This is a genomic window from Allobosea sp. P2_A10, from assembly GCF_056405115.1.
In genome coordinates this window covers 112,653-168,479 of the sequence record NZ_JBFUCS010000003.1, presented here as the reverse complement: position 1 = coordinate 168,479, position 55,827 = coordinate 112,653, and the positions used below count along the sequence as shown (strand labels likewise).

54 protein-coding genes (1 of these 54 cut by a window edge) are annotated in these 55,827 nt (G+C 66.9%); 34 read left to right on the top strand and 20 right to left on the bottom strand.

The window, feature by feature from the left end:
• The 6 genes from AC1DZY_RS06750 to AC1DZY_RS06725 all read left to right on the top strand — a co-directional run.
• Positions 1-40: the 3' end of a branched-chain amino acid ABC transporter permease gene (locus AC1DZY_RS06750; RefSeq protein ID WP_476819320.1), read on the top strand. Its footprint begins 986 nt before the window's first position; 40 of the gene's 1,026 nt are visible here — the last part of the coding sequence; its start codon lies off the left edge, out of view; the stop codon is at positions 38-40.
• Positions 40-789 (top strand): ABC transporter ATP-binding protein, encoded by a 750-nt coding sequence (locus AC1DZY_RS06745; protein ID WP_476819319.1) that lies wholly within the window; start codon positions 40-42, stop codon positions 787-789. Before AC1DZY_RS06750 ends, AC1DZY_RS06745 begins: the two co-directional genes overlap by 1 nt.
• Complete coding sequence (locus AC1DZY_RS06740) at positions 782-1,477, top strand: ABC transporter ATP-binding protein (protein ID WP_476819318.1); 696 nt, start codon at positions 782-784, stop codon at positions 1,475-1,477. The genes AC1DZY_RS06745 and AC1DZY_RS06740 overlap by 8 nt, the downstream gene beginning before the upstream one ends.
• A 2-nt stretch (positions 1,478-1,479) precedes the next feature.
• The gene (locus AC1DZY_RS06735; protein ID WP_476819317.1) at positions 1,480-2,121 is read left to right on the top strand and encodes an ATP-binding cassette domain-containing protein; all 642 of its coding nucleotides are present in this window, start codon (positions 1,480-1,482) and stop codon (positions 2,119-2,121) included.
• The gene (locus AC1DZY_RS06730) at positions 2,118-2,939 is read left to right on the top strand and encodes an SDR family NAD(P)-dependent oxidoreductase (protein WP_476819316.1); all 822 of its coding nucleotides are present in this window, start codon (positions 2,118-2,120) and stop codon (positions 2,937-2,939) included. Before AC1DZY_RS06735 ends, AC1DZY_RS06730 begins: the two co-directional genes overlap by 4 nt.
• Before the next feature lie 70 nt (positions 2,940-3,009).
• The gene (locus AC1DZY_RS06725; RefSeq protein WP_476819315.1) at positions 3,010-4,449 is read left to right on the top strand and encodes an NAD-dependent succinate-semialdehyde dehydrogenase; all 1,440 of its coding nucleotides are present in this window, start codon (positions 3,010-3,012) and stop codon (positions 4,447-4,449) included.
• Positions 4,450-4,497: 48 nt separating this feature from the next.
• Here the strand turns inward: AC1DZY_RS06725 and hpaI are convergent, their stop codons facing one another.
• Positions 4,498-5,265: a 4-hydroxy-2-oxoheptanedioate aldolase gene (gene hpaI / locus AC1DZY_RS06720; protein ID WP_476819314.1), complete on the bottom strand. Its 768-nt coding sequence runs from the start codon at positions 5,263-5,265 to the stop codon at positions 4,498-4,500.
• Positions 5,266-5,359: 94 nt separating this feature from the next.
• A complete protein-coding gene (locus AC1DZY_RS06715; RefSeq protein WP_476819313.1) occupies positions 5,360-6,022 on the bottom strand; it encodes a TetR/AcrR family transcriptional regulator in 663 nt (220 codons plus the stop codon).
• Positions 6,023-6,281: 259 nt separating this feature from the next.
• Here AC1DZY_RS06715 and AC1DZY_RS06710 point away from each other — a divergent pair, with 259 nt between their 5' ends.
• The 5 genes from AC1DZY_RS06710 (at position 6,282) to AC1DZY_RS06690 (ending at position 10,313) form a co-directional block, all read left to right on the top strand.
• The gene (locus AC1DZY_RS06710) at positions 6,282-6,950 is read left to right on the top strand and encodes an amino acid ABC transporter permease (protein ID WP_476819312.1); all 669 of its coding nucleotides are present in this window, start codon (positions 6,282-6,284) and stop codon (positions 6,948-6,950) included.
• A 12-nt stretch (positions 6,951-6,962) separates the two neighbouring features.
• Positions 6,963-7,604 (top strand): amino acid ABC transporter permease, encoded by a 642-nt coding sequence (locus AC1DZY_RS06705; protein WP_476819311.1) that lies wholly within the window; start codon positions 6,963-6,965, stop codon positions 7,602-7,604.
• A 70-nt stretch (positions 7,605-7,674) separates the two neighbouring features.
• The gene (locus AC1DZY_RS06700) at positions 7,675-8,406 is read left to right on the top strand and encodes an amino acid ABC transporter ATP-binding protein (protein ID WP_476819460.1); all 732 of its coding nucleotides are present in this window, start codon (positions 7,675-7,677) and stop codon (positions 8,404-8,406) included.
• Positions 8,407-8,440: 34 nt separating this feature from the next.
• On the top strand, positions 8,441-9,448 hold the full coding sequence (locus tag AC1DZY_RS06695) for a Gfo/Idh/MocA family protein (protein ID WP_476819310.1): 1,008 nt from the start codon (positions 8,441-8,443) through the stop codon (positions 9,446-9,448).
• A 31-nt stretch (positions 9,449-9,479) separates the two neighbouring features.
• Positions 9,480-10,313, top strand: coding sequence for a shikimate dehydrogenase family protein (locus tag AC1DZY_RS06690; RefSeq protein WP_476819309.1), 834 nt, complete (start codon positions 9,480-9,482; stop codon positions 10,311-10,313).
• 18 nt (positions 10,314-10,331) lie between these two features.
• Here the strand turns inward: AC1DZY_RS06690 and AC1DZY_RS06685 are convergent, their stop codons facing one another.
• Together AC1DZY_RS06685 and AC1DZY_RS06680 are read right to left on the bottom strand one after the other, a co-directional pair.
• A complete protein-coding gene (locus tag AC1DZY_RS06685) occupies positions 10,332-12,320 on the bottom strand; it encodes an acetyl/propionyl/methylcrotonyl-CoA carboxylase subunit alpha (protein WP_476819308.1) in 1,989 nt (662 codons plus the stop codon).
• Positions 12,321-12,328: 8 nt separating this feature from the next.
• The gene (locus tag AC1DZY_RS06680; protein ID WP_476819307.1) at positions 12,329-13,906 is read right to left on the bottom strand and encodes an acyl-CoA carboxylase subunit beta; all 1,578 of its coding nucleotides are present in this window, start codon (positions 13,904-13,906) and stop codon (positions 12,329-12,331) included.
• Positions 13,907-14,104: 198 nt separating this feature from the next.
• Here AC1DZY_RS06680 and AC1DZY_RS06675 point away from each other — a divergent pair, with 198 nt between their 5' ends.
• The 9 genes from AC1DZY_RS06675 (at position 14,105) to AC1DZY_RS06635 (ending at position 23,635) form a co-directional block, all read left to right on the top strand.
• Entirely contained in the window at positions 14,105-15,286 is a 1,182-nt protein-coding gene (locus AC1DZY_RS06675) for an acyl-CoA dehydrogenase family protein (RefSeq protein WP_476819306.1), read from the top strand.
• 148 nt (positions 15,287-15,434) lie between these two features.
• On the top strand, positions 15,435-16,040 hold the full coding sequence (locus tag AC1DZY_RS06670; RefSeq protein ID WP_476819305.1) for a TetR/AcrR family transcriptional regulator: 606 nt from the start codon (positions 15,435-15,437) through the stop codon (positions 16,038-16,040).
• Between the two features lie 115 nt (positions 16,041-16,155).
• Positions 16,156-17,226 (top strand): SPASM domain-containing protein, encoded by a 1,071-nt coding sequence (locus AC1DZY_RS06665; RefSeq protein ID WP_476819304.1) that lies wholly within the window; start codon positions 16,156-16,158, stop codon positions 17,224-17,226.
• 193 nt (positions 17,227-17,419) lie between these two features.
• The gene (locus AC1DZY_RS06660; RefSeq protein WP_476819303.1) at positions 17,420-18,652 is read left to right on the top strand and encodes an ABC transporter substrate-binding protein; all 1,233 of its coding nucleotides are present in this window, start codon (positions 17,420-17,422) and stop codon (positions 18,650-18,652) included.
• Positions 18,653-18,826: 174 nt separating this feature from the next.
• Entirely contained in the window at positions 18,827-19,519 is a 693-nt protein-coding gene (locus AC1DZY_RS06655; protein WP_476819302.1) for a TIGR04283 family arsenosugar biosynthesis glycosyltransferase, read from the top strand.
• 3 nt (positions 19,520-19,522) lie between these two features.
• Positions 19,523-20,131, top strand: a complete 609-nt coding sequence (locus AC1DZY_RS06650; RefSeq protein ID WP_476819301.1) for a TIGR04282 family arsenosugar biosynthesis glycosyltransferase — start codon at positions 19,523-19,525, stop codon at positions 20,129-20,131.
• Complete coding sequence (locus tag AC1DZY_RS06645; protein WP_476819300.1) at positions 20,131-21,804, top strand: ABC transporter permease; 1,674 nt, start codon at positions 20,131-20,133, stop codon at positions 21,802-21,804. Before AC1DZY_RS06650 ends, AC1DZY_RS06645 begins: the two co-directional genes overlap by 1 nt.
• Positions 21,801-22,457, top strand: coding sequence for an ATP-binding cassette domain-containing protein (locus AC1DZY_RS06640; RefSeq protein WP_476819299.1), 657 nt, complete (start codon positions 21,801-21,803; stop codon positions 22,455-22,457). The genes AC1DZY_RS06645 and AC1DZY_RS06640 overlap by 4 nt, the downstream gene beginning before the upstream one ends.
• Positions 22,458-22,591: 134 nt before the next feature.
• Entirely contained in the window at positions 22,592-23,635 is a 1,044-nt protein-coding gene (locus tag AC1DZY_RS06635) for a histone deacetylase family protein (protein ID WP_476819298.1), read from the top strand.
• A 7-nt stretch (positions 23,636-23,642) separates the two neighbouring features.
• On the opposite strand, the gene AC1DZY_RS06630 is transcribed toward AC1DZY_RS06635, so the two are convergent.
• Together AC1DZY_RS06630 and AC1DZY_RS06625 are read right to left on the bottom strand one after the other, a co-directional pair.
• A complete protein-coding gene (locus AC1DZY_RS06630) occupies positions 23,643-24,389 on the bottom strand; it encodes an acetoacetate decarboxylase (protein WP_476819297.1) in 747 nt (248 codons plus the stop codon).
• A 110-nt stretch (positions 24,390-24,499) separates the two neighbouring features.
• Positions 24,500-26,056: an acetolactate synthase large subunit gene (locus AC1DZY_RS06625; RefSeq protein WP_476819296.1), complete on the bottom strand. Its 1,557-nt coding sequence runs from the start codon at positions 26,054-26,056 to the stop codon at positions 24,500-24,502.
• Between the two features lie 281 nt (positions 26,057-26,337).
• Here AC1DZY_RS06625 and AC1DZY_RS06620 point away from each other — a divergent pair, with 281 nt between their 5' ends.
• From AC1DZY_RS06620 to AC1DZY_RS06605, 4 genes are all read left to right on the top strand, one after another.
• Positions 26,338-27,300: an ABC transporter substrate-binding protein gene (locus tag AC1DZY_RS06620; RefSeq protein ID WP_476819295.1), complete on the top strand. Its 963-nt coding sequence runs from the start codon at positions 26,338-26,340 to the stop codon at positions 27,298-27,300.
• Between the two features lie 310 nt (positions 27,301-27,610).
• Positions 27,611-28,384 carry an ABC transporter permease gene (locus AC1DZY_RS06615; protein ID WP_476819294.1) on the top strand — a complete coding sequence of 258 codons (774 nt, stop codon included), beginning with the start codon at positions 27,611-27,613 and terminating at the stop codon, positions 28,382-28,384.
• Positions 28,385-28,397: 13 nt separating this feature from the next.
• A complete protein-coding gene (locus AC1DZY_RS06610; protein WP_476819293.1) occupies positions 28,398-29,183 on the top strand; it encodes an ABC transporter ATP-binding protein in 786 nt (261 codons plus the stop codon).
• An 89-nt stretch (positions 29,184-29,272) separates the two neighbouring features.
• Positions 29,273-30,010, top strand: coding sequence for a dienelactone hydrolase family protein (locus AC1DZY_RS06605; protein ID WP_476819292.1), 738 nt, complete (start codon positions 29,273-29,275; stop codon positions 30,008-30,010).
• A gap of 3 nt (positions 30,011-30,013) precedes the next feature.
• Here the strand turns inward: AC1DZY_RS06605 and AC1DZY_RS06600 are convergent, their stop codons facing one another.
• From AC1DZY_RS06600 to hutI, 7 genes are all read right to left on the bottom strand, one after another.
• Positions 30,014-30,418 carry a PIN domain-containing protein gene (locus AC1DZY_RS06600; RefSeq protein WP_476819291.1) on the bottom strand — a complete coding sequence of 135 codons (405 nt, stop codon included), beginning with the start codon at positions 30,416-30,418 and terminating at the stop codon, positions 30,014-30,016.
• Positions 30,415-30,684: a type II toxin-antitoxin system Phd/YefM family antitoxin gene (locus tag AC1DZY_RS06595; RefSeq protein ID WP_476819290.1), complete on the bottom strand. Its 270-nt coding sequence runs from the start codon at positions 30,682-30,684 to the stop codon at positions 30,415-30,417. The genes AC1DZY_RS06600 and AC1DZY_RS06595 overlap by 4 nt, the downstream gene beginning before the upstream one ends.
• A 33-nt stretch (positions 30,685-30,717) precedes the next feature.
• Positions 30,718-31,320 (bottom strand): HutD/Ves family protein, encoded by a 603-nt coding sequence (locus AC1DZY_RS06590; protein ID WP_476819289.1) that lies wholly within the window; start codon positions 31,318-31,320, stop codon positions 30,718-30,720.
• 2 nt (positions 31,321-31,322) lie between these two features.
• Entirely contained in the window at positions 31,323-32,990 is a 1,668-nt protein-coding gene (gene hutU / locus AC1DZY_RS06585) for a urocanate hydratase (RefSeq protein WP_476819288.1), read from the bottom strand.
• On the bottom strand, positions 32,987-33,793 hold the full coding sequence (hutG, locus tag AC1DZY_RS06580; protein WP_476819287.1) for an N-formylglutamate deformylase: 807 nt from the start codon (positions 33,791-33,793) through the stop codon (positions 32,987-32,989). Before hutG ends, hutU begins: the two co-directional genes overlap by 4 nt.
• 238 nt (positions 33,794-34,031) lie before the next feature.
• Complete coding sequence (gene hutH / locus AC1DZY_RS06575) at positions 34,032-35,564, bottom strand: histidine ammonia-lyase (RefSeq protein WP_476819286.1); 1,533 nt, start codon at positions 35,562-35,564, stop codon at positions 34,032-34,034.
• Positions 35,561-36,766 carry an imidazolonepropionase gene (hutI, locus tag AC1DZY_RS06570; protein ID WP_476819459.1) on the bottom strand — a complete coding sequence of 402 codons (1,206 nt, stop codon included), beginning with the start codon at positions 36,764-36,766 and terminating at the stop codon, positions 35,561-35,563. The genes hutH and hutI overlap by 4 nt, the downstream gene beginning before the upstream one ends.
• Before the next feature lie 119 nt (positions 36,767-36,885).
• Between hutI and AC1DZY_RS06565 the strand changes: the two genes are divergently transcribed.
• A complete protein-coding gene (locus tag AC1DZY_RS06565) occupies positions 36,886-38,247 on the top strand; it encodes a formimidoylglutamate deiminase (protein ID WP_476819285.1) in 1,362 nt (453 codons plus the stop codon).
• A complete protein-coding gene (locus tag AC1DZY_RS06560; RefSeq protein ID WP_476819284.1) occupies positions 38,247-39,002 on the top strand; it encodes a UTRA domain-containing protein in 756 nt (251 codons plus the stop codon). The genes AC1DZY_RS06565 and AC1DZY_RS06560 overlap by 1 nt, the downstream gene beginning before the upstream one ends.
• A gap of 75 nt (positions 39,003-39,077) precedes the next feature.
• Here the strand turns inward: AC1DZY_RS06560 and AC1DZY_RS06555 are convergent, their stop codons facing one another.
• Entirely contained in the window at positions 39,078-39,341 is a 264-nt protein-coding gene (locus AC1DZY_RS06555; RefSeq protein ID WP_476819283.1) for a glycine zipper domain-containing protein, read from the bottom strand.
• A gap of 225 nt (positions 39,342-39,566) precedes the next feature.
• Here AC1DZY_RS06555 and AC1DZY_RS06550 point away from each other — a divergent pair, with 225 nt between their 5' ends.
• The 6 genes from AC1DZY_RS06550 (at position 39,567) to AC1DZY_RS06525 (ending at position 43,506) form a co-directional block, all read left to right on the top strand.
• The gene (locus AC1DZY_RS06550) at positions 39,567-39,944 is read left to right on the top strand and encodes a PRC-barrel domain-containing protein (protein ID WP_476819282.1); all 378 of its coding nucleotides are present in this window, start codon (positions 39,567-39,569) and stop codon (positions 39,942-39,944) included.
• 262 nt (positions 39,945-40,206) lie between these two features.
• Positions 40,207-41,097: a transglutaminase-like domain-containing protein gene (locus tag AC1DZY_RS06545; protein ID WP_476819281.1), complete on the top strand. Its 891-nt coding sequence runs from the start codon at positions 40,207-40,209 to the stop codon at positions 41,095-41,097.
• On the top strand, positions 41,070-42,044 hold the full coding sequence (locus AC1DZY_RS06540) for a diacylglycerol/lipid kinase family protein (RefSeq protein ID WP_476819280.1): 975 nt from the start codon (positions 41,070-41,072) through the stop codon (positions 42,042-42,044). The genes AC1DZY_RS06545 and AC1DZY_RS06540 overlap by 28 nt, the downstream gene beginning before the upstream one ends.
• Before the next feature lie 67 nt (positions 42,045-42,111).
• A complete protein-coding gene (locus tag AC1DZY_RS06535; RefSeq protein ID WP_476819279.1) occupies positions 42,112-42,762 on the top strand; it encodes a phosphatase PAP2 family protein in 651 nt (216 codons plus the stop codon).
• Positions 42,763-42,852: 90 nt separating this feature from the next.
• Complete coding sequence (locus AC1DZY_RS06530; RefSeq protein ID WP_476819278.1) at positions 42,853-43,269, top strand: DUF2177 family protein; 417 nt, start codon at positions 42,853-42,855, stop codon at positions 43,267-43,269.
• Positions 43,270-43,353: 84 nt separating this feature from the next.
• A complete protein-coding gene (locus AC1DZY_RS06525) occupies positions 43,354-43,506 on the top strand; it encodes a hypothetical protein (protein WP_476819277.1) in 153 nt (50 codons plus the stop codon).
• Positions 43,507-43,515: 9 nt separating this feature from the next.
• Here the strand turns inward: AC1DZY_RS06525 and AC1DZY_RS06520 are convergent, their stop codons facing one another.
• Complete coding sequence (locus AC1DZY_RS06520) at positions 43,516-44,730, bottom strand: polyhydroxyalkanoate depolymerase (RefSeq protein WP_476819276.1); 1,215 nt, start codon at positions 44,728-44,730, stop codon at positions 43,516-43,518.
• 182 nt (positions 44,731-44,912) lie between these two features.
• Here AC1DZY_RS06520 and AC1DZY_RS06515 point away from each other — a divergent pair, with 182 nt between their 5' ends.
• On the top strand, positions 44,913-45,566 hold the full coding sequence (locus tag AC1DZY_RS06515; protein WP_476819275.1) for a glutathione S-transferase family protein: 654 nt from the start codon (positions 44,913-44,915) through the stop codon (positions 45,564-45,566).
• Between the two features lie 114 nt (positions 45,567-45,680).
• Entirely contained in the window at positions 45,681-47,126 is a 1,446-nt protein-coding gene (locus AC1DZY_RS06510) for an aldehyde dehydrogenase family protein (protein WP_476819274.1), read from the top strand.
• A gap of 55 nt (positions 47,127-47,181) precedes the next feature.
• Here the strand turns inward: AC1DZY_RS06510 and AC1DZY_RS06505 are convergent, their stop codons facing one another.
• From AC1DZY_RS06505 to AC1DZY_RS06485, 5 genes are all read right to left on the bottom strand, one after another.
• On the bottom strand, positions 47,182-47,460 hold the full coding sequence (locus tag AC1DZY_RS06505) for a hypothetical protein (protein ID WP_476819273.1): 279 nt from the start codon (positions 47,458-47,460) through the stop codon (positions 47,182-47,184).
• 108 nt (positions 47,461-47,568) lie between these two features.
• Positions 47,569-48,741, bottom strand: a complete 1,173-nt coding sequence (gene pobA, locus AC1DZY_RS06500; protein WP_476819272.1) for a 4-hydroxybenzoate 3-monooxygenase — start codon at positions 48,739-48,741, stop codon at positions 47,569-47,571.
• 127 nt (positions 48,742-48,868) lie between these two features.
• Positions 48,869-49,747, bottom strand: a complete 879-nt coding sequence (locus tag AC1DZY_RS06495; protein WP_476819271.1) for a transglutaminase family protein — start codon at positions 49,745-49,747, stop codon at positions 48,869-48,871.
• Complete coding sequence (locus AC1DZY_RS06490) at positions 49,744-52,287, bottom strand: circularly permuted type 2 ATP-grasp protein (protein ID WP_476819270.1); 2,544 nt, start codon at positions 52,285-52,287, stop codon at positions 49,744-49,746. The genes AC1DZY_RS06495 and AC1DZY_RS06490 overlap by 4 nt, the downstream gene beginning before the upstream one ends.
• Before the next feature lie 36 nt (positions 52,288-52,323).
• A complete protein-coding gene (locus AC1DZY_RS06485; protein WP_476819269.1) occupies positions 52,324-55,719 on the bottom strand; it encodes a transglutaminase family protein in 3,396 nt (1,131 codons plus the stop codon).
• Between the last annotated feature and the right edge of the window lie 108 nt (positions 55,720-55,827).

Here is a 55,827-nt window from a genome sequence, read left to right as displayed (position 1 = left end):
GGTCGCGCCGCTTCCCGCGCCTTTGACGAGGGACGCGTGATGGCCCTGTTTGAAGCCCGCCACATCCACAAGCGCTTCGGCTCCCGCGTCGTGCTGGAGGACATCTCGCTCACCTTCGAGGAGGGCCAGATCAGCGGCGTCATGGGGCCGAACGGGGCGGGCAAATCGACCTGCTTCCATGTCCTGACCGGCCAGCACCGGCCCGATCGCGGCGAGGTCCTGTTCGACGGTCGGCGCATCTCCGGTCTCGCGCCGCAGGTGATCGCGCGGATGGGCGTCTCGCGCTCCTTCCAGCTGATGAACCTGTTCGACGACACCGTCGTCATCGAGAACGTCATGCTGGCGTTGCCGGCCTTCCGGGCGCGCCGGCTGATGGCGACCACCGCCGTCTTCTCGGACACGGCGCTGATCGATGCAGGCTTGGCCGTGCTCGATCAGGTCGGCCTTTCGGCGCGCGCCTGGGAAAAGGCGGCATCACTGAGCTATGGCGAACGCCGCGCGCTGGAGATTGCGGTCGCGCTGGCGGCGGAGCCTCGCATCCTCTTTCTCGACGAGCCGACCTCGGGGCTCGGCGCGGAGGCCACGCGCCGCCTCGGCGAACTCGTGAAGCGCCTGCGCCGCCGCTACACCATCGTGATGATCGAGCACGACATGCGCTTCCTGTTCGAGCTCGCCGACACGATCTCGGTGCTCCATTGGGGCCAGGTCATTGCGCAGGGCACGCCCGATCAGCTCAGGACCAATCCATGGGTCGCCCGCTCGGCGCTGGCGGAGGCCACCCATGCTTGAGGTCCGCGACATCGAGACCTTCCATGGCGAGACGCAGGCGCTATTTGGCGCCTCGCTGCGAGTCGGCGAGGGCGAGGTTGTTGCCCTGCTCGGGCCCAACGGCGCCGGCAAGACCACGACGATCCGCTCGATCCTCGGCCTGACGCCGCCGCGACGCGGGCAGATCCGCTTCGACGGGCAGGACATCACGAAACGCCCGACCCATCGCATCTCGGCGATGGGCATCGGCTGGGTGCCCGACGACCGCCGCGTCTTCCCGACGCTGACGGTGGCGCGCAATCTCCAGCTCGGCATGCGCAAGACGCGGTTCCGCTCCTGGCAGATCGGCGAGATGGTCCAGATCTTCTCGGCGCTCGAACATCTGATGCCGCGCGAATGCGAGAACCTGTCCGGCGGCGAGATGCAGATGGTCGCGATCTCACGCGCGCTTCTCGGCTCGCCCGGCCTCGTCCTGCTCGACGAGCCGAGCCAGGGCCTCGCGCCCAAGATCGTGCAGGACGTGCTGGCGACGGTCCGGCGGCTCAAGGCCGAGGGCATCTCGGTGCTGATAGTCGAGCAGAATGCGCTGGCCGCGCTGGAGGTCTCCGATCGCGTCTACGTCATGGATCGCGGCCGCATCGTCCATGAGGGGCCGGCCCGCGCGTTGCTGGACGAAAAACCCGCCCGCCAGCGCCTGATCGGGATGTGACGATGACCGCGATGCTGGACGTCAAAAACCTGTCGAAAATCTACACGAAGGGCCGCCTCGATCGCACGCCCACGTTCAGACTCGATGCGAATTTCAGCATCGAGGAACCCGCGATCGTCGGCATGATGGGTCCCAACGGCTCGGGCAAGACGACGCTGTTCGAACTGATCACCGGCTCCAACAGCCCGACCTCCGGCGAGGTCCATATCGCCGGCCGCGACATCCACCGCGTCCGCACCGACGAGCGCGACCGGCTCGCGATCCACTATCACCAATCCTATCAGGTCCGGCATTTCCGCTCGCTGCGCCCCAATGCGTTGATGGACCGCGCCGGCAGCGAGTATCCGCTGGTGCATCTCTTCGACGAGCCGCAGTTCAACACCCAGGACGGCTATATCGGCTTCATGCTCGATTTCTTCCGGCGGCTGCGGGGCGAAGGACGGCTCGTCTTCCTCTGCATCCACCCCAATGAGCGCTTCCACCTCGAGATCATCGAGGAGATTTGTGAGCGCTTCGTCTTCGTCAACAGGGGCGTCGTGACCACGCTGCCCGACTATGCGTCGCTGCTCGGCCACGAGCCGGCGCGCGCCTATCTCGGCAATCTCCTGACGGAGCGCGCCGCCGCCGTGGAGGACGCCGCGTGAACCATCTCGCCACGAACCTGACGCCGCAGATCGATCTCGACGCGATGGACAGGCTCTTCGACATCAAGGGCCTGCGCATCTTCCTGCCCGGCGGCTACGGCGCGCTGGGCGAGGCGATCGCGATGGCGCTGACCCGGCGCGGCGCTCATTGCGCCATCGCCGGCCCAAACGGCGCAAAGGCGGCAGCGCTCGCCGAGCGGCTGGCCTGCGTCGGTGTCGACACCCATGGCTTCGAGCTCGACGCCCGCCGGCCCAAAGCGATTGCGGAGGTCGTTGACCAAGCGGCCGAAGCGATGGGCGGCATCGACGTGCTGGTCAATTGCGTCGGCGTCCAGCGCGAGCAGGCGCTGCTCGACGTCACCGAGGAGACCTTCGACGAGGTCTACGAGACCAACCTGAAATCGGCGATGTTCCTGGCCCAGGCCGTGGCGCGACATCAGATCGCGCAAGGGCTCGGCGGCCGCCAGATCCATCTGCTCTCGGTGCGCTCGCAGCTTGCGCTGCGTGGGCGCGGCTACTCGGCCTATTGCGCCTCGAAAGGCGGGCTCGTGATGCTGGTCAAGCAGCATGCGATGGAGCTTGCGCCGCACAACATCACCGTCAACGGCGTCGCCCCGACCTTCATCCAGTCCGAGCGCATCCGGCCGCATCTGGAGCGCCAGGGCTTCCGCGACTTCATCCTCGACCGCAACCCGCTCGGGCGGATCGGCGATCCCGTCGAGGTCGTTGGCCAGATCATCACCTTCGCCGCGCCCGCCGGCAGCTACATGACCGGCCAGGTCGTCTACGTCGACGGCGGCGTGACCGCGAGCCAGTGACGGCCGCCGGCCACTGCACGCCACTCATTTCCAATCAGATCCCGTATTCGCAAACCGCCCCGGAGGACCCATGTCCGATATGATCCCCAAGCTGCTGATCGGCGGAGAATTGTGCGCGCAGACTGCGCTCGAACCGCTGCAGGTCTTCAACCCCTGCAACGAGGAACTGCTCTGGACCGCGCCGCGCGCCGGCCTTTCCGAGGTCGAGGAGGCGCTGCACCATGCCCGCGCCGCGCTCAAGAGCTGGTCGGCGGTGCATGGCTGGGAGCGCGCCAAGGTGCTGCGCGGCATCGCCCGCGCCATGGAGGCGCGCAAAGCTCAACTGGCGAGCGCGCTCTCCTTCGAGATCGGCCGCCCGATCGCCCAATCCGAGGGCGAAGTGCTGATCGCGATCGAGCAGTTCGACTGGTTCGCCGGCGAGGCCGAGCGGCTCTTCGGCGAGACGATTTCCTCGCGGCAGGGCGGCCGGCTGGCAACCGCGCTGCAGCCCGTCGGCATCGTCGCCGCCTTCACCGCCTGGAATTTCCCGATCAACCTGCTGGCCCGCAAGATCGCGCCGGCGCTCGCGGCCGGCTGCCCGATCATCTGCCGCCCGTCGGAGCAGACGCCGCTGACCTCGACACTGATCGCCGAGGCTTGCGTCGCGGGCGGCGCGCCCCCCGGCGTTGTCCAGATGCTTTATGGCCCGGCCGAGACGCTGACGCCGGCGCTGATGGCGGCCGAGGAGGTCCGCAAGATCTCGCTGACAGGCTCGACCCGCGTCGGCCAGTTGCTGCTCGCCGAAGCCGCCAAGACGGTCAAGCGCTGCTCGATGGAGCTCGGCGGCCATGCGCCGGTGGTGATCTGCGAGGACGCCGACGCCGAGGCGGCGGCCAATCTCTGCGCGACCTTCAAGTTCCGCAATGCCGGCCAGGTCTGCATCGCGCCCAACCGCTTCTACGTCCATGAGAGTCTGGCCGACCGTTTCGCCGGCGCGATGGTCAAGGCAGCCGAGGCGCTGGTGCTCGGCGACAGTCAGGACAGGGCGACGACGATGGGGCCGCTGACGCTGGCGAGCCAGCGCGACCGCGTCGAGGCGCTCTCGGCGGACACGGAAAGTGCGGGCGCGCGCCGCCTGACCGGCGGGCGACGCCCGGCCAGCCGCAACAAGGGCTTCTATTTCGAGCCGACCGTTTTTGCCGAGGTTCCTGACAGCGCCCGGATCATGCGCGACGAGCCCTTCGGCCCGCTCGCGCCGATCGCGACGTTCCGTTCGCTGGACGATGCGCTCGAACGCGCCAATTCGACGCCCTACGGCCTCGCGGCCTATGGCTTCACCGCGAGCCAGCGCAATGCCGAGCTTCTGAGCGCCGGGCTGCAGGCCGGCATGGTCGGCGTCAACACCTTCATGATCGCCCATGCCGAGGCCCCCTTCGGCGGCATCGGCCATTCCGGCATGGGCCGCGAGGGCGGGCGGCAGGCGATCCAGGACTATCTCGACGTCAAGCTGACCCATTTCATGGCCGCCTGACTCAAGACAGGCCAGATCGTGCTGGCCCCAATGTGAATGCGCGGCGGTTCAGCCCCGGCCGAACTGCTGCGCCAGCGCCTCCGTTGCCTTGACCAGCATGGCGGCGTCGACGCCGACTGCCGTAAAGACGGTGCCTATCTCGATGCAGCGCTGCGCGAAAGCGTTGTCGGGCGTCAGGATGCCGGCGGGCTTGCCGCAGGCCCTGATCCGGCCGATCGCCTTTTCGATCAGCGCTTTCACCTCGGGATGGCCGGGTTGCCCGACATAACCGAGGCTGGCGGCGAGATCGGCTGGTCCGATGAACACGCCGTCCACGCCCTCGACGGTGGCGATCGCCTCCAACTGATCGAGCGCCTCGCCTGTTTCGATCTGCACGAGCAGGCAGAGCTCCTCATGCGCGCGCCTGCCGTAATCGGCGACGCGGCCGAAACGCGTCGCGCGTGTCACGCCCGAAACGCCCCTGATGCCCGCCGGCGGATATTGCATCGCCGCGACGGCGGCGCGCGCCTCGCCGGCATTCTGGACATAAGGGATCAGCAGCGTCTGCGCGCCGAAATCGAGCAGGCGCTTGATCAGCACGGCGTCGTTGCTGGCCGGGCGCACCACGGCCGAGACGGGGTAGGGCGCGACCGCCTGCAACTGTGCCAGCACGGTCAGCGGGTCGCCCGGCGAATGTTCGGTGTCGAGCAGCAGCCAGTCGAAGCCCGATCCGGCGACGGCCTCGGCCGCGTAGCTCCCGGGCAGGCTCGACCACAGGCCGATCTGCTGGCGGCCCTCGGCGATGGCGCGTTTGAAGTGGTTCTGCGGGAGTTCCATGGCTGCGCCGACGATCTGTGCCTGAGTGGAGGTCGGTGAACATACCGCTCCGCGCACGGGTATCAAATCGGGTGTAGCGCGCGGACGATATCCGTCAGACGCACATCGTTCGCAGGATGGTGTCGATCGCGCTGAGGCGGCGGCGCTCGCGGGCTTGCGGCGCCGCCATGTCGTGGCCGAAGACCTGCCGGATGCTGGCCTGATTGGAGACGTTGTAGAAGCTCAGCGCGCTGATCGTCAGATGGATGTCGGTCGGGTCGAGACCCCTGCGAAACACAGCCTCCGCCAGCCCGCGCGCGTAGATTTCGGCGATCATGCCGATCGCCGAGAGGTTGAGGTCGCCGATCCTGGCCGAGCTTGCGAGATGGCGGCCGTGATGGATGTTCTCGATCATCACGAGGCGGACGAAATCGGGGTTGTCGGCGTGGTAGTCGAAGGTGAAGCCGGTCAGCGTCGCGATCGCCTCGCGCGGCGGCAGGGCCGCAAGGTCGAGGCTGCGCTCGAAGGTGCGGATGCGGGCATAGGCCTCCTCCAGCACGGCCCGGTAGAGCCCCTCCTTGTCGCCGAAATAATAGTAGATCATCCGCTTGCTGTTGGAGGTCTTGGCGGCGATCTCGTCAACGCGCGCGCCGCTCAGGCCGTTCTCGACGAATTCGGCGCGCGCCACCGCGAGGATGTCGCGGCGCACGCCTTCTGGATCCTGCGTCCAGCTTGCCGCCCTGCCGCGCCTGGCGCTGCGCGCCGGGGCCGTCACCATTCGAGCCATGCCGCACCTTTTTGTCTCGCCGGCACCCTAACGCGCCGCATGGCGCTGTAAATGGACCGGACGGTTCATTTCGCTTGACCAATTGAACCATTTCGTACAATTGACAAGCGCAGGCTGATCGAATGTGCTGTGCCGCGCAGGCACAAACGCGTGCGACCACAGCAAAAGCGTCCGTCCAGAGACGCCGCGACAGAGATCAAGACGCCCGGATCGACCCGTTCAGAAGGTCGGCCGCTCCAGGGAAAACGCCGTGAACTACACGCTCGATTTCACGCCCGTCATCGACGGACTGCCCAGCCTGCTCGCGGCCTGCCTCGGCACGATCGGCCTTGCGGTCGGCGGCATGGTGCTGGCGATCATCATCGGCATCGGCGGCGTGATGCTGCGCGACTCGCCGATCCGGCCGGTGCGCTGGCTGGTGATGGCTTTCGTCGAGATCATCCGCAACACGCCTTTCCTGGTGCAGATCTTCTTCATCTATTTCGCGCTGCCGCTTGCGGGCCTGCGCCTCGATCCGACGCCGACCGCCATCATCGCGCTCGGCATCAATGGCGGAGCCTACGCCATCGAGATTATCCGCGGCGGCGTGCAGTCGATCGGCAAGGGCCAGGTCGAGGCGGGGCTCGCGCTCGGGCTGCACAAGGCGCAGGTGTTCCGGCTGATCGTGCTGAAGCCGGCCCTGCGGGCGATCTACCCCTCGCTGACCAGCCAGTTCGTGCTGCTGACGCTGACGACGAGCATCGCCTCGGCGATCGCGGCCTATGAACTGACCTCGGTGGCCCAGCGCATCGAATCCGACAGCTTCCGCAGCTTCGAGGTCTATGGCGTGGTGACGCTGTTCTATCTCGTCATGTCCTGGATGCTGATGAGCGTCTTCGGGCTGATTTCGAAGCGCTATCTCAGCTATCCGGTCAAGTGAGGGGAGGGCGTCATGGGTCTCAACGAATTCCTCTTCCTCCTCGTCGGCCTGAAATGGACGGTCGCACTGTCGGCGATCGGCTTTGCCGGGGGCGGAGTCGCAGGCCTTGCCGTGGCGCTGGCGCGGACCTCGGGCATCGGCGCGCTGGAGCGCGTCACGAAGGGCTACATCGCCATCTTCCAGGGCACGCCCCTGCTGATGCAGCTTTTCGTGGTCTATTACGGACTGGCGCTGGTGGGCCTGAAGCTCGACGCCTGGGTCGCGGTCTCCATCGGCTTCACGCTGCATGCCAGCGCCTATCTCGGCGAGATCTGGCGTGGTGCGATCGAGGCCGTGCCGCGCGGCCAGACCGAGGCCGCCAATGCGCTGAGCCTGGACTACGCCTCGCGGATGAAGGATGTCATCCTGCCGCAGGCGCTTCGCATCTCCCTGCCGGCGACGATCGGCTTCCTCGTGCAGCTGATCAAGGGCACCTCGCTTGCGGCGATCGTCGGCTTCACCGAACTCGCGCGCGCCGGAAACATCATCTCGAACCAGATTTTTCAGCCGCTGACCGTCTTCGGGATCGTCGGGATTCTCTACTTCGCCATGTGCTGGCCGCTTTCGCTCTACGGCGCGGGGCTCGAACGCCGCCTCGCCACGGCGTCCCGTTGAGGATGGCAACGCTCACGCCATGACCGGAACCCAGACCATGACCAGCCCAGTCGCGAGCCCGGACACGCCCATGATCGCCATGGAGCACGTCGACAAATGGTATGGCGAGTTCCAGGCCCTGACCGACATCAACCTCACGGTGAGATCGGGTGAGAAGATCGTGCTGTGCGGTCCGTCGGGATCGGGCAAATCGACCCTGATCCGCTGCATCAATCATCTTGAGGCCTATCAGAAGGGTGCGATCCGCGTCGAAGGGATCACGCTTGACGAGAACAGGGCTACCATCGACGCCATCCGGCGCGAGGTCGGCATGGTGTTCCAGAACTTCAACCTGTTCCCGCATCTGACCGTGCTGGAGAACTGCACGCTGGCGCCGATGCGCACGCTTAAAAAAACCAAGGCGCAAGCCGAGGAGACGGCGCGCCGCCTGCTCGACCGCGTGAAGATTCTGGAGCAGGCGGGGAAATATCCGGCCCAGCTTTCGGGCGGCCAGCAGCAGCGCGTCGCCATCGCGCGCGCGCTCTGCATGGGTCCCAAGGTCATGCTGTTCGACGAGCCGACCTCGGCGCTCGACCCCGAGATGGTCAAGGAGGTGCTCGACACCATGGTCGCGCTGGCGCAGGAGGGCATGACCATGATCTGCGTCACCCACGAAATGGGTTTTGCCCGGCAGGTCGCCGACCGCGTCATCTTCATGGCATCAGGCGAGATCGTGGAGGAAGCGCCGCCCGAGGTCTTCTTCAGCAACCCGACGCATGCCCGCACCAAGCAGTTCCTCGGCGAAATCCTGCGCCAACATTAATTGGGAACAGGGCCCCGCCATGAACGATCCGCACATGCAACCGCTGCGTCTCGGCATCCTTGGAGCCGCCAATATCGCGCGCGCCTTCACCAGCGGCGTCGCTCCATCGCGGATCGTCACCGTGGCGGCGATCGCCAGCCGGGGCGAGGACAAGGCGAAGGCCTTCGCTGGCGAATGCGGCATTCCCCGCGCTTTCGGTTCCTACGAGGCCCTGCTTGCGGACCCCGAAATCGACGCGATCTACAATCCGCTGCCGAACTCGCTGCATGCCGAATGGTCGATCCGCGCGCTCGAAGCCGGCAAACATGTGCTCTGCGAGAAGCCTCTGGCGATGAATGCCACCGAGGTCCGCGCCATGTTCGCCGCCGCCGAGCGCTGTGGTCGCCATCTCGTCGAGGCCTATCCCTACCGGGCTCAGCCGCAGACCCTGAAGCTCGCCGAATTGCTGGCGGAGGGCGCGATCGGCAAGGTCCAGCTGATCCGCTCCAGTTTCGGCGTCGCCTTCTCCGACAAGTCCAATATCCGCCTGAAGCCCGAGGTCGGTGGCGGTGCTTTGCTCGATGCCGGCAGCTATGCGGTCAGCTTCGCGCTGCTTGCAGCCAGGGAGCGTCCGGAGCGCGTCAGCGCCACCGCCCGCTGGAGCGAGACAGGCGTCGACACGACCGTGGCCGCGACGCTCGAATTTCCCGGCGGAGCGCTGGCCCAGATTTCGTGCAGCTTCGCCACGGCCTTTCATCGCCATGCGCTGATCGCCGGCGATGCAGGCACGATCGAGACGACCTATCTCAACCACCCGCCGATGGGCGGCGCGCCGATCCTCACTTTGAGACGGGGCGCCACCGTCGCGACCACGCCGGAGATCGTCGAGGTCGCGCCCGGCAACGGTTTCCTGGCCGAGGCCGAATCCTTCCAGCGCATGGTGGCTCATGGCCCGCAAGCCTGGACCGGCGCGACGCCGCGGCAATCCATCGATATCGCCCTGACGCTCGACGCGATCCTGGCCAGCGCCCGCTCGGGCGCGACCGTCGCGGTCGGTCCCTGACACGCGCCGACATTCCGAAAGCATCTCCGCCATGATTCGCGGCACGACGAAGCTCATCGCCCATCTCGGCTATCCGACCACGTCGTTCAAGGCGCCGATGATCTACAACCCCTATTTCGAGACCCACGGCATCGACGCCATCGTCGTGCCGATGGGCTGCAAGGCTGAGGACTACGCCGCCTTCCTGAAGCTCGTCTTCAGGCTCTCCAACATCCACGGCGCGCTCGTCACCATGCCGCACAAGGTTACGACGATCGCGCTGCTCGACGAGGTCATGACGACAGCCCGGATCGCCGGCTCCTGCAATGCGGTGCGGCTGGGGCGCGATGGGGCGCTCGTCGGCGACATGTTCGATGGCGAGGGCTTCGTCCGGGGCGTGCTGCGCAACGGCCGGACGCTCACGGGCGCGCGCGTTCTCGTGGTCGGGGCGGGCGGCGTCGGCTCGGCGATCGCTGCCTCGCTTGCCAAAGCCGGCGTTGCCGAACTGGCGCTGTTTGATGCTTATCCACCGCTGGCGGAGGGGCTCGGCGAACGCCTGCGGGCGCATTATCCGGCGCTGGCCGTCTCCATCGGCTCCAACGATCCGGCCGGCTACGATGTCGTCGTCAACGCCACGCCGCTCGGCATGAAGGAGGGCGACCCGCTGCCGATGGATGCCGACCGAGTCGCGCCCTCGACCTTCGTCGGCGAAGTCGTGATGACGCAGGAGATCACGCCGTTTCTCGCGGCCGTCCGGGCACGCGGATGCGCCTACCAGATCGGCACGGACATGCTGTTCGAGCAGATTCCGGCCTATCTCGAATTCTTCGGCTTTCCGACGACGACGCCCGACGAATTGCGCGCCGTGGCGCGCATCGCCTACTGAAGCGTTGGCCCCCGGCCGTCAGTCAGGCTCGATCGCGATCAGCATCTCGCCGGCGGCGACCGTTGCGCCGGCTTTTGCACCGAGCCGCCTGACCGTGCCGGTCGCGGGGCTTTTCAGCTCCATGAACAGCTTCATCGATTCCAGCACCGCGACGACCTGACCGGCCTCGACCCTGTCGCCTTCCGCGACATGCAGCGAGACCAGCGTGCCCGGCATGACCGCGCGCACGCTGTCGCCGGTCTCGGCCCCCGCGCCGCGCGCGGCGGCGGCCGCATCGACCGCAAGCATGATCGCGACCCGGCCCTCGAAACCGCCATGGCGCAGGAAGACGCCGGCCGCATCGCAGACTGCGTCGATGCGCGCGCTCGCCCCATCAAAAGTGACCGTCCAGCAATCCGGTCCGGCCACGCGGGCAGTGACATCGTGCTGCCCGCCCGGACCCGTCACGCGCAGGAAACCGGAATGCGTCTCGACGGCGATCCGGGTGGTCTCGCCGCCCGCTGCAAGCGAGAGATGCGTCATGGCCGGTCGGCCGGCCGGTGCGAGCAGCCGGAAGCCGGCGAGCGTGCTCCATGGCCCGGCGGAGCCGGCCGGCTTGCGCGCGGTCAGCCAGATCGCGGCCGCGACCGCATCGCGCGCAGCCTCGTCGATGGGCTCAGGCTGCCAGCCGCCCGGCCATGTCTCGCCGAGAAACAGCGTGGTGGCCTTGCCGGCGGCGAAGGCCGGCTGACGCAGTGCATCCACCAGAAACGGCCTGATCGTGCCGGGACCAAGGACGGTCAGGCGCTCCAGCCCGTCGGCGAGCCTGCGCAGCGCGGCCGCGCGATCGGGGCCATGCGCGATCACCTTGGCGAGCAGGGAATCGTAGTGCGTCGAGACCTCGGAGCCGGCCGCAACGCCGCTGTCGACGCGCACGCCGGCAGGTTCGCGCCAGAGCGCGATCGTGCCGGTATCGGGGCGAAAACCCTCATCCGCGCGCTCGGCGGTGAGACGGGCCTCGATCGCGTGGCCCGAGCAGGTGATCTGCTCCTGGCGCAGCGGAAGCGGTTCGCCCGCCGCGATCCTGATCTGCCATTCGACGAGATCGAGCCCGGTGATCGCTTCGGTGACCGGATGCTCGACCTGCAGCCGCGTGTTCATTTCGAGGAAGAACACGGCCTCCGACGCCGCATCGACCAGGAACTCGACCGTGCCGAGATTGTCGTAGGAGATCGCCCGCGAGAGCCTGATGGCGTAGTCGTGCAGGGCCGCGCGCGTCTCATCGCGCAGGTTCGGCGCGGGGGCTTCCTCCAGCAGCTTCTGGTTGGAGCGCTGCACCGAGCAGTCGCGCTCGAACAGATGGACGATGTTGCCGTGCCGGTCGCCGGCGACCTGGACCTCGACATGGCGAGGGCGGGTCACGAATTTCTCGATCAGCAGCCGGCCGTCGCCGAAGGCTGCTTGAGCCTCGCGGCTTGCGGCCACGATCGCGCCGTCGAGATCGGCCTCGACCTCGACCTTGCGGATGCCCTTGCCGCCGCCGCCGGCCGAAGCCTTGACCATCACCGGCAGTCCGACCCGCAGGGCTTCCGCGCGCAGCACCTCCGGTGATTGATCGGCGCCGTCATAACCGGGCACGCCGGGCACGCCGGCGTCGCGCGCGATCTGCTTGGAGCGGATCTTGTCGCCCATCGCGTCGATTGCGGCGGCGGACGGCCCGATGAAAACGATGCCGTTCGCCTCGCAGGCAGCGATCAGGTCGAGCCGCTCGGAGAGGAAGCCGTAGCCGGGATGGATCGCCTGCGCGCCGGTGGCGAGCGCGGCGGCGATGATCTTGTCGGCGCGCAGATAGCTGTCGCGGGCCGGCGCGGGGCCGATGTGAACGGCGATGTCGGCCAGCCGAACGTGCAGCGCCTGCGCATCGGCGTCGGAATGGACTGCAACGGAGCGGATACCGAGCTTGCGGCAGGTCTCGATGATGCGGCAGGCGATCTCGCCGCGATTGGCGATCAGGATGGTGTCGAACATGGTTCTGGTCACATCCGGTACACGGGGCGCGGGCTCGTATCGCGCGCCTCGCCCGCTGCCAGCGACAGGCACAGGCCGAGCACGTCGCGCGTCTGCGCCGGCTCGATGATGCCGTCGTCCCAGAGCCGCGCGGTGGCGTAATAGGGGTCGCTTTGCTCCTCGAACTGGGCGCGCGTCCGGGCGTCGAGTTCGGCGATGGCCGCCTCGTCGGCCGCTCCCTTCAGAGACTGCCGGCGCAGCTCGGTCACGACGTTCGCCGCCACCTCCGGGCTCATCGTGGCGATGCGCGCATTGGGCCAGGAGAACAGGAAACGTGGCTGGAAGCCCCTCCCGCACATGCCGTAATTGCCGGCGCCATACGATCCGCCGATCAGCACGGTGTATTTCGGCACCCGCGCATTCGAGACCGCGTAGACCAGCTTGGCCGAGTGCTTGGCGATGCCGCCGCGCTCGGCCTCGGTGCCGACCATGAAGCCGGTGATGTTCTGCAGGAACAGCAGCGGGATCTGGCGCTGGTCGCAGAGTTCGATGAAATGCGCCCCCTTAACGGCGGCCTCCGAGAACAGCACGCCGTTATTGGCGATGATGCCAACCGGATGGCCGTGGATGCGCGCAAAGCCGGTTACCAGCGTCGCGCCGTAATCGGGCTTGAAGGCGTTGAAGGCGCTGTCGTCGACGATCCGGGCGATCACCTCGCGGACATCATAGGGCCGGCGCAGATCGGTCGGCACGAGATCGACCAGATCGGCCGGGTCGAGCTTCGGCGGAGCCGGCGTATGCGGTGGCTCCTTCAGCAGACCGGCATCGCCGAGCGAGCCGACGATCTCTCGGAGTTTCGCCAGCCCCTCCATCTCGGTCAGCACCATATGGTCGGCGACGCCCGAGACCTGCGTGTGCATTTCTGCCCCGCCCAGCGTCTCGCCATCGACGATTTCGTGGATCGCCGCTTTCACGATCGGCGGGCCGCCGAGATGGATGCGGCCGGTGCCCTTGACCATGATGACCTCGTCCGACAGCGCCGGGATATAGGCCCCGCCCGCCGTCGCCCCGCCGAAGACGATGGAGAGCTGCGGGATGCCGGCCGCCGACATCCGGCACTGGTTGTAGAAAGAGCCGCCGAAATGGTCGCGGTCGGGAAAGACGCGGTCCTGCTCGGGCAGGAAGGCCCCGCCGCAATCGACGAGATAGAGGCAGGGCAGGCGGTGCTGCTCGGCGATCTCCTGCGCGCGCAGATGCTTGCGAACGGTCTCGGCGAAGAACGAGCCGCCCTTCACCGTCGCGTCGTTGGCGATCAGCATGCAGGCCCGGCCCTGCACCATGCCGATGCCGGTGACGATGCCGGCGCCGGGAACCTCGTTGGCATAGAGCCCCCAGGCAGCCAGCGGCGACAGTTCCAGAAACGGCGTCTGCGGATCGAGCAGCAGGTCGATGCGCTCGCGCACCATGATCTTGGAACGCTGCTCGTGGCGCGCGCGCATCCTTTCGCCGCCACCGGCGGCGACCAAAGCATGACGCTCGCGCAGGGTGTCGAGCATGGCGGCGAGCGGGGGAGGGGTGGCCGTTGTCGCTTTTGCCGTTTCGGTCATCTCGCTTGCCTCGTCATCCCGTCACCAACCGTCATTGCCAGGAGGCGTAGCCGACGAAGCAATCCAGGAGGCCGTCGAGCGCGACCCTCTGGATTGCTTCGCTGCGCTCGCAATGACGGGTTGAACGCGCCAGGAAATTCGCCTACCGTCCGTTAGGTAGGCGGATTGAGCCGCCTGGGTCAAGCGTGGGAGAACACCATGTCGGCAGTCGCGAAATCGGGTTCGGGCGAAGCTCCCCGCCGCTCGCCCTATTTCACCGAGGAGCACGAGGCGTTGCGCGACCAGGTCCGCCGCTTCGTCGAGAGCGAGATCAAGCCGCATGCGCTGGCCTGGGAGGAGCAGGGCTTCGTCCCGCGCGAGGTGCTGAAGCGCATGGGTTCGCTCGGCTTTTTCGGCATCCGTTACCCCTCCGAATATGGCGGCTCGGAGATGGACACGATGGCGACTGTGGTGCTGGCCGAGGAACTCGGCCGTTCGACCTTTTCGGGCGTCGCCGTCACGGCGCTGGTCCACACCGACATGGCCTCGGTCCACATTGCGAACGCCGGCAGCCAGGCTCAGCGCGACAGGTTCATGCCGGACATCATCGCCGGCGAGAAGATCGTCGCGGTTGCCGTCACCGAGCCTGATGCCGGCTCGGACGTGAAAGGTATCCGCACCACGGCCCGGCGCGAGGGTGATTCCTATGTGCTGAACGGCGCGAAGATGTTCATCACAAACGGCGTCCATGCCGATCTCTACTGCGTCGCCGCCAAGACCGATCTCTCGGCAAAACCCTCGCAATCGGTTTCGATCTTCCTGGTCGAGAAGGGCACGCCGGGGTTCAGGGTCTCGCGCGCGCTCGACAAGCATGGCTGGCGTTCGTCGGACACCGCCGAACTCGTCTTCGAGGACTGCCGTATTCCCGCCGAGAACATCCTCGGCCAGGAGGGCCGCGGCTTCTACGCGATCATGAGCAATTTCCAGAACGAGCGCACGGTGATCGGCGCGATGGCGATCGGCGAGGCGCAGGCCGCGATCGATCTGACGCTGGACTATGTGAAGACGCGAAAAGCCTTCGGCGCGCCGCTCTGGGACAAGCAGGTCATCCGCCAGAAGCTCGCGACGCTTGCCGGCAAGGTCGAGGCCGGGCGCCAGCTCGTCTACCACGCGGCCTATCTCGACGCGCAGGGGTTCGACGCCACCCGCGAGGTCTCGATGGTCAAGGCGTACTGCGGCGAACTGGTCAACGAGGTGATGTATGCCTGCCTGCAGTTTCATGGCGGCATGGGCTTCATGCGCGAGAGCACGATCGAGCGCATGACCCGCGACGCCCGCGTCCAGTCGATCGGCGGCGGCGCGACCGAGGTGATGCTGGAAGAGGTCGCCAAGCGGCTGTGAGTGGTCGTTCTACCCTTTTCCAACCTGCGTTGTCGTTCCGGGCGCAGCGCAGCGGAGACCCGGGACCCATTCCTGAACATCTCCGGGAAGCGTTCCGGAATGGGTCCCGGATCGGCGCGGCTTTGCCGCTTGTCCGGGACGACACGCGATGACGGTGACGGTCGAAAGAAGGACGCGCGAATCCGCCGCGTCGGGCTCCCGCCGGCTGATCCTCGACACCGCTGCCCGCCTGCTGCGCTCCGGCGGCTATCACCAGACGACGTTGCGCGAGATCGCCGAGGCCGTCGGCATCGCTAAGGCGAGCCTGTATTACCATTTCGCGTCGAAGGAGGAGATCGTCGAGGCGGTCGCCAATGACGGTGTGCGCTTCGTGCACGACGCGGTCTCGAACGCCTTGACGCAAAGCCTGGGCAGGCCGGCTCGCGAGCGACTGGAAGCGGCGATCCGCGCCCATCTCACCGCACTGCACGGCCATGGCGACTACACCTGCGCCAGCATCAAGGCCTTCAGCTTCGGCGAAGTGCCTGCGCCCGAGAGCGTGCGGCAGGTGAGGCGCGCCTATGAGGAGGTCTGGCGCGGCCTCATCGCCGAAGCGCAGCAAGCCGGCGTTTTGTCGCCGGAACGCTCCCCCGAGACGTTGCGCTATTTTCTGCTCGGCGCGCTGAACGGCTCGACCGATTGGTACCGTTCCGGCCGTTTCGACGTCGCCGAACTTGCCCGCGAATTCGCGGCCATGGTCGCGCCGCGGGCATAACGATCGCGTGAGAGCGTAGCCTCGCGGTCTCCGCTCATGCTGTGATGCGGTATCACTCTTGCGAGTGCTTTGGTCGGCTATCACAACCTGGGCCGAACGCTGCGACGGAGCCGGCATGGAATCCATCTACTGGTCGATCACCTGGGCCTGCCACCGCAAATGCGTGCATTGCTACGAGGACAAGTTCCGTCCCTATGTCCGCAATGCGCTGGGCGATGTCGTCGGCCAGACGATGCAGAACTGGCCGCGCGTGCTCGAAAACCTGCCCGAGCGCATGACCTATCTCGATCTGGAGCAGCCGATCGCAGGCGGCGGCTGGCAGGAGCGGCGCGGCCGCATCATCCTCTCGGGCGGCGAGGTGCTGATCGACGCCATCCGCGAGCCCGCGCTCTATCCATTGCTGGAAGCGCTGCGGGACCGCTATTCGGGGCGTGGCGGCGTCAATGTCGTGGTCCAGACCACGGGCGATCTCGTCACCGAAAAGATCATCCATGAGCTGGTCGCGCGCGGCGTGTGGATGATTTCGGTCGCCGGCATGGACGATTTCCATGTCGGCATGGAGGGCGCCAAGCGCGATCCCCTGCAGGCGCGGCTGATCCAGTGGTTCGAGGCCGCCGGCGCGAAGCGCTCGGGGATGCAGCACCAGACGCGGCGCTGGCATGAGGAGGACGGGCCGCTGTTCTCCTTCTTCGGCGCGACGCCAGATGCCTGGATCGGCCGGCTCTGGCCGCGCGGGCGGGCCTGGAAGAACGGGCTCTCGACCGCGACCATGTCCGATAATTTCTGCAATCGCTGGTCCGGTGGCCTGAACTTCCTGAACCACCGCTATTCCGGCTCGGAGGTCGCGATCGACGCGGCCGGGGACATCTATCCCTGCTGCATGAAGACGAAGCTGCCGATCGGAAACCTGACCGAGGAGCCGCTGGAAGGCATCCTCGATTCGCTCGTCGGCCATCCCGTCTACGAGGCGATCAACTCCGGTCACCCCGAGCGCATGGGCCTCCAGCACGGCTGGAACCTCGACACCTACATCGCGAAATCGCAGACGGTGCAGCCACGGGGCGGCGAATACCGCAATCTCTGCATCGGCTGCGACAAGTTCCACGAGGAGGTGCTCGGGCCTGTCATCGCCCGCATCCGCGAGGAGCGGCTGGCTGGTGGCCGACGCCGGATAGCGGCGGAGTGAAGCTTTTCCGCAGGTCTCCGATGAGCGCAGATTCCTCAGCGCCGTCATTCCGGACAAGCCGCGTCAGCGGCGCCGATCCGGAATCCATCACAGAGCACAGTATCGCCTTACGATGGATTCCGGGTCTTCGCTTCGCTACGCCCGGAATGACGACGCCTTTGCCTGATAGTGTTTCTTGTCCGGGAGCCTGCCCATGATCACCCGTCGCGACACGCTGCGCCTCGCAGCCGGGGCCGCCGTAGCCGGCATGGCAGGACCTGCCTTCGCCCAGGGCAAATCCGTCGTCGCCGCCGATTGGCCGAAGATCATCGAGAAGGCGCGCGGCCAGACGGTCTATTTCAACGCATGGGCCGGTGACGAACGCACCAACAGCTTCATCGCCTGGGCGGGCGAGGAGGTGAAGAAGGCCTATGGTGTCACGATCAACCATGTCCGCCTGCGCGACACCGCCGAGGCTGTGACTCGCGTCGTTGCCGAGAAGCAGGCCGGCCGCGAGACGGGTGGCAGCGTCGACCTGATCTGGATCAATGGCCCCAATTTCCTGGCGATGAAGCAGCAGAAATTGCTTTATGGCCCCTATGTCGAGGCGCTGCCGAACTGGCCGCTGGTCGACACCACCAAAAAGCGTTCCAACGTCGTCGACTTCACCGTGCCGGTCGACGGGCTGGCTACGCCCTGGCGCATGGCGCAGGTGGTCTATGTCTATGACAGCGCGCGCAACGCCCGCGCCGCCCTGCCGTCCTCGACGCAGGACATGATCGGCTGGAGCAAGGCCAATCCGGGCCGGCTGACCCATCCCAATGTCCGCAACTTTCTCGGTTCGACCTTCCTGAAGCAGGCGCTCTACGAACTCGCGCCCAATCCCGAAATCCTCGACGGGCCGGCCGACGACGCTGTTTTCGCCACGATGACGATGCCGCTCTGGGCCTGGTACGACGCGCTGCGTCCCAATCTCTGGCGTCAGGGCAAGGAGTTCCCCGAAACTGGGCCGGCGCAGCGCCAGCTCTTCGTCGATGGCGAGATCGACTTCTACATCTCCTTCAGCCCCGCCGACGCCGCGACCGGCATCGCCAACCGGCAGCTTCCCGAAAGCGCGCGCGTCTTCGTGCTGAAGCGTGGCACGATCGGCAACACCTCCTTCGTCGCGATCCCCTACAACGCCGCCAATGCCGAGGCGGCCATGGTGGTCTCGAATTTCCTGCTCGAGCCGGCGACGCAAGGCCGTGCGCAGGATCCGCGCAACATGGGCAATTTCACGGTGCTCGACCTCGACAAGGTGCCCGCCGCCAGCCGTGCGCTATTCGCCCGGCCCGAAGGCGTTCCAGCCCTGCCGACCAATGCCGAACTCGGAACAGTGCTGCCCGAGCCGCACCCCTCCTGGATGACGCGGATCACGGCGGAGTGGGAAAAGCGCTATGTGCGCTGAGGGCGTGCGGGGGTTTTTTTGCCCGGAAACACCGGGTCATCCCGGACAAGCGGCGCAGCCGCGCCGATCCGGGATCCATCAAAGGACGCGACGGTACTCTACGATGGATCCCGGATCTCCGCTTCGCTGCGTCCGGGATGACGTGGTGTTGCCGAGCAAACCTATCAGGCGCTGATGGCTCTTGCCGCGACCATCAGCGTGGTCATCCCGGTGCTGAACGTCGCAGCCTGTATGCCCGCAGCCATCGCCCAGTTCGACGCCGCTCGCTCGGACGGCCTCGTCGCCGAGATCATCGTCAGCGACGGCGGCTCACGCGATGGCACGGTCGCGCAGGCGCGAGCCGCCGGAGCGTCGGTCGTCTCGGGACCCGCCGGACGCGGCCAACAGCTCGCCCGGGGCGCAAAGGCAGCGAGTGGCGACTGGCTGCTCTTCCTCCATGCCGACACGCTTCTGGAGGATGGCTGGATGCAGGCGGCTCGGGACTTCATCGCGACGCAGGGCGAGGGCCGCGCCGCTGCCTTCACCTTCGCGCTCGATGACGATACGCCCGCCGCGCGCCGGCTCGAACGCATCGTTGGCTGGCGCTGTCGTGCGCTGGCGCTGCCCTATGGCGATCAGGGCCTGCTGATCTCGCGCAAGCTCCATGACGCGCTCGGCGGCTATCGCCCCTTTCCGCTGATGGAGGATGTCGACCTGATCCGCCGCATCGGACGCGCCCGCCTGTCGATCCTCGGTGTTCGCGCCCTGACGAGCGCGGTGCGCTACCGGCGCGATGGCTATCTGCGCCGGCCGCTGCGCAATCTTGCCTGCCTCTCGCTTTGGTTCGTCGGCGTGCCGCCGCGCCTGATCGCAAGGCTTTATGGCTGACGCATGCGCAAGCCGACCCTGATCGCCATGGTCAAAGCTCCGGTCATGGGGCGCGCGAAGACGCGGCTTGCCCGGCAGATCGGCGCCGTCGAGGCGTTGCGCTTTTATCGCGCGACGACGGCTGCGCTGCTGCGCCGAGTCGGTTTCGATCCGCGCTGGCGCACGGTTCTGGCGGTCGACCCGCCGCGTGCCCGCGAGGCCCGGTTCTGGCCGGCGACGCTTGCACGCCGGCCGCAAATCCGCGGCGATCTCGGCGCGCGCATGCTGGAACAGTTCGCGCAGGCGTCGCATGGCCCGGTCCTGCTGATCGGCTCGGATATTCCTGGTATCGACGCGGACCAAATCGCTGCTGCCTTCGCGGTGTTGCGACGAGCCGACGCCGTTTTCGGCCCGGCCGAGGATGGCGGCTATTGGCTCGTGGGTCTGCGGGCGGGTTTCCGGCCTGCGACGCTGTTCGACAAGGTGCGCTGGTCGAGCCCGCATGCGCTGGCCGATACCTTGGCCAATCTGGAAGGGCGAAAGGTCGCGCTCGCGGCTCGCCTGTTCGATGTCGACGACGTGGCTGACTGGCGTCGCTGGAAACGCCTGCCCGCCCGTGGCAAGGCGCAGTGATGCTCGCGCTCGTCCCGCCTCTGACGCTGTTCCTGTTCCTCGCGCCGGTTCTCGTCGGGCTGGCGGGCACGCTTGCGCCCGCCTTCGGCTATCTTCCGGCGATCGGCGCCGATACGCTCTCGCTTGCGCCATGGCGTACGCTTGTCAGCGCGCCGGGCTTTGCCACTTCGCTAAAGCTGACGTTGAGCGTCGGCGTCATGGCCAGCCTGCTGTCGCTCGCCGGCGCGCTTTCGCTCGTCATCGCCTTGTCGGGGTCGCGCTGGTTTGCCCGCATCCAGGGGCTGCTGACGCCGCTGCTCGCCTCGCCCCATGCCTCGATCGCGCTGGGTTTAGCCTTCGTGCTCGCGCCCTCGGGCTGGATCGTCCGGCTGATCTCGCCGGAACTGACCGGCTGGACGCGCCCGCCCGGCGCTCTCGTCACCATCCGCGACCCCTACGGGCTGGCGCTGGTCTTCGGTCTGCTGACCAAGGAAATCCCCTATCTCGCGATCACGCTAACCGCGGCGCTCGGGCAGGTGCCGGCCGCCCGCCTCGTCGCCTGTGCGCGGGCGATGGGTTATGCCCGCAGGACGGCCTGGCTGAAGCTCGTCCTGCCGCAACTCTGGCCGCAGCTCAGGCTGCCTTTCTATGCCGTGATCGCCTATTCGCTTTCGGTGGTCGATCAGGCGCTGGTGCTGGGCCCCGGCAACCCGCCGCCGCTGGCCGTGCTGGCGACCCGCTGGTTCTCCGATTACGACCTCGCGCAATATCTGCCTGCCGCGGCAGCAGGCGTCCTGCAGCTCGGGCTAGTGATCGTGGGCCTGCTGCTGTGCAGGCTGGTCGAGGCCGGCTTGACCAGGGCGGGGCGTCTCTGGATCGAACGCGGCGGGCGCGCAGGCGTGGTCGATTGGCTCGCGCCCGCCGTCGCGCTGCTTGCGGGCGTCGTGCTCGCGGCCGGATTGCTCGCGCTCGCTGGCCTCGGGCTCTGGTCGGTCGCCGCGAGCTGGCCCTTCACCGCCGCCGTGCCGCGAAGCTGGAGCCTCGCGGCCTGGATCGCCTCCGACCGGCTCGGTGCAAGCCTCGCCACGACACTGCTCATCGCCGCGGCAGCGACTCTGCTCGCGCTCCTGCTCTGCCTCGGCTGTCTCGAATACGAGGCGCGCGCGCAGGCAAAGCCCGGCAACGGCGTGCTCTGGCTGCTTTATGTTCCGCTACTCGTGCCGCAGATCGCCTTTCTCTTCGGTCTGCAGGTCGCGCTGGTGCTGTTGCGGCTCGATGGCACGATGCTGGCCGTGATCTGGACCCATCTCGTCTTCGTGCTGCCTTATGTCTTCCTGAGCCTGGCCGACCCCTGGCGCGCGCTCGATCCGCGCTTCGCCCGCAGTGCCGCCAGTCTTGGCGCATCGCCCTTGCGCATCTTCATGCGCCTGAAGCTGCCGATGCTGCTGCGTCCGCTGCTCGTCTCGGCGGCCATAGGCATCGCCGTCAGCGTCGGTCAGTATCTGGCGACGGTCTTTGCCGGTGCAGGCCGGGTCGCGACGATTTCGACCGAGGCGCTGACGCTGGCAAGCGGCGCCGATCGCGCCACCATCGGCGTGCTCGGCTTCGTCCAGTCGCTGGTGCCGCTGCTCTGTTACGGTCTGGCCTTGCTGCTGCCCCGACTCGTGTTCCGCAACCGGCAGGGCCTGTCATGAGCGACGTAGCGGAGGTTCCCGGCTCCCTGGTCCTGCGGGCGGTCACGATCCGCCTGGGAGGGCAAACGCTGGTCGAGCGTCTCGATTTGACGGTCGCCCCCGGCGCGGTCGCGACCGTGATGGGCCCGAGCGGTTCGGGCAAATCGAGCCTGCTCGCCTATGTCGCCGGCTTCCTCGATCATCATGCCTTCACGGGCGAGGGCGCGGTGCTGGTCGGCGGCGTCGATGTCGTGCCGCTGAAGCCAGAGCGCCGCCGCATCGGTCTGCTGTTCCAGGACGACCTGCTGTTTCCCCATCTCTCGGTTGCCGGCAACCTGCTGTTTGGCGTTCCTGCCGAGATCAGGGGGCGGGCCGAGCGCCTGCGGCGCGTTGAGGATGCGCTTGGGGATGCCGGCCTTGCCGGCTTCGGCGCGCGCGATCCCGCGACGCTGTCGGGGGGGCAGCGGGCGCGTGTCGCGCTGATGCGCGTGCTCCTGTCGCAGCCGCGTGCGCTGTTGCTGGACGAACCTTTCTCCAGGCTCGACAGCGATCTGCGCGAGGCCTTTCGCGCGACTGTTTTCGCGCAGGCGCGCCAGCGCCGATTGCCGGTGCTGATGGTGACGCATGATCCGCAGGACGCGACCGCCGCTGGCGGTGATGTCGTCAGGCTGTAGGCCTTGCGGCCTGCGACGAATGCAGGGGGTAACGGCGTCGTTGCGGCCTGACCGCGGGCATCGGTCTTGCTAGCTTCCGGCAATCGAGACGGCGTCCGCGATGGCGCGCCGGCCACAACGAGACGAGTTCACGCATGCGCGCCTTCTATCATCCCGACCAGTCTCTCCACGATCCCCAGCAATATCTGCGCTTTGGCCGGGTCGTCGCGCCCAAGGATCTGCCGGAGCGCACGGAGCGCCTGCTGGGGGCGCTGGCCCGGCATGGCATCGCGCCGGAACGCCCGCAGGAGCGGGGCACAGGGCCCATCCTCGCCATCCATGATGCCGGTTTCATCAACTTTCTCGAAACCGCCTGGGCACGCTGGCAGGATCTGCCGGCCGAGCGCGGCCCCGAGGTCTGGCCAAGCACCTTCCCCTATTGGAGCGGCCGCATCGACGAGGCCGTCAGGCCGCCTTGCCGTCCGACCGGCTTCATCGGCCAGCTTGGCTGGTATCTCGGCGACATGTCGGTGCCCATCGGCGAGCATTGCTGGACCTCGACGCTGCACTCGGCCGAGACGGCGGTTGCGGGCGCGGACGCGCTCCTCGCCGGCGAGCGCGGCGTCTATTCGCTCTGCCGCCCATCGGGGCACCACGCTCGCGCCGACCGGGCGACGGGCTTCTGCTACATCAACAACACGGCGATTGCGGCCCAGCGTCTGCGTTCCAAGTTCGACAAGGTCGCGATCCTCGACGTCGACGCCCATCACGGCGACGGCACGCAGCAGATCTTCTACCGCCGCGACGATGTGCTGACGATCTCGGTCCATGCCGACCCGTCGAACTACTATCCGTTCTACACCGGCTATGAGGACGAGCGCGGCAATGGCCCCGGCGATGGTTTCAACCTCAACCTGCCGCTGGCGCATGGCGCGAGCGGAGGGGCGATGGCTGCAGCTGTCGACAAGGCCGGTGAGGCGATCAGGGCGTTCGGAGCCGACGCGCTGGTGATCGCGCTCGGCTACGACGCCCACAAGGACGATCCGATCGGCGTGCTCAAGCTTGACGCCACGGATTTCGGCACGATCGGCGCGAAGATCAAGGCGATGGGCCTGCCGACGCTGGTGGTTCAGGAGGGCGGCTACGCCATCGAAGCGATCGGCGACTGCCTCGACGCGTTCATCGGCGGCTTCGCCTGAGCCGCGGCTACGGCGCCAGGTAGTCGTGCAACACCCGGCCGAAGGGCAGGGTGAAATCGACCACCTGGTGGCGCGCCCTGACGATCCGCCGCACCGGGAAATCGGCGACCCGACAGTTCACATGAGGAATGAGGTGCAGCCGCGCATCTCCTTCCCAGGCGCCATGGACCGTGATGTCGGTGAGGTTGTAGCCGACGAGTTGCGCGACCTTCGGCGTCCCGTCGACATCGGGCAGCAGCTTGAGATTGACGTTGAGGCCGCCGATGCCGTCGCGGACCTTGTCGAGCTGATCCTCCAGGCTGCGATGCTTGTAGGTCATCGTACCCATGGCGACGCGCTCGTCGTCATAATGCAGCGTGCCGGTCAGCGTGTCCTTCATCACCTTCAGCCGCGGCACGCCGTATTTCTTCGGGAAGCCCCAGATTTCGCGCCCGCCGGTGATAGGCGGCTCGTCGTCGAGATACATCTGGACCGAGAAATTGCACGGCTTGCCCTGATACTGCGCGTAGATGCCGGTGCCGCTTTCCTCGTAATCGCCGAAGCCCGACGAATCCGGCATCTTCATCCACTCGTAGAAGACGAGATTGCCCGGAGCGGGTTCGAGCGGCTCGGGCAGCGCCGCGCGGATCACCTCCGGGTCGGTTTCATAGGTGATGATCAGATATTCCCGCTTGAGGAAGCGGTTGGGCGGGCGCGGATAGCTCGGGCTGAAGACCGGCATCGACGGCGCTTTGAGGATGTCGTCGCGGTTCATGCTGGTCTGTTCCTCGAATATCGGCCCGGCGTCGCAGGCCCGCCACGGAATTGGCGACGGCCTTGCGACGGATTGATGGCGGGCCGGCTACAATCCAAAAATCGGCTCCGTCAGATCACCGCCTCGATCAGGAACGGGCCCTTGCGCGACAGCGCGCCCTTGAACAGCGTCGTGAACTCTTCCGCCGTCGTTGCCCGGCCGGCCTCGACGCCCATGCCTTTCGCCATCGAAACCCAGTCGAGCGCCGGCTCGTCGAGGTTCAGCATCAGCTTGGCGTTGCGGCCGAAATCGTTGACGCCGACGGCGCGCATCTCGCCATGCAGGATGGCGTAGGTCCGGTTGGCGAAGATCACCGTGACGACATCGAGGTTCTCGCGCGCCTGCGTCCATAGCCCCTGCACCGTGTACATGCCCGAGCCGTCGGCCTGCATGCCGATGACCTTGCGGTCCGGGCATGCAACCGCCGCGCCGACCGCGAGCGGAATGCCTTCGCCGATCGCGCCGCCCGTCAGTTGGATATAGTCGTGCTGCGGAGCGCGGTGGCATTGCTGGTAGAACGCGCGGCCCGACGAGACCGACTCGTCGCAGATGATGCTGTTCTCCGGCAGCAGCGTCGTCACGATGGTGCAGACCTTGTCGGCGTCGAGCGCGCCGGTCGGCAGCGCCTCGGTCTTCTCGCGCGCCGGGGCGATAAAGACAGGTGCGGTTTTCGTCGCGCCGAGCTCGTCGGCGAGCGCGGCGATCGTGCCCGGCAGATCGTCACCCGGTTTGGCCAGCGTCGCGACCATGCAGCCTTCATGCACCAGCCGGCCGGGCTTGCCGGGATAGGCGAAGAAGCCGACCGGCACCTGCGCGCCGATCAGGACGAGATAGTCGATGTCCTTGAGCTGGTTCAGCGCCATGTCGACGGGGTAGAAAACCTTCGGCAGCGCGACGCGGCCGACGCCGCGCTCGATGCGCCCGTTCGACATCTGGCCATACATCTGCGCGCCGGTCGCGGCGCAGATCCGGGCCGCCATCTCCATCGGCTTTTCGCGAAGCGACAGCCCCGACATCATCAGCGCGGCGCGCGCACCGTGTTTGCGCAGGGCAGCCGCAGCCTCGCGGATCGAGGCGGCTTCGACCGTTTTCAGCGCCGGCACCTTCGTCGGCTTCAGTTCCGCCGGCTCGACCGAGCCCCAGGAGCAATCGGCCGGCAGGATCACGGTGGTGACGCCGGGCAGCGAGAGCGAGGCGGCATAGGCCTCGCCGATCGCAGGCCCGACATCCTCCGGCGTCGCGATCCGGCGGACGAAATGCGACATCGGCCGGGCCAGGCTCTCGATGTCGCTGGTCAACGGGGCGTCATGCTGGAGATGATAGGTCGCGTGGTCGCCGACGACGTTGATCATCGGGGTCCAGGCGCGGCGGGCATTGTGCATGTTGGCGAGCGCGTTCGCCATGCCAGGTCCGCAATGCAGCAGCGTCGCCGCCGGCTTGTCGGCCATGCGGGCATAGCCGTCGGCTGCGCCGGTCACGACGCCCTCGAACAGCCCGAGGACGCAGCGCATCTGCGGCTTGCGGTCGAGCGCCGCGACGAAATGCATCTCCGATGTGCCGGGATTGGCGAAGCAGACATCGACATTGTTGACGAGCAGGGTATCGCAGAGGCGGTCGGCGCCGTTCATGTCGGGCAAATCCTTGGGCGGAAGGGTAAAGGCGGAAGAGCTGGCGCGGCGCGCAGGAGACCCGCAGGGGAGGAGAAGTTTCTCCGCCTGTCAAACAAGAGAAATTCATCGCTGTCCCAAGCGACGCTGATCCTCGGCTTGACGTATTTGCATATGCATTTAACCTGCCTTGGAACGAAGGTTGCATCGGCTTGCGCCATGGGCTGCGATAGTCTGACGGGTGCAGGCTTCGTACCGCAAACAGGGGCAGATTCGATGTCCGAACAGGGGAAGGTGTCGTCATGACGGTTTTCAAGCGTATCGGGATGGTCGCGGGCGCGAGCCTCGCGGCGTTGCTGGCGGCGGGCGCAGCCCAGGCGCAGACCAAGGTTGCGATCGGCATCTCCGGCTGGACCGGCTTCGCGCCGCTCGTGCTGGCCAAGGAGTCCGGCATCTTCGCCAAGAACGGCCTCGACGTCACGATCAAGAAGATCCCGCAGAAGGACCGCCACCTCGCCATGGCCTCGGGCGACATCCAGTGTGCCGCGACCACCGTCGAGACCTGGATCGTCTGGGACGGCGCCGGCATCAAGACCAAGCAGATCTTCCAGCTCGACAAGAGCTATGGCGCCGACGGCATGGTGACGCGCAACGCCACCGCCTCGATCAAGGATCTCAAGGGCAAGACCGTCGCGGCCTCGGCGCCCGGCACCTCGCCCTATTTCGCGCTCGCCTGGATGCTGAAGGAGAACGGCATGTCGGTGAAGGACGTCACCGTCGTCAACATGGAACCCGGTCCCGCCGCGCAGGCCTTCATCGCCGGCCAGAACGACGCGGCCCTGACCTACGAGCCCTACCTCTCCGCCGTGCGTGAGAAGCCCGACGCCGGCAAGATCATCGCCACCACGCTCGACTATCCGATGGTGATGGACACCTTCGGCTGCACGCCGGCCTTCCTCGCCGCCAATGACGACGCCGCCAAGGCCCTGACCAAGAGCTATTTTGAGGCGCTCGACATGATCGCCAAGGAAAAGGACAAGGCCTTCGGCATCATGGGCGCCGATGTGAAGCAGACCGGCGAAGCCTTCGGCAAGTCGGCTGCCTACCTGAAATGGTCGGACGCCGCCGGCAACAAGGCGTTCTTCTCGGGCGAATGGCAGGCCTTCTCGGCCAAGGCCGCCGACCTGCTGCTGGAGATCGGCCTGATCAAGGCCAAGCCTGATCTCAAGGATCTGGTCGAGACGAAATACGTCGCCGGCAAGTGAGCTGATGCAATCTCCATCCTCCCCGTCATGCTCGGCCTTGTGCCGAGCATCCACGTCTTGGACGTAGGGCTCGATGAGCGAAGACGTGGATGGTCGGGACAAGCCCGACCATGACGAGAAGGGCGCGGGGAACCCTCTCCCGTAGGGAGAGGGCAGGGTGAGGGGTCGGCCATTTGACGCTTCGGCCGTGACCTGACCGCTCGCTTCCAAACCTGCGCCCGACTGGTCCAACGGCCAGCACCTCACCCCTGCCCCTCTCCTGAAAGGAGAGGGGTTCCCAGCGCCCTTCGACGCAGGCGATCGCCCTCCCATGAAACCCCTCCAGCCCGTCTCCGCGCCAAGCCGCGTCGCCTATGGCGTCGCCTTCTTCGCGCTGTTCGTGGTGCTCTGGTCCATCGCGACCTTCGGCGGCTACGTCCAGCGGCTGTTCCTCGCCGATCCGCTCACCATGCTGCGCGAGGGTTACAGCCTGCTGACCCAGTATGGCTTCGCCTTCGACATCGGCATGACGATCTGGCGCGTTCTCGGCGGCTTTATCCTCGCCGTCATCGTGGCGCTGCCGCTCGGCATCCTGATGGGCGCCTACAAGCCGATCGAGGCCTTCCTCGAACCCTTCGTGTCCTTCGCGCGCTATCTGCCGGCCTCGGCCTTCATCCCGCTGCTGATTTTATGGGCCGGCATCGGCGAGGCGCAGAAACTGCTCGTCATCTTCATCGGCTCGGTCTTCCAGCTCATCCTGATGATCGCGGTCGCGGTCGGCGGCATCAGGCGTGACCTCGTCGATGCCGCCTATACCCTGGGCGCGACCGACACCTCCGTGGTGCGCCGCGTGCTCCTGCCCAACGCCGCTCCCGAGATCGCCGAGATCTTCCGGCTCGTGCTCGGCTGGGCCTGGACCTACGTCATCGTCGCAGAGCTGATCGGYTCCTCSTCCGGCATCGGCCACATGATCACCGAYAGCCAGGCGCTGCTGAACACCGGSCAGATCATCTTCGGCATCATCGTCATCGGGCTGATCGGSCTGGTCTCGGATTTCCTGTTCAAGGCGGTCAACCAGCGCCTGTTTCCATGGGCCCAGCGATGAATTGGGCGCGAAAATGAGCAAGCTTCTGATCGAAGGTGTCGGCAAGGTCTTTCCGGCCCAGCGCGGCGGTCAGCCGACGCGGGCGCTGACGCCGACCAATCTGAGCGTAGGCGACAACGACTTCATCACCATCCTCGGCCCGTCTGGCTGCGGAAAGTCGACCCTGCTGCGCATCGTCGGCGGGCTGGAGACGGCGAGCGAAGGCAAGGTCATGCTCGACGGCGCTCCCGTCATCGGGCCGGGCGCCGATCGCGGCTTCGTATTTCAGAGCTACACGCTGTTCCCGTGGCTCACCGTCGTCGAGAACATCGCCTTCGGCCTGCGCGAGAAGGGCGTGCCGGAGAGGCAGCGGCTGGAACTCGCCCGCGACTGGGCCGGTCGCGTGGGCCTTGGCAGTTTCATGGAGCATTTCCCCAAGCAGCTTTCGGGCGGCATGCAGCAGCGCACCGCAATCGCGCGAGCCCTCGCCAACGATCCGAAGATCCTGCTGCTCGACGAGCCTTTCGGCGCGCTCGACAACCAGACCCGCGCCTTGATGCAGGAGATGCTGCTCGGCATCTGGGAGCGCGAGCAGAAGACGGTTCTGTTCGTCACCCACGATATCGAGGAGGCGATCTTCATGGCCTCGCGCGTCGTCGTGATGAGCGCGCGCCCCGGCCGGATCAAGGCCGACATCAAGGTCGAGCTGCCCCACCCCCGGCCCTACACCATCAAGACCTCGCCGGAGTTCGTCGCTCTCAAGGAGCGGCTGGTCGAGGAAATCCGGGTCGAGGCCGTGCTGGCGGCCGAGGTTCACTGACCGGGCGCGGGAACGTGAGTGCGAAGTGACATTCCGTGCGCGGCGCATGGCGTAAGACTTCGGGCTGTCTCGCCTTGGGAGCCCGCCCGATGAACCTCGCCTTTCGCGCCTTCGCCGCTGTCATGCTGATGCTGCCCTTCGCCGGCCGCGCCTCTGCCGAGTCGCTGACGCTGACCTCGGCCGACAAGGTCAAGGTCCATGCCGAATATTATGGCGACGCCGACAAGGGAAAGCCGGTCGTGCTGCTCTTCCATCAGGCTTCGTCCAACGCCGGCGAATACGCCACGATCGCGCCGAAGCTGAACACGCTCGGCTTCAACGCGCTGGCGCTCGACCAGCGTTCCGGCGGGCCGGGCTGGGGCCGCGACAACCTCACCGTCAAGGGCTTTCGCGGCAATGCCGGGTTCGAGCAGGCGCTGCCAGATCTCGAAGCCGCGCTCGACTGGGCCAGGGCCGATGGCCGTACCGGCAAGGTCGTCGTCTGGGGCTCGAGTTATTCGGCCTCGCTCGTCTTCCTGCTGGCGGCGAAACATCCCGGGATCGCCGGCGTGCTCGCCTTCTCGCCGGGCGAATATTTCGGCGGGCGCGGCACCGTGCGCAATGCGGCGGCGAAAGTGACGGCGCCGATCTTCGTCTCCTCGGCAAGCGACCCCGGCGAGATCGCCGAGGCGAAGGCGATCATCGACGCAGCTCCCGCTAAGGTAAAGGTCCAGCTGAAGCCGAAAGCCGGCACGCATGGTTCGAGCAGCCTGCGCGCCGACCGCAACCCCTATGGCGCGAGCGAAAACTGGCAGGCGGTCGAAGCGTTTCTGGCGCAGGTGAAGTAAAGTTCAGGCGCTCCAGGGATTGAAGAGCTTGAGCGGCAGATCCTGGAAGTCCTTCACGTTGCGCGTCACCAGCGTCAGATCGTGAACGATCGCGGTTGCCGCGATCAGGGCGTCCGGTGCGCCTCGGCTGCGCCCCGCCGCGATCCTTCCCCATTCAAGCGCCACATCGGTATCAATCGGCATCGTCCGTTCGGCATATTCCGACTGAAGCATGGCTAGCCATTGCGAGAGCAATTGCGTGAAGTCCTGCTCTCTCGATCGTATCTGCTCGATACCTTTCATAATCTCGCCGAGCGAGACCACGCTGATAAAGCGTTGGGATGATGGCGTCGCCCCTATCCAGTCGGAAGGCGCGGGGAAACCGCGCCGGAGTTCTGACAGCACGTTGGTATCGAGAAGATACCTCAAAACTCGATATCGCGGCCAGGATCTTTGGAACGGTCATTGACCAGGTCGACGAAATCGTCAGGCCAAGCGGGACCGGACAGGAGAAACTCGTCGAATGACATCTTCGGTTTGACGCCAGCCTTGGCTCTGATCGCTTCCAGTTCGGCTTCGGAAATGACCACGACGGCAGGCTCGCCACGCACGGTTACATGCTGCGGCCCCTCGGTCTGTGCCCGCTTCACGACCTCGCTGAACTTCGCCTTCGCGTCCTGAAGCGCCCAGCTCATGACATGTCCCTGACTAGTCTGACTAGGCGAAATTTAGGAGGAGGCGTCACTCTGGTCAACTGCGTTCGCTGGCCACAGCTCGATCGCATAAAGCGTTCCCGCGCCTTCGTGACGAAGCTGACAATCTGGTCCAGCACCCTCGATAAGGACAGCATCTCGCGCACCAAGCCATTCGTTGCGTCCATCGGCCTCGACTGACCAGCCGTCGTCGATCGCGAGCAGCACCAAGATGCCGGCCGGGCGGGGCACATCGCCAGATGTCTCAAGGCGCCGCATGCGATGCCGCCAGCGGCCGCGCCGCGTCATCACGTTGAGGTCGTCGACCGCCCCGGCAACGAGCCGTCCTTCGACCGGGCGGTCGCCGGCAAAGGCGCAAGGGTCCGAATCCGGGCCCAGCAGCATCGTTTCACCATCGCCGAACGCGAGCGCGATGCCGGTTCCCGTCAACACCGCCAGCGTGCGGTCGATCCCGGGGAAGAGCGAAAACGACCCGTCCGTGCCGACATGGGCGGTCGAGATGCGCCAATCGAAATCGTCGAGCGACGCCCCCTCGGGATGGATCGCGATCTGCGTCGTCGCGCCGCCGCCGTTCTTCCACGGCATCACCCGGCAGTCGGCGGCGCGAATGATCCGCATCGTCAGCGCAGGATGCCCGGAAGCTTCAGCCCCTTCGCCTTGGCGCAATCGATTGCGATGTCGTAGCCGGCATCGGCGTGGCGCATCACGCCGGTCGCCGGGTCGTTCCAGAGCACGCGCTCCAGCCGCTTTGCCGCCTCGGCTGTGCCGTCCGCCACGATGACGATGCCGGAATGCTGCGAATAGCCCATGCCGACGCCGCCGCCATGATGCAGCGAGACCCAGGTCGCGCCCGAGGCGCAGTTCAGCAGCGCGTTGAGCAGCGGCCAGTCGGAAACGGCGTCCGAGCCATCCTTCATCGCCTCGGTCTCGCGGTTGGGCGAGGCGACAGAGCCGGAATCGAGATGGTCGCGGCCGATCACGACCGGCGCCTTCAACTCGCCCTTGGCCACCATCTCGTTGAAAGCGAGGCCGAGCCGGTGCCGGTCGCCGAGACCGACCCAGCAGATGCGCGCCGGCAGGCCCTGGAACTTGATGCGCTCGCGCGCCATGTCGAGCCAGTTGTGCAGGTGCGTGTCGTCCGGCATCAGCTCCTTGACGCGCTGGTCGGTGCGGTAAATGTCCTCCGGATCGCCCGAGAGCGCGGCCCAGCGGAACGGCCCGACGCCCCGGCAGAACAGCGGCCGGATATAGGCCGGGACGAAGCCCGGAAAATCGAAGGCGTCCGCGACGCCCATGTCCTTGGCCATCTGGCGGATGTTGTTGCCGTAATCGAGCGTCGGCACGCCCATGCGGTGGAAGTCGAGCATGGCGCGCACATGCACCGCCATCGAGGCTTTGGCCGCTTCGATCGTCCCAGCGGGGTCGCGCTCCTTGCGCTCCTCCCATTCGGCCAGCGTCCATCCGGCCGGCAGATAGCCGTTGAGCGGATCATGCGCCGAGGTCTGGTCGGTGACGACATCGGGGCGGATGCCGCGACGGACCATGTCAGGAAAGACCTCGGCGGCGTTGCCGAGCACGCCGACGGAGACGGCCTTGCCCCTGGCATGGGCGGCCTCGATGATCTTCAGCGCCTCGTCGACGCTGTCGGCCTTTTCGTCGAGATAGCCGGTGCGCAGCCGGAAATCGATCGAGGACGGCTTGCACTCGACCGCGATCATCGAGGCGCCGGCCATGGTCGCGGCCAGCGGCTGCGCCCCGCCCATGCCGCCAAGCCCGCCGGTCAGGACCCATTTGCCCTTCAGTGAGCCGCAATAATGCTGCCGGCCAACCTCGACGAAGGTCTCGTAGGTGCCCTGAACGATGCCTTGCGTGCCGATATAGATCCAGGAGCCGGCCGTCATCTGGCCGTACATCATCAGCCCGAGCTTATCGAGCTCGTGGAAATGCTCCCAGTTGGCGTAGGCCGGCACGAGGTTGGAATTGGCGATCAGCACGCGAGGAGCGTCGGTGTGCGTCCTGAAGATGCCGACCGGCTTGCCCGACTGCACCAACAGCGTCTCGTCGGCTTCGAGCGAGCGCAGCGAGGCGCAGATGCGGTCGAAATCCTCCCAGGTCCGGGCGGCGCGGCCGATGCCGCCATAGACCACGAGTTCGCCCGGCTTTTCGGCGACGTCGGGGTCGAGATTGTTCATCAGCATGCGCAGGGGCGCTTCTGTCAGCCAGCTCTTGGCGCTGAGTTCGCTGCCATGGGGTGAGCGGATGACGCGGCTGTTGTCGATGCGGGTCATGAACGCGTTCCTTCGAGCGTGGCGGCCGCGTCGAGAGCAGCCGAGATGATGGCGGAGAGAGCGGACTGGAGCGCTGCGGCCTTCGGCTTGTCGAAGGTCCAGGGCGCCTGCTCGCCTGTGAGATAGGCTGATAGCGCCTTCTCCATCTGGATGGCGTGGACGTGGCTGTCGGGCTTGCCGTAGTGGCGCGTGATCCAGCCGCCCTTGAAACGCCCGTTGACGATCTGGGTCAGTGGCTGTCCGGCCATCGCCTTCACGGCGGCGGCCTCGACCACGGCTGCGCAGCTCGCGCCCGAATTGGTGCCGAGATTGAGCGTCGGCAGCGTGCCGGGAAACAGGCGCGGGATCACCGATTTGATCGAATGGCAGTCCCAGAGCAGGCACCAGCCATGGATCGCCTTGACCCGTGCGATCTCGGCCGCGAGCGCGTCGTGATAGGGCTGGAAATAGGCTTTGCGGCGGCGTTCGATCTCGGCTGCATCGGGCAGGGTCGCCCAGATCGGCTCGCCGTCGAAGGTCGTGGTCGGCACGAGTTCGGTCGTCGCCTGCCCAGGATAGAGCGAAACGCCGGACGGATCGCGGTTGAGGTCGATGACATAGCGCGACAGCTGCGCCTCGACGATGGTCGGCTGGAAGCGCGCGGCGAATCCGTAGAGTTCGCGCATATGCCAGTCGGTATCGGGCACGGCGCGGCCGGTCGCGTTCAGGGCCGCGTGAACCTCGGGCGGCAGCCCGGTGCCGGGATGCGGCACCGAGAGGATTAGCGGGGAGGAGCCAGAGGTGACGGTGACGATGTCTGTCATGGGCCGACCGTCATTGGCACTGCCTCTTGTCCGTCAAAGCGCAGGGAACCTCTCTCCTGTAAGGAGAGGGGCAGGGGAGAGGTAAAGGCCGCTGGACCAGTGGCGTGACAACCTAACGGCGGCTGCGGTGAGGTCGCGCTCAATACGGTGAGCGTCCGACCCCTCACCCAGCCCTCTCCCTCCGGGAGAGGGTTCCCCGCGCCCGCTTGCCCAGCAAGCGAGATGCCTTGAACCGCTGTCATCGCCCCAACTCCGCGAACCCGTCCAGCCCCGCCGCCTCGCCGATCGCGCCCGACAAAACGAGGTCGGTCGCCGCAGCCAGATCCGGCGCGAGATAGCGGTCGGCCTCCAGCGGCGCGATGCGCGAGCGCAGCAGCGCCAGCACCGGCTCAAGCCTTGGGCTCGTCGTCATCGGGCGATGATGCTCGATCGCTTCGGCTGCCGCCATCAGTTCGACGCCGACAATGCTGGCGGCGTTGGCGGCCATGTCGAGCAGGCGATAGGCGCCATGCGTCGCCATCGAGACATGGTCTTCCTGATTGGCGGAGGTCGGGATCGTGTCGACCGAGGCCGGATGCGCCTTCTGCTTGTTCTCGGATGCAAGCGCAGCCGCCGTCACCTGCGCGATCATGAAGCCCGAGTTCAGCCCGGCGTCGCGGGCGAGAAACGGCGGCAGGCTGCTCATCACCGGGTCGACCAGCAATGCGATCCGGCGCTCGGCGAGATTGCCGATCTCGCACAGCCCCATCGCCAGAATATCGGCTGCGAAAGCGACCGGCTCGGCGTGGAAATTCCCGCCCGAGACGATTTCGCCCGCGCCCAGCACCAGCGGGTTGTCGGTCACGGCGTTGGCCTCGATCGCAAGCGTCGCCGCGACATTGGCGAGGAGGTCGCCCACCGCGCCCATCACCTGCGGCTGGCAGCGCAGCGAGTAGGGGTCCTGCACCTTGCTGTCGCCGAAGCGGTGGCTGTCGCGGATTTCGCTGCCGGCAATCAGCGTCAGCAGTGTTTTAGCCACCGCGATCTGGCCCGGCTGGCCGCGCAGCGACTGGATGCGCGGATCGAAAGGTGTATCGGAACCCTTGAGCGCATCGACCGAAAGCGCGCCTGCGACCAGCGCCGCGTCGAAGACGCGCGCGATCTGGCAGAGCGCCGCCAAGGCGATCGCGGTCGAGACCTGCGTGCCGTTGATCAGCGCGAGGCCCTCCTTGGCTCCCAGCGCCAGTGGCGCCAGCCCGATCCGCGCCAGCGCTTCGCTCGCCGGCACCTTCATGCCGTTGAGCCTGATCTCGCCGACGCCCATCAGCGCCGCCGTCATATGCGCCAGCGGGGCGAGATCGCCCGATGCGCCGACCGAGCCTTTCGCGGGGATCACCGGCAACGCGCCGGCAGCGAGCGCGCGCAGCAGCGCCTCGATCACGACGGGCCGCACGCCCGACGCTCCGCGTGCCAGGCTGCCCGCCTTCATGGCGAGGATCAGCCGCACGACCTCGTCGGGCAAGGCAGGGCCGGTGCCGACCGCATGCGACAGGATGAGATTGCGCTGGAGAGTCGCAAGATCGGCGTCGGCGATGCGCACGCTGGCGAGCTTGCCGAAGCCTGTATTGATGCCATAGGTCACGGTGCCGGCCGCCACGATGTCGTCGACGATCGTCTGCGCGGCGGCGACGGCGGCGGCGCTATCGCTTGCGAGCGTGACGGCCGCGCCGTCGAGCACGGCGCGCCATTGCGTCAGGCTGGCGCTGCCGGGGCTGAGAGTGAAGCTGCTCATTGTCCGTTCCAGATGCGGGCGTGAAGCGGGTTGAAGCCGATGCGATAGGCGAGTTCGGCGGGCCGCTCGATCTCCCAGATCGCGAGATCGCAGCGCTTGCCGGCCTCCAGCGTGCCGATCGTGTCCTGTAGTCCCAGGGCCTGCGCTGCATGGCGGGTCAGCCCGGCCAGCGCCTCCTCCGGCGTCAGCCGGAACAGCGTGCAGGCCATGTTGAGAACGAGCAATGGCGAGGTCAGCGGCGAGGAGCCGGGATTGGCGTCGGTCGCGAGCGCGATCGGCACATTGTGCTTCCGCAGCAGCTCGATCGGCGGCTTTTGCGTTTCGCGCAGGAAATAGAACGCGCCCGGCAGGATCACCGCGACAGTGCCGGCCTCACCCATCGCGATCACGCCGGCCTCGTCCAGATACTCGAGGTGGTCGGCAGACAGCGCGCCCATCTCGGCAGCGAGTTTCGCCCCTCCGAGATTCGAGAGTTGCTCGGCATGGATCTTGATCGCGAGACCCTTGGACTGCGCCGCAGCGAAAACCCGCGCAGTTTCCTGCGCCGAGAAGGCGATGCCCTCGCAGAACACGTCGACCGCGTCCGCCAGCCCCTGCGCGGCGATGGCGTCCAGCATCGGCCCGGTGACGAGGTCGATATAGTCGCCCGAGCGGCCCTTGTATTCGGGCGGCGCCGCATGTGCGCCGAGGAAGGTCGTGCGCACCGTGACCGGCCGCTCGCGCCCGAGCCGGCGCGCCGCGCGAAGCGTCCTGACTTCGGCGTCGATCTCCAGCCCATAGCCGGACTTGATCTCGACGGTGGTGACGCCCTCCGCCATCAGCGCCGAGAGGCGGCGATCCGCCGAGGCGAACAGCTCGGCCTCGCTTGCGGCGCGCGTGGCCTTCACGGTGGAGAGGATGCCACCGCCGGCCCGCGCGATCTCCTCATAGCTCGCGCCCTGCAGCCTGAGCTCGAACTCATGGGCGCGGTCGCCGCCATAAACGAGATGGGTGTGGCAATCGATCAGGCCGGGTGTGATCCAACGTCCGCTGCAATCGATCGTCTCGGTCGCGTCGAAGGCGGGGGCCTCGCTTTTCGGGCCGGCAAAGACGATCCGGCCGTCACGCGCGGCGACGACGCCGTCCTCGATCGCGCCATAGGGAGCGTCGCCCGGCGCCATCGTAGCGAGCCGCGCATTGCGCCAGAGCCGGTCGCAGAGCATGCTCGTCGCAGCCATCAGCGTTCCCCCTCGACATTCCCCGGCGTGGCATTATGCTAGCCAATTGCATATGCAAATAGCAAGCGTCAATTGCCTATGCAATTAAGAGACGGAGCGATGGCGTGACCAACACCCTGCATCTGGCGCAGGCCCTTCTGCCTGATGGATTTGCCGACAGCGTGACGCTGACCGTCGTCGACGGCTTCATCACAGAGGTCGCGACGGGAGCGCCGGCGCCCGCCGGCGCTGAGGTGCTCTCGGGCCTGGCGCTGCCGGGCATGCCGAACCTGCACAGCCACGCCTTCCAGCGCGGCATGGCCGGGCTCTCGGAGCGGCGAGGCGCGAGCGACGACTCGTTCTGGACCTGGCGCGAGGTGATGTACCGCTTCCTCGACAGGCTCGACCCAGATGACGTTCAGGCGATTGCCGCACAGGCTTTCGTCGAGATGCTGGAGGGCGGCTTCACCGCGCTGGCCGAGTTCCACTACCTGCATCATGACAAAGATGGCCGCTCGTACAAAGACATCGCCGCGATGGCGGGTGCGGTCGCCGCCGCCGCCGACGAGACCGGGCTCGGCCTGACGCTGCTGCCGGTGCTCTATCGTTTCGGGAATTTCGGCGGCGCTCCTCCGGTCCACGGCCAGCGCCGCTTCGTCAACGACCGTGACAGCTACGCTTTGCTGGTCGAGGCGAGCGAGAAGGCGCTGCGCATGCTGCCCGATGCCCGGCTCGGGCTTGCGCCCCATTCGCTGCGAGCGGTCGCGCTCGATGATCTCGGCTGGCTCAGCGCCATGAAGCCCAATGGGCCGTTTCACATCCATGTCGCCGAGCAGATGCGCGAGGTCGAGGACAGCCTGAAGATCACCGGCCGCCGTCCGGTCGAACTGCTGATGGATAATACGCCGCTCGACGGGCGCTGGTGCCTGATCCACGCGACCCATCTGACCGATGCCGAACGCGACGGCATCGCACGCAGCGGTGCGGTCGCGGGGCTGTGTCCGATCACGGAGTCCAGCCTCGGCGACGGCATCTTCGACGGCGTGCGCTATCGCGCGGCGGGCGGGCGCTTTGGCGTCGGCAGCGATTCCAATATTCAGATCGATGCAGGCGCCGAACTGCGCCAGCTCGAATACTCGCAGCGCCTGCGCGACCGCGGCCGCGCGCTGATGGCCGATGCCGGCGTCTCGACCGGCGTCGCTCTCTGGCAGGACGCCTGCGCCGGCGGAGCGCAGGCCTGCGGGCGCGCCATCGGGCAGATCGCGCCGGGCTATCGCGCCGATCTCGTCGCGCTCGACGCCGGTCATCCCGCACTCGTCGGCCGCTCCGGCGAGGCCATGCTCGACAGCGCCATCTTCGCGGCGAACGCCTTGCCGCTGGCTGATGTCTTCGTCGGCGGCCGCAAGGTCGTGGCAGGCGGTCGGCATCATGCCCGCGAGCCCATACGCGCGCGCTTTGCCGCGACGATGCGAAAGCTGCTCGGCTGATGACGCTTGCGGAGACCAGGCTGGACGAGGTGCGGCTCGATGGCGCGGGCCCGGTCTACGAACAGATCGGGCGCGCCGTCCGCGACCTGATTTTGGCTGGAACCTGGCAGCCGGGCTCACCCGTCCCGCCCGAGCACGCGCTGATGGAGCAGCTTGGTGCGTCGCGCATGACCGTGCACCGGGCTTTGGTCCAGCTTGCCCGCGAAGGCCTGATCACCCGCCGCCGCCGCTCGGGAACCATTGTGGCAAGCCCGCCGGCGAGCCACGCCATGCTCGACATCCTGTCCATTCCAGACGAGGTCAGGCGGCTGGGGCAGGCTTACGCCTACGATATCCTGTCGCGGCGCGACGGCAGGCCGTCGGCCGAGATCGCCTCCCGCTTCGGCGTGAAGCGGGCAGAGCGCGTCGCCCATCTCGTCACGCTGCATCTGAGCGACGGCAAGCCGCATGTGCTGGAGGAGCGGGTGATCCATCTCGCCACGGTGCCGGCCGCCGGCAACGAGGATTTCAGGACGACGCCGCCGGGCGACTGGCTGCTGCAGAACAGTCTCTGGTCGCAGGCCGAGCACGCGATCAGCGCCATCGCGGCCGAAATCGACGAGGCTCGCCTGCTCGCGGTCGAGGCGGGAGCTGCCTGCCTGCTTGTCGAGCGGCGGACCTGGAACCAGAATGCTCCGGTCACCGCCGTACGCCTGCTCTATCCCGGGACGCGACATCGCTTCGTCGGTCGCTTTGGGCCGTACGGCAGCGTCTGATCCGGCGCGGCTTTGAAATGAAAAGCCCGCCCTCCTTTCGGAGAGCGGGCCCAGCGTTGAGATCCTGGCGCTGAATCAGCAGGCGTAGCGCACGCGGCGGCCATAGTCGTCGCGGCCGTAGCAAACCTGATCGGGCGTCGTGGCGTTGCCGATGATCGCGCCGCCGGCGCCACCGATAGCCGCGCCCGCTAGCGCTCCGCCGGCCCGACCGGTCGCGAGTCCGCCGATCACCGCGCCCGTGCCCGCGCCGATCAGCGCGCCGGTGCCGGTGTTCTGTTCACGCTGCGTGCAGGCGCCGAGCGATGCGGCCAATGCGGCGAGGATAATAAGCTTCTTCATCGTTTTTCTCCTTGGCGTCCGGCATCGGCCGATGCCTTTCGCCGTCAACAGCTTCCGGCGGGAAAGGTTCCGGAACCAGCGCTCCCTCAGGAGTGCAAGGCTGCGTCGTTGTGCCGCCTCGGCATTGAACGGGAGATGAATTGGGACAGGAACCTTTGCCGTGAGCGGACGTTTTCCAATCAATCCCGCGGCATGCCTTGCCGCTCCAGACCGAGGAGAACGCTCATGACAGTTCAAACCATGACGATGTCGTCGAGCCCGTTGATCGCCGGTGCGCGCGTCGCGGGCACTGATGTCTACAATGCCGGCGGCGACCACCTCGGCGAGATCTACGACGTCATGCTGGACAAGCAGACCGGCAAGGTCGCCTACGCGATCATGTCGTTTGGCGGCTTTCTGGGGCTCGGCGAAAAGTATCATCCGATCCCGTGGAGCGTCCTCGACTACGACACCAATCGCGGTGGCTACGTCGTGCCGCTGACCAAGGACAAGCTCGAAGCAGCCCCGATGTACGACAGCGAGGGCGAGCCCGACTGGGACGACAAGGCCTATGGCAAGCGCGTCCATGACTACTATGGCACGATGCCCTACTGGATGATGTAGCGGCCGGCCCGACGCAGGTCGCGGCGGTTGCTATCCCCCCAGCCGAACCGTCGTGGCGGCGGGATGCGGGCCGAAAGGCCCGCATCTTCCCTTTCGCGGGAACTATTCCGGACGCAGCGCGTCCTGAAAACCGACATACTCCAAGATTCTAACTTCAAGACCCAAATGTACCCTCGGATCCTATGATCGAGACGAATGGTGGTCGGCTCCCGGTCGACTGCAGCCCTCACACGCTGGTCAGGCTGAAACCCAGGAGAGCGCCGTGCAGATCCGCTATGGCTACCGTATCGAGCTCGTCTGCCAGCAGGATTTGCCGCTGATTACCCTGCTCGACGTCCATCCCTCGCGCCGGCACGATCTGATCCGGCCCGACGAGATGGTGGCGACCTCGCTGCTGAACCCGTCCATCGATGTGCCGGTGTCGCAATATCTCGACCAGTTCGGCAACATCTGCCGGCGTCTCGTCGCGCCGGCCGGGGGTGTGCTGCTGCAGTCGGAAGGCGTCGTCCACGATTCAGGCGAGCCCGATCCGGTCCACCCATCGGCCCGTGAGGTGCCGCCTTCGCGCCTGCCCGACGAGGCGCTCGTCTATCTGATGGGCAGCCGCTATTGCGAGACCGACAAGCTCTCAGGCCAGGCGTGGAGCCTGTTTGGCCACATCGCGCCGGGCTGGCAGCGGGTGCAGGCCGTGGTCGATTTCGTCCACAACCACATCACCTTCGGCTATCATTTCGCCCGTGCCACCCGCACCGCCGCCGAGGCTTTCGATGAGCGCATCGGCGTCTGCCGCGACTTCGCGCATCTGGCGGTCGCACTGTGCCGCTGCCTCAACATCCCCGCGCGCTACTGCAATGGCTATCTCGGCGATATCGGCGTGCCCAGGGATCCGTCCCCGATGGACTTCAACGCCTGGTTCGAGGTTTTTCTCGACGGGCGCTGGTACACATTCGACGCCCGTCACAACATGGCCCGCATCGGGCGCGTCGTGATCGCGCGCGGCAGGGACGCCACTGACGTCGCGATGGTGAATTCCTTCGGGCAGCATGGACTGCAGCGTTTCGAGGTCATCACGGAGGAGATCGACGAGGCGCTGCCTGAAACGACGCCGCCTCCCGCGGAGGCGCGATGGCAGCAGCAGGCGGCATTGAGGTGAACGCCGACGCCCTGTGCTTGCAGCGCAGCCCGTTTGAGGCGAGCCTGCCCGGCATGCATCATACCGTCATCGTCAACGCGCGCGCCGGAACCGTGCTTGAGGCGGGGCCCGAGGCCTTCTCGCGACGCATCGAGGCGGCCTTCGCGGCGCATGATTGCAGCGTGCAGGTCAAGCTGGTGCATCCACGCGAGATCGACGACGCGCTTGCTCTCGCGATCAGGGATCTCGACGCCATTCCGGTGATCGCCGGCGGCGACGGCACGATCAACGGCGTCCTGCCGCTGCTGATCGAGGCCGACCGTCCCGTCGGCATCCTGCCGCTCGGCACGGTCAATGTGCTCGGCCGCGATCTCGGCCTCCATGGCGCGCTGGAGCATCAGGTCGAGGCGCTCTGCAAGGGCGAGCCCGTGATCATGGATGTTGGCCGGGTCAACGACCGGCTGTTCCATTCGATTTCCGGCATGGGCTTCTTCAGCCTGATGGCGCGCGAGCGCGAGCATGCGCGCCGGCGCTTTCCCTTCAGCCGGGCGGCGGCCTTCGCCGTCGCCGCGACCCGCTCGATCCTGTTCACCCGCGCCATCAAGGTGGAGATCCGCACCGGCAACGAATATCGCGAGGTGGAGGCCGACGCGGTGCTGGTCACCATCAACAGCTTCGACGGCGCCGAGTGGCGGCGCGCGAAGCTCGACGGCGGCGTTTTCGAGGTCCACATCCTCAACGCCGGCGGGCTCTATTCGCGCGGGAAGGCTGCGCTTTCGGTGGTCTCGGGCCGCTGGCGTGAGTCGGGCAATCTGACCTCGTTCACGGCGCAGGAGGTGACGCTGACCCGCCGCGACAAGCGTCGCGGCCACATCACCTTCGACGGCGAGGTCGAGCGCAGGGCCGGCTCGCTGGCCTATCGCCTGCTGCCGAAGGCGATCAGCATCATCGCGGCCAGGGCCGTTTGAACAAGGGCTGTCTGAACGAGCCGGCACCGCCTATCTGACGATTCGCGCACCGCCTTCCAGGACATCGATGTTTCCGCTCAAGCCCCGCCTTCTCATTCCGCTCGCCGCCGGCTTCGGCTTTCTCGGCCTTGCGCTGTTCATCGCGTCGGGCCGCAGCTTCGCCTTCGACACCTCGCTCGTCCTGCTGCTGCGCGAGACCGGCGATCCCGCGACGCCGCTCGGCCCGCCTTGGCTGCGCGAGGCGATGCGCGATCTGACGGCGCTCGGCAGCTTCGTCGGCCTCGGCTTCATGACGCTGACGGCGAGCCTCACCCTGTGGGTCGCCAACCAGCGCCGCCTCGCCATCGGCCTCGTCATCAGCGTTCTGGCGGCGACCCTGACCAGCACCGGGCTGAAGATCCTGATCGGGCGGGAGCGGCCCGATATCGTCGAGCCCGTCGCCCTGACCTTTACCGCGAGTTTCCCCAGCGGCCATGCCTTCCTGTCGGCGGTGACGCTGCTCTGCATTGCCGGCTTCGTCGGGCTTGCTGCGAGACGGGTCGAGATCACAAGGCTTTGTCTGGTTCTGGCGTGGATAATGATCATCCTGATTGGCTTCAGCCGGATCTATCTTGGCGTGCATTGGCCCACCGACGTCATCGCTGGCTGGTGCCTCGGCATCGCCTGGTCGAGCCTTGCAGTCGCCTTGGCCGGCCAAGGTATGACGCGGGGCCGCTGAGACGGCAGCGGAACCCTCGCCATGTCGAGCGGTTGTCCTATGTAGGGTTGGCGGCCGTCGTTTGGCGCTGCGTGCAGGAGACCGACCGGAATGACGCGCTTCCTGCTGTTTTACGCCGCGACCGCGCTGGTCCTGTTCCCGCTCGACGCGCTCTGGCTCGGTTACGTCGCGCGCGGCTTCTATGTTTCGCGTCTGGGCGATCTGATGCTCGATCAGCCGCGTTTCGGCGTCGCCGCGCTGTTCTATCTGTTCTACGTCGCGGGTGTGGTCTGGTTCGCGATCCTGCCCAACCTCGGCACTGGCGGCCTGATGGCCGCTGCGCTGAGTGGCGCGGCGCTCGGTTTCATCGCCTATGGCACCTATGACGCCACAAACTTGGCCACGCTGCGCGGCTATTCCGTCTCTCTGGCGCTGGTGGACCTCGTCTGGGGCATGGTTTTGACAGCGACCGCCGCCGCGGGCGGCTTGTTCATCGCGACCCGCTGGTTCGGCGTCGCCGCGAACTGAATTGCGTCGCGCGGGAACATTGCGCTGCACAAACGGTTGAGAAGCCGCCACGAACCTCCGCGGCGTTCAGTTCAGGACCGTTTGATGCCCGCTTCGCGCAATCTGCTTGTCGCCCTCGTCGTGCTCCTCGTCGCCGGCCTCGCCGCGACTGGATACGCGCTCTATCAGGAAAAGAAGCAGCCCGACGGCGTCGAGATATCGGTCGGCAAGAACGGCCTGTCGATCAAGGAGAAGTGAGCGTCCGGCTCAGCTGTTGGCCAGGATCATGTTGCGCACGATCGGGTAGATCTGCCCGTCCCATTTGCGACCGGAGAAGACGCCGTAATGGCCGACGCCGGCCTGCATGTGGTGGCGCTTGCGGAAGGGTTTGAGACCGCCGCACAAATCATGCGCCGAGGACGTCTGCCCAAGCGAGCAGATGTCGTCGCGCTCGCCCTCGACGGTGAGCAGGGCCGTGCGCTTGATCGCGCGGCAATCGACCTTTTCGCCGCGATACTCCAGCGTGCCCGCCGCGAGCCGCGCTTCCTGGAAGATCCACTGCACGGTCTCCAGGTAGAACTCCGCCGGCAGGTCGAGCACCGCGAAATACTCGTCGTAGAATTTCTTGATCACCGCTGCCTGCTCGGTCTCGCCGGTGGCGAGGTGGGTGAACATGTCGATATGCGCGTTGACGTGGCGCTGCATGTTCATCGCCAGGAACGCGCCGAGCTGGATGAAGCCGGGATAGACCTTGCGGCCGCCGCCCGGGTAGCGCGCCGGCACCGTCGCGATCAGGTTCTTGCGAAACCATTCGATCGGCTTGTCGGAGGCGAGTTTGTTGACGGCCGTCGGGTTGATGCGGGTGTCGACCGGACCGGCCATCAGCGTCATGCTGCGCGGCTGGAAAGCGCTGCCCGCCTGCGCCATCACGGCGGCGGCGGTGAGCACCTGAACGCAAGGCTGGCACACGGCGACGACATGGGTGTCGGGGCCGAGCTTCTCGATGAAGGCGATCAGCGTGTCGACATAGTCGTCATAGCCGAAGACGCCGTGGTCGAGGCTGACGTCGCGGGCGTTGTGCCAATCGGTGATGTAGACGTCGTGGTCGCGCAGCAGCGTCGCCACGGTGTTGCGCAGCAGCGTCGCGAAATGGCCCGACATCGGCGCGACCACCAGCACTTTGGCCTGGGCCGACTCGGTGTCCTTGTGAAAACGCAGCAGGCTGCCGAAGGGGAGCGTCAGAACGACCTCCTCGCTCACCGGCACATCGCGATTGCCGTCGCGGACGCTGTCGATCTCGTAGGGCGGTCGTTCATGCGTCAGCCCGGCGCGCGTGATCATCTCATAGGCCGCGGCCGCGGCGCGGATATCGACGGGTTGGCCCATCATGGCCTTGGCGCCGAGCGCGGTCAGCGCGGCCTGGGCCATCATGCGGGCTGGATTGATGAGGTCTGATTGAGCCTGGTAGGCAGCATAGAGCATCAGTGTGCGACCCCGAACGAACAGCGCTCGGCCCCCGGACGGCCTATCCGCCGCCGTCAGCCTGCCACCCCGCAGTCATGTTGCACTGCAAAAGGCTTTGTCCGCAAGATTGTTCTAGCATGTCGCCCGCAATGGAACATCTTTTGCTAAGATCGCTCGCTCTGTCGCAGAGGATGCCCGACATGCCCGCCGCCACCTTGACCATCAGCAGCAAGAACTACTCGTCGTGGTCGCTGCGGGGCTGGCTGCTCTGCCAGATGGCGGGCCTGGCGGTCGAGGAGCGCATGCTGTCGGTCGATGATCCCTCTGCGCGGGCCGAATTGCTGCTGCTGTCGCCGTCCTTTCTCGTGCCGTGCCTGACCCATGACGACGTCAAGGTCTGGGACACGCTGGCGATCGCGGCCTATCTCGACGAGATCGCGCCCAAGGCCGGGTTGCTGCCGCAGGACGCAAAGGCGCGCGCCCATTGCCGCGCCGTCTGCGGCGAGATGCATTCGGGCTTCGCCAATCTGCGCTCGGCGCTGCCGATGAATCTCAAGGCGCATTATCCCGGCTTCAAGGTCTGGGCAGGCGCTCAGGCCGACATCGACCGTGTCACCGAAATCTGGCGCGAATGCCTCAAGACCTATGGCGGGCCCTATCTTTTCGGCAAGCTCTCGATCGCGGATGCGATGTATGCGCCCGTCTGCACGCGCTTCCTGACCTATGACGTCGCGCTCGATCCGGTCAGCAAGGCGTATTGCGCGACGATCGCGCAATGGCCGGCGCTGAAAAGCTGGATCGAGGACGCGCAATCGGAGCCGGAAGAGCTTGAGGAACTCGACGCGGAGTTCTGATTCCGGTCCCGCGATACGCCGATGCACCCGCCGTATGAGGCCGGCGCATTGGCGTATCCCGGCCAAAGGCGCTACCACCACCCACGAAATCAAAAACGCCGTGGGAGGCCCGACATGACGCAGATGTTCAAGAACCTGATCGCCGGCGAGTGGACCGGCGCGGGCAACGCCTCGCGCAACATCAATCCCTCCAACACCGGCGATGTCGTCGGCGAGTATGCGCAGGGCACGGTCGATCAGCTCAACGACGCGGTCGCCGCCGCCAAGGCCGCCTTTCCGGCCTGGAGCCGCAGCAATCCGCAGGAGCGCTACGAGATCCTGAAGAAGGCTTCCGACGAGATCCTCGCCCGTAGGGAGGAGCTCGGTCGGCTCCTGTCTCGCGAGGAAGGCAAGACCCTGGCCGAGGGCATCGGCGAGGCCGGTCGCGCCGGGCAGATCTTCGCCTTCTTCGCCGGTGAATGCCTGCGGCTGGGCGGCGAGGCCGTGCCCTCGGTTCGTCCCGGCGTCGGCGTCGAGATCACGCGCGAGCCGGTCGGCGTCATCGGCATGATCACGCCCTGGAATTTTCCGATCGCGATCCCGGCCTGGAAGATCGCGCCGGCGCTGGCCTGGGGCAATTGCGTCGTCATCAAGCCCGCCGATCTGGTGCCGGGCTCGGCCTGGGCGCTGGTCGACATCATCCAGCGCGCCGGCCTGCCCAAGGGCGTGCTGAACCTCGTGATGGGTCGCGGCTCGGTCGTCGGCCAGGCGCTGCTGCAGCACAAGGACGTGCACGCGATCTCCTTCACCGGCTCGGTCTCGACCGGCCGCAAGGTCGCCGAGGCCTGCATCGCCTCCTCGCCGATGAAGAAGGTCCAGCTCGAAATGGGCGGCAAGAACCCGCTCGTGGTGCTCGATGACGCCGATCTCAAGATCGCCGTCGAATGCGCCGTCACCGGGGCTTTCTTCTCCACCGGCCAACGCTGCACGGCGTCCTCGCGCCTGATCGTGCAGGCCGGCATCCATGATCGCTTCGTCGAGGCCTGCATCGAACGCCTGAAGGGTGTCGTCGTCGATGACGCGCTCAAAAGCGGCACCCATATCGGCCCGGTCGTCGACCAGAGCCAGCTCGACCAGGATCTGAAATACATCCAGATCGCCCGCGACGAGGGCGGCAAGCTCGCCTGGGGCGGCGAATTGCTGAACCGCGAGACGCCCGGCTTCTATCTCCAGCCTGCGCTCTTCACCGAGACGACGAACGCCATGCGCATCTCGCGCGAGGAGGTCTTCGGCCCGGTCGCCAACGTCATCCGCGTCAAGGATTACGAGGAGGCTCTGAGCGTCGCCAACGACACCGAGTTCGGCCTCTCGGCCGGCATCTGCACGACCTCGCTGAAGCATGCCACGCATTTCCGCCGCAATAGCGAGGCCGGCATGGTGATGGTCAACCTCGCCACGGCGGGCGTCGACTATCACGTCCCCTTCGGCGGCCGGAAGGGCTCGAGCTACGGCCCGCGCGAGCAGGGCGCCTACGCCAAGGAGATGTATACGACGGTCAAGACGGCCTACACGCTGGCTTGAGCTGGCCCTCCGTCCGAAACGCAGCTGCCGCCCCGAAGGGCGGCAGCATCGTCACTTACCAATAGTAGTGCCAGCGGCCCCCGCGCCAGACACGGCGGCGCCAGCGGCGACGCACCCTGCGATTGCGGCGGTGCCAGGCGCGGTGTGCGCGCCAGCGCGGGCCGGGAGGCATATGCGTGAACTCGGCGTCAGCCTGATCCAGCGCGGCGGCCGGAACCTCGACGGGCCCGGCGGCGACCGCATCGGCCGCAGGCGTCGATCGGGCGAAGGCCGCGCCGCCGGTGAGCGCCGCCGTGCCGCCGATCAGGGCCGCGATGAATGAACGTCTGTGCATCGGTCGTTCCTCCGTTTCGGCTCTTTGCGAGCAGGAGACAAACGAACGTCATGCGGGGCCTGTTCCGGATCGCCGGATTAAGGTTTCGTCATGTTGAGGCTGCGGCGCTCAATAAGGCAGCCCGACATAGTTCTCCGCCAGCGCCGCCATCGCGTGCTCCGACGACACCAGATAGTCGAGTTCCGCCCTCTGCATGCGCTGCTCGAACGCGCCGTTCTCCGGGAAGCGGTGCATCAGCGAGGTCAGGTGCCAGGAGAAGCGCTCGGCCTTCCAGACCCGCGCCAGAGCTTTATGCGAATAGGCGTCGATGCCGGCCTGCGAGCGCTCGACGAAGAACTCGATCAGCGCGTCGGACAGGTAGTGCACGTCGCCCGCCGCGAGGTTCAGCCCCTTGGCTCCGGTCGGCGGCACGATATGGGCGGCGTCGCCGGCGAGGAACAGCCTGCCGAAACGCATCGGCTCGGCGACGAAGGAGCGCAGCGGAGCGATCGATTTCTCGATCGAGGGCCCCGTCGCCAGCGCTTCCGCCGTCGCGGGATCGAGTCGCCGGCGCAACTCGTCCCAGAAGCGATCGTCCGACCAGTCTTCGATCTTCTCGTCCAGCGCGCATTGGACATAATAGCGGCTGCGCGTCGCCGAGCGCATCGAGCACAGCGCAAAACCGCGCTCCTCGCCGGCATAGATCAGCTCGGGCGAAACCGGCGGGACATCCGCCAGAATGCCGAGCCAGCCGAACGGATAGACCCGCTCGAAGACCTTGAGCGCAGCCTCGGGCACGCTCGCCCGCGAGACGCCGTGATAGCCGTCGCAGCCGGCGATGATCTCGCAGTCCAGTCGCTTGCCGAGGCCGTTCTCGGTATAGGTCACATAAGGAGTAGCGCCGTCGAAGCCGTGCAGCGCGACGTCGCCAGCCTCGAAGACGGTCTTGGCCCCTTGCACCGCGCGCAGATCCATCAGGTCGCGCGTCATCTCGGTCTGGCCGTAGATGGTGACGTGCTTGCCGCCGGTCAGCCGGTCGAGCGCGATGCGGTGGCGCTGGCCGCCGAACAGGAGCTCGACGCCGTGATGCTGCTGCCCCTCTTCGTGCAGCCGCGCGCTGGCGCCGACCTTGTCGAGGAGATCGACCGTACCCTGTTCCAGAACGCCCGCCCGGATGCGCGCCAGCACATAGTCGCGGCTCTTGCGTTCGAGGATGACGCTGTCGATCCCGGCCAGATGCAGCAATTGGCCGAGCAGCAACCCGGCAGGGCCCGAACCGATGATGGCGACCTGCGTTCGCAATGATCTCTCCCAAACCCAGAGGCGGCATGCTGCGCGGTCGCGATTCGATGTGCCGCGGCGCAACCTGTCGATAAGTTGCCATAGCAACTATCTCGATGGAAGGCCTCTTCGTAAGGGAGTGTTGGGTTCAGCCGACGGGAATGACGTCGACGGCGATGCCGATCTTCTGCGAGCCGGGGCCGACAAGGACGCCGTCGAGCGGCGAGACGTCGGCATAGTCGCGCCCATAGGCTGTGACGATGTGGTCGTCGGCGACGATCAGGTCGTTGGTCGGGTCGAGTCCGATCCAGCCGGTCTCCGGCCCGCACCACAGCATCACCCAGGCGTGGCTCGCGTCGGCGCCTTCGAGCCGCTTCTCGCCCGGCGGCGGGATGGTGCGGATATAGCCGCTGACATAGGCGGCAGGCAGTCCAAGGCCGCGCAGCCCGGCGATCATGATATGGGCGAAGTCCTGGCAGACGCCGTGGCGCTTGGCGAAAGCCTCGGCCAGCGGCGTCGAGACCTCGGTGGCCTCGGGGTCGTATTCGAAATCATGGCGGATGCGGGCCATCAATTCGCTGGCCGCCTCCAGCACCGGCCGCAACGGCGAAAAGCTTTTGCGCGCGTAGTCCACGACCTCGCCGACGGGCGGCACCAGCCGGCTCGGAAACAGATGGTGCGTTGGCGAATCCGGGGCGAGGCTGGTCGAGGCGAGCGCGAGCGCGCCGACCTCCTCCCAATGCCGCGTCAGGCCGGGGAACGGCGGAGCAGGGCGGTTGACGGCGACGCGCGCACGCATCTCGACCTTCAGCTCGCGATGCGGCTTCGAGATCGTGATCGTCGTCATCTGGTTGCCGAAGAAGCAGAGCGTATCCGAGCGCTCGGCTGGCCGAGGCGTCACCGACAGCTCGCCGCGCTGCATGGTCTGGCCGCCATCGCTGCGCGGCAGCAGCCGCAGGATGCAGCGCGCGAAGGGGACCGGCCGGCTGTAGCCGTAGGTCGTGATGTGACGGACGTCGTAGATCACGCGATGCCTGTCAGCCTCGAGCCTTCGGGGGCGCTGTTCTGCAGGAAGTAGCGCTCGGCAATCGCGCTCGACAGCCCCATCATCAACTGCTCGAACAGCAGGATGCTGGTGCGGTCGAGCCGTCCGGCCTCAGCCGTCCGGCATTCGGTCGCGAGCTTGAGCACGAGCCGGCGCGGGGCCTCCAGCATGCCGTCCTCGCTCAACACCGGCAGGTCGGCGATCTCGGTGTCGAGCCTGTCGACCTGGAAAGCGACCGAGCGCGGATTATAGGGGTCGAGCATGACGAGATCGAGCACCGGCTGCAGGCTCGCGCCGACCATGTAGCGCGAGCGATAGGTGATCTGGGAATCGGTCAGGTCGAGCAGGGCGTCGAGCCCGTCGCTTTGGGCCGTCGTCTCGGCGAAATGCCGGGCGAAGCGGCAGGTCGCGATGCCACGTTCGATGCGCCGGCCGATATCGAGGAAGCGCCAGCCCGGCCCGCGCACCATGTTCTCCTGGGAGAGGCCCGAGAAGGCGGCGAGCGACTTCAGCGCCCGGTCGGCGCTCTCATAGACCTCGCCCTCGCTCGGCTGCCGTCCCGGCTCGAGGGTGAGCTGCCGCTGGAGGTCGCCGAAGATCCGCCAGGCATCGACCGAGAGGCGCTCGCGAATAACCGACGCCGTCCGGCGCGCTTCGCCGATATTGGCGCGCGCCGAGCCATATTCGGCTGCGTCGTAGAGGGCCGAGGTCGCCTGCGCCAGAACCGGCGAACCCTTGCCTCCGGCAGGATTGCGCGCGATCGCGCTCTTTGCCGTCAGGCCCTTGGTCGCCGGGGCAGCGCCCCAGGCGACGAGCAGGTTGGCGAGGCGGCGCACCGTGTCGGGCCGCGCCGGATTGGTCACATCGGCGTCGATCAGCCGGCCGAGCAGGGCTCTGACCAGCCTGAGCGTCGCCTCTGTCCGCTCCAGATAACGCCCGAGCCAGAACAGATTGTCGGCGGCGCGGCTCGGCAGCGTGCCGACGAGCCGGCGGATCGGGATACGGTCGGCCACCGGCAGCAGCGAAACCTGCTCGACAGGCGCGTCCGACGTCACCCAGACATCGCTGGAGCGCACGCCGCTGCGCATGCTGACAGCGCGTGCGTCGGGTGCGTCGGAAATCCGGCAAAAGCCGCCCGGCATGACTTTCCAGCCATCGGGCGTGGCGGCGGCGAAAACGCGCAGCGTCACCGGGCGCGGCATCAGCCGGCCGTTCTGGAAGACCGGCATGGTCGAGAGCCGCACGACCTCCTGGCCGACATAGTCCATGCCCCGCGCCTCGATCCGGGCTCGAAGCGCGGCGCGCTCGGCTGCAGGCAACTCGCCGGCCAGCACCGGATCGGTGTCGAGGCCGCCGCCGGCCGAGCGGAAGGCCGGCGCGATGCTCATCTCGTCGAGCCGGTCGAGCACCGCCTCGCGCTCGCGCGGCTGGCCGCACCACCAGGTCGCGACATTGGGCAGGATCATCTCCTGCCCTAGAATCTGCTCGCCCAGCGCCGGCAGGAAGCCCATCAGCCCGCGCCCCTCGACGACGCCGGAGCCGAGCCCGTTGGCGACATGGACATTGCCCTGCCGCACCGCCTGCACGAGGCCGGCGACGCCAAGCGCCGAGCGGGCGTTGAGTTCGAGCGGATCGGAGAAATCGCCGTCGATGCGCCGCCAGATCACGTCGGCGCGCTTGGGGCCGGCGATGGTGCGGACATGGATGCGCCCGTCGCGCATCATCAGGTCGCCACCCTCGACCAAAAGGAACCCGAGATATTTGGCGAGATAGGCCTGCTCGAAATAGCTTTCGTTCAGCGGACCCGGCGTCAGCAGGCAGATGCGCGGTTCGACGCGGCGGGATTTGGCGACGAGCCCGGCGCGAAAACCCTGGAAGAAGGCGGCCAGCCGCTCGACATTCATGCTCCGGAACAGGTCGGGGAAAGCGCGCGCCAGCGCCAGCCGGTTCTCCAACGCATAGCCCGCACCCGATGGCGCCTGCGTGCGGTCGCCGAGCACCCACCAGCGCCCGTCGGGCCCGCGTCCGAGATCGGCGGCGTAGAGCTGGAGGGAACCGCCGCCGGGCGCGCCTTGCAGGGGGCGCAGATAGTCGGGGCTGCCGGTGACGATCGCCGCCGGCAGAAGCCCGCTCTCGATCATTTTCGCCGGGCCGTAGATGTCGTCGAGCACGGACGAAAGCAGTTGTGCGCGCTGCGCCACACCGGCCGCGATCGTCTGCCACTCCGCCCCGGTGATGACGAGCGGCACATGGTTCAGCGGCCAGGCCCGCTCGCCCGCGAGGGGGTCGCGCTCGTCGAGATCGCCATGGACGCGGTAGGAGACGCCGGTGTCGTGGACATGCCGGTCGGCGAGACCGAAGCGCTGGCCAAGCTCGTCCTGGCTGAGCGCGCTCCATTCCGACAGGAACGGCTCCCAATGCGAACGGATTGCACCGTCGGCGGCCATGAACTCATCATAGGCGCCCGGCAGCGGGCGATAGCCGGCCAGCAGGGCGTTGCGCCGCTCCGCCTTCACGCGCATCGACGGTGATCGGCCCTGCAACGCCATCGCTTGCGTCTACACTCCTGAAGGGCGTCGCAAATCCAGGGTGAGCGGGAATTCGACGCTGCGCTCTTCCGGCGGAATCGCCAGCGCGCCCGGACTATGACCGATCGCCTCGAAACGTGCGAGCCGTCTGGCTTCCGCTTCGTAAGAATTCACGGGAGGAGTTTCATAGCTGCGGCCGCCGGGATGGGCGACATGGTAGACGCAGCCGCCGAGCGACCGCCCGACCCAGGTGTCGACGATGTCGAAGGTCAGCGGCGCATGCACCGGAATCGTCGGGTGCAGCCCTGACGACGGCTGCCACGCCTTGAAGCGCAGGCCGGCGATCGCCTCGCCCGTGCCGCCGGTCTGCGTCATCGGCAGGCGGCGGCCGTTGCAGGTGATGATGTGACGGCCGGGCACGATCCCCTTGGCCTTGACCTGCAGGCGCTCCACGGACGAGTCGACATAGCGCACCGTGCCGCCGATCGCGCCTTCCTCGCCCATGACGTGCCAGGGTTCGAGCGCCTGCCGGATCTCGATCTCGACCCCGCCATGCTCGACCTTGCCGAAGAACGGAAAGCGGAACTCGGCCTGCGCCTCGAACCAGACCGGATCGAAGGCATAGCCGGCGCGTCCGAGATCGGCGAGCACCTCCTTGAAGTCCTGCCAGACCATCTCGGGCAGCATGAAGCGGTCATGCAGCGTCGTGCCCCAGCGTACGAGGTTGCCGCCCTGCGGCTCGCGCCAGAACCACGCGACCAGCGCCCGGATCAGGAGCTGCTGCGCCAGCGACATGCGCGCATCGGGCGGCATTTCAAAGGAACGGAACTCGATCAGCCCGAGCCGTCCGGTCGGCCCATCAGGCGAATAGAGCTTGTCGATGCAGATTTCGGTGCGGTGGGTGTTGCCGGAGACGTCGACCAGCAGGTTGCGAAACAGCCGGTCGACCAGCCAAAGCGGGATCGTGGGCTGGCCCGGACCAGGCACCTGCGCCAGCGCGATCTCCAGTTCGTAGAGCTGGTCGAAGCGCGCCTCGTCGATGCGTGGCGCCTGACTGGTCGGGCCGATGAACAGGCCCGAAAACAGGAAGGACAGCGAAGGATGCCTGTTCCAGTAAAGGATGATGCTCTTCAGCAGGTCCGGCCGGCGCAGGAAGGGCGAGTCCGGCGGCGTCACGCCGCCGAGCACGACATGGTTGCCGCCGCCGGTGCCGGTGTGGCGACCGTCGACCATGAACTTCTCGGCGCAGAGCCGCGTCTGCCGCGCCTCCTCATAGACGCCGCGTGTGATCTCGACCGCTTCGCGCCAGTTCTTGGCCGGGTGGATGTTGACCTCGATCACGCCGGGATCGGGCGTCACCTTGACGACGTTGAGGCGCGGATCGCTGGGCGGCGAATAGCCCTCGATATGGACCGGCAGGTTCAGATCGGTGGCGACGGCCTCGACGCTGGCGATCAGCTCGAGATAATCCTCGAGCTTTTCGACTGGCGGCAGGAAGACGCACAGGATGTTGTCGCGAACCTCGAGGCTGATGGCGGTGCGGACATGCTCGCCGCCGATTTCCTGCTCGGTGCGATCCTGCGCGCCGGAACCCGGCGCGGGATCGACGGAGCGCGACATCTGTGGCGTGGCGGCAGGCGAGGCCGGCTGGCTGTCGGCGACAGCGGTTGCGGGAGCAGACGCGCCGCTCGCCAAGCCGTAGCGCGGCAGCGGTCCGCGCGGCTCCATCGGGTCCTGCGGATGGATGTGCGGGAACTGGTCCTTGGGGATCACCGGCAGCGAGCCGAGCGGCAGCCGGTAGCCGACGGGGGAATCGCCCGGCACCAGGAAAAGCATGCCGCGCCTAAGCTTCCATTTCTCCGAGCGCCAGCGCCGGTCGCCGGCCTGTGACTGCCAGCGCTGCACCGGAATAACGTAGCCGCGCGGCTTGCCCAGACCGAGCTGGAAGACTTGCGCCATGCGCGCCCGCTCCTCCGGATCGGCGAGGCGTGGATCGAGCGGGTCGACATTGTCGGGCAGCTGCGCCTCTTTCAGCAGCCAGTGCCCGGTGTCCTCATAGGCCGGCAGCACATAGTCGGCGCCGAGCCCGAGCTTGTCCGAAAGGCCGGCCGCCAGCGTCTCCGCATCGCGGATCGAGGCGGCGGCCTCCAGCTCGCGGTCGCCGCCGGTCGATGCGCCGGGTTCGCGCGCGATCAGCGCGGCGTCGCGCCAGATCGGCTCGCCGTCGGCGCGCCAGTACAGCGCGAAGGCCCAGCGCGGCAGGCTCTCGCCGGGATACCATTTGCCCTGGCCGTAATGCAGCATGCCGCCGGGCGCGAAGCGTTCGCGCAGCCGGCGGATCAGGTCGTCGGCCTTCTGGCGCTTGGTCGGCCCGACAGCGGCGATGTTCCATTCCTCGCCGATCTGGTCGTCGACGGAGACGAAGGTCGGCTCGCCGCCCATGGTCAGGCGCACGTCCTGCATTTTCAGATCGGCCTCGACCTGCTCGCCCAGCGCATCGAGCTTTTGCCAGCTCTCGTCGGAGAAAGGCAGGGTGATGCGCGGCACCTCGTGCACCCGCGCCACGCTCATGGCGAAGTCGAAGGTCGTCTCGGCATAGCTCGCCGCGCCCGAGACCGGCGCGGCCGAGCGATAATGCGGCGTGGCCGCCAGCGGCAGATGTCCTTCGCCGGTGAGCAGCCCCGAGGTCGGGTCGAGTCCGATCCAGCCGGCGCCGGGGATGTAGATCTCGCACCAGGCGTGCAGGTCGGTGAAATCCTTGTCGGTGCCGCGCGGACCTTCCAGCGGGTCGATGTCGGCCTTCATCTGGATCAGGTAGCCCGAGACGAAACGCGCCGCGAAGCCGAGATGCCGCATGATCTGGACGAGCAGCCAGCTCGTGTCGCGGCAGGAGCCGGACTTGATGTCGAGCGTGTGCTCGGGCTCCTGCACGCCCGGCTCCATGCGGATGCCATAGGCGATGCCGCCGGCAAGCCGCGCGTTGAGATCGACGATGAAGTTGACGGTGTTGGTCGGCTCGCGCGGAATCGTCTTGAGATAGGCTTCGAGCAGCGGCCCGGCCGGCTCGGTGACGAGATAGGGCGCAAGCTCGGCGCGCAGCTCTTCGGGGTATGCGAAGGGGAAGATCTCGGCGTCGGCTTCGACGAAGAAGTCGAACGGATTGATGATCGAGAGCTCGGTGACGAGGTCGACCTCGATCCGGAATTCCTTCACCGGCTCGGGAAAGACGAAGCGCGCCAGCCAGTTGCCGCTTGGATCCTGCTGCCAGTTCACGAAATGCTCAGGCGGAGAGACCTTCAGCGAGTAGCTGTTGATCGCCGCGCGGCAATGCGGCGCCGGCCTCAGGCGGATGATCTGCGGCCCCAGCGTGACCGGGCGGTCATAGCTGTAATGGGTGACGTGGTTGAGCGCGGCGATGATGGCCAAGGGCTAAGCACCTGCTGAAGTCCCGGGGCAAGCCGCCCCGCAAGCTCCACGTTAGCGATGCAGGCTGGGCAGGCAAAGCAGCAAACTGTTCGCGCCTGCGCCATCGAA

Coding starts and splice junctions, on each gene's coding strand:
- AC1DZY_RS06745 (WP_476819319.1), top strand. CDS start 40: ATGGCCCTGTTTGAAGCCCGCCACATCCACAAGCGCTTCGGCTCCCGC.
- AC1DZY_RS06740 (WP_476819318.1), top strand. CDS start 782: ATGCTTGAGGTCCGCGACATCGAGACCTTCCATGGCGAGACGCAGGCG.
- AC1DZY_RS06735 (WP_476819317.1), top strand. CDS start 1,480: ATGACCGCGATGCTGGACGTCAAAAACCTGTCGAAAATCTACACGAAG.
- AC1DZY_RS06725 (WP_476819315.1), top strand. CDS start 3,010: ATGTCCGATATGATCCCCAAGCTGCTGATCGGCGGAGAATTGTGCGCG.
- hpaI (WP_476819314.1), bottom strand. CDS start 5,265: ATGGAACTCCCGCAGAACCACTTCAAACGCGCCATCGCCGAGGGCCGC.
- AC1DZY_RS06715 (WP_476819313.1), bottom strand. CDS start 6,022: ATGGTGACGGCCCCGGCGCGCAGCGCCAGGCGCGGCAGGGCGGCAAGC.
- AC1DZY_RS06705 (WP_476819311.1), top strand. CDS start 6,963: ATGGGTCTCAACGAATTCCTCTTCCTCCTCGTCGGCCTGAAATGGACG.
- AC1DZY_RS06700 (WP_476819460.1), top strand. CDS start 7,675: ATGATCGCCATGGAGCACGTCGACAAATGGTATGGCGAGTTCCAGGCC.
- AC1DZY_RS06695 (WP_476819310.1), top strand. CDS start 8,441: ATGCAACCGCTGCGTCTCGGCATCCTTGGAGCCGCCAATATCGCGCGC.
- AC1DZY_RS06690 (WP_476819309.1), top strand. CDS start 9,480: ATGATTCGCGGCACGACGAAGCTCATCGCCCATCTCGGCTATCCGACC.
- AC1DZY_RS06685 (WP_476819308.1), bottom strand. CDS start 12,320: ATGTTCGACACCATCCTGATCGCCAATCGCGGCGAGATCGCCTGCCGC.
- AC1DZY_RS06680 (WP_476819307.1), bottom strand. CDS start 13,906: ATGACCGAAACGGCAAAAGCGACAACGGCCACCCCTCCCCCGCTCGCC.
- AC1DZY_RS06675 (WP_476819306.1), top strand. CDS start 14,105: ATGTCGGCAGTCGCGAAATCGGGTTCGGGCGAAGCTCCCCGCCGCTCG.
- AC1DZY_RS06670 (WP_476819305.1), top strand. CDS start 15,435: ATGACGGTGACGGTCGAAAGAAGGACGCGCGAATCCGCCGCGTCGGGC.
- AC1DZY_RS06665 (WP_476819304.1), top strand. CDS start 16,156: ATGGAATCCATCTACTGGTCGATCACCTGGGCCTGCCACCGCAAATGC.
- AC1DZY_RS06660 (WP_476819303.1), top strand. CDS start 17,420: ATGATCACCCGTCGCGACACGCTGCGCCTCGCAGCCGGGGCCGCCGTA.
- AC1DZY_RS06655 (WP_476819302.1), top strand. CDS start 18,827: ATGGCTCTTGCCGCGACCATCAGCGTGGTCATCCCGGTGCTGAACGTC.
- AC1DZY_RS06650 (WP_476819301.1), top strand. CDS start 19,523: ATGCGCAAGCCGACCCTGATCGCCATGGTCAAAGCTCCGGTCATGGGG.
- AC1DZY_RS06645 (WP_476819300.1), top strand. CDS start 20,131: ATGCTCGCGCTCGTCCCGCCTCTGACGCTGTTCCTGTTCCTCGCGCCG.
- AC1DZY_RS06640 (WP_476819299.1), top strand. CDS start 21,801: ATGAGCGACGTAGCGGAGGTTCCCGGCTCCCTGGTCCTGCGGGCGGTC.
- AC1DZY_RS06635 (WP_476819298.1), top strand. CDS start 22,592: ATGCGCGCCTTCTATCATCCCGACCAGTCTCTCCACGATCCCCAGCAA.
- AC1DZY_RS06630 (WP_476819297.1), bottom strand. CDS start 24,389: ATGAACCGCGACGACATCCTCAAAGCGCCGTCGATGCCGGTCTTCAGC.
- AC1DZY_RS06625 (WP_476819296.1), bottom strand. CDS start 26,056: ATGAACGGCGCCGACCGCCTCTGCGATACCCTGCTCGTCAACAATGTC.
- AC1DZY_RS06620 (WP_476819295.1), top strand. CDS start 26,338: ATGACGGTTTTCAAGCGTATCGGGATGGTCGCGGGCGCGAGCCTCGCG.
- AC1DZY_RS06610 (WP_476819293.1), top strand. CDS start 28,398: ATGAGCAAGCTTCTGATCGAAGGTGTCGGCAAGGTCTTTCCGGCCCAG.
- AC1DZY_RS06605 (WP_476819292.1), top strand. CDS start 29,273: ATGAACCTCGCCTTTCGCGCCTTCGCCGCTGTCATGCTGATGCTGCCC.
- AC1DZY_RS06595 (WP_476819290.1), bottom strand. CDS start 30,684: ATGAGCTGGGCGCTTCAGGACGCGAAGGCGAAGTTCAGCGAGGTCGTG.
- AC1DZY_RS06590 (WP_476819289.1), bottom strand. CDS start 31,320: ATGCGGATCATTCGCGCCGCCGACTGCCGGGTGATGCCGTGGAAGAAC.
- hutU (WP_476819288.1), bottom strand. CDS start 32,990: ATGACCCGCATCGACAACAGCCGCGTCATCCGCTCACCCCATGGCAGC.
- hutG (WP_476819287.1), bottom strand. CDS start 33,793: ATGACAGACATCGTCACCGTCACCTCTGGCTCCTCCCCGCTAATCCTC.
- hutH (WP_476819286.1), bottom strand. CDS start 35,564: ATGAGCAGCTTCACTCTCAGCCCCGGCAGCGCCAGCCTGACGCAATGG.
- hutI (WP_476819459.1), bottom strand. CDS start 36,766: ATGCTCTGCGACCGGCTCTGGCGCAATGCGCGGCTCGCTACGATGGCG.
- AC1DZY_RS06560 (WP_476819284.1), top strand. CDS start 38,247: ATGACGCTTGCGGAGACCAGGCTGGACGAGGTGCGGCTCGATGGCGCG.
- AC1DZY_RS06555 (WP_476819283.1), bottom strand. CDS start 39,341: ATGAAGAAGCTTATTATCCTCGCCGCATTGGCCGCATCGCTCGGCGCC.
- AC1DZY_RS06550 (WP_476819282.1), top strand. CDS start 39,567: ATGACAGTTCAAACCATGACGATGTCGTCGAGCCCGTTGATCGCCGGT.
- AC1DZY_RS06540 (WP_476819280.1), top strand. CDS start 41,070: ATGGCAGCAGCAGGCGGCATTGAGGTGAACGCCGACGCCCTGTGCTTG.
- AC1DZY_RS06535 (WP_476819279.1), top strand. CDS start 42,112: ATGTTTCCGCTCAAGCCCCGCCTTCTCATTCCGCTCGCCGCCGGCTTC.
- AC1DZY_RS06530 (WP_476819278.1), top strand. CDS start 42,853: ATGACGCGCTTCCTGCTGTTTTACGCCGCGACCGCGCTGGTCCTGTTC.
- AC1DZY_RS06525 (WP_476819277.1), top strand. CDS start 43,354: ATGCCCGCTTCGCGCAATCTGCTTGTCGCCCTCGTCGTGCTCCTCGTC.
- AC1DZY_RS06520 (WP_476819276.1), bottom strand. CDS start 44,730: ATGCTCTATGCTGCCTACCAGGCTCAATCAGACCTCATCAATCCAGCC.
- AC1DZY_RS06515 (WP_476819275.1), top strand. CDS start 44,913: ATGCCCGCCGCCACCTTGACCATCAGCAGCAAGAACTACTCGTCGTGG.
- AC1DZY_RS06510 (WP_476819274.1), top strand. CDS start 45,681: ATGACGCAGATGTTCAAGAACCTGATCGCCGGCGAGTGGACCGGCGCG.
- AC1DZY_RS06505 (WP_476819273.1), bottom strand. CDS start 47,460: ATGCACAGACGTTCATTCATCGCGGCCCTGATCGGCGGCACGGCGGCG.
- AC1DZY_RS06490 (WP_476819270.1), bottom strand. CDS start 52,287: ATGCGCGTGAAGGCGGAGCGGCGCAACGCCCTGCTGGCCGGCTATCGC.